The sequence below is a fragment of the Christiangramia forsetii KT0803 genome (assembly GCF_000060345.1).
Taxonomy (GTDB): Bacteria; Bacteroidota; Bacteroidia; order Flavobacteriales; family Flavobacteriaceae; genus Christiangramia; species Christiangramia forsetii.
Genome location: NC_008571.1, coordinates 1,038,085 through 1,095,755, shown reverse-complemented (window position 1 = coordinate 1,095,755; position 57,671 = coordinate 1,038,085). Strand labels below are relative to the sequence as shown.

Sequence of the window (57,671 nt, the reverse complement as noted above, 5' to 3'; positions counted from 1 at the left end):
TCATGGTATAATCCATAGACGACTGAAAACCTCTGGATGGGTTTTGCTCCTGCATAATAATAGATTCACCATAATAGATCTTTAGTTTACTGCCAATTCCAAAGCTATTTTCCTTTTTTCCTTTAAGCTTAATTCTTAAGTAATTTCTATTTTTAAGTTTCTCCGAATTATTCCGATAAACAAAAGATTCCATATTGACATTATTCACCACTAGATCCAGGTCCCCGTCATTATCAAGATCTCCATAAGCACAGCCATTAGATAAACTTGGAATCCCTAGCCCCCATTCCTGTGCAGCATTTTTGAATTTTAGATCACCTGTATTTTTAAATGCATAATTGGGTAATTTTGTGACAGGCATTTTATCAATAATAGAATCTATTGCTTCTTTCTTACCTGTAAGTGCCATTTTCTGAATGATCTCATTGGCAAAGAAATCTACAAAGTCAAGATCGGTAAGATCATGATTAATCCCATTGGTTACATAGATATCACGATTTCCATCATTATCCATATCAAAAATAAGTCCAGCCCAGCTCCAATCAGTGCTTTCTACTCCGCTGAAATGAGCAATTTCAGAAAAGGAATTATTCCCATTATTTAGTTGAAGCGTATTGTGAATATATTGCTGAAAAAAGTCTTTACTCTGCTTCAATTTAAAAACATTATATCCCTCAAATTCCATAACAGATTTAGTGCGCTCTTCAGAATCAGGAAGCATATCGGTTACAAATATATCTGCATACCCATCATTATTGATATCGGCCATATCCACTCCCATCGCTGACAGACATAAATGTGAGGTCCAATTTTCTATTTCTTCGTTAAATGTTCCATCTTGATTGTTGATATAGAGATAATCTCTCTCGTAAAAGTCATTGGAAACATAAATATCCGGATACAGGTCGTTGTTAAAATCACTAACCATTACTCCAAGACCAAATCCAATTAAACTTCCGTAAATATTAGCTTCCTCGCTTACGTCTACAAATTTACCATTGTCATTTCTCAGAAGCATATCTCCAACTCCCCGAAAAATCTTTGGAACACCTTCCCAATCCTGAGCCCTAACTTCACGTTGTTCAGCATAACCTAAACTACTCACGGGAATATTGCTGTTATTCAATATATAGGCATCTAAATCGCCGTCCTTATCATAATCAAAGAAGGAAGCATGTGTGCTAAATCCTGTTTCGGCCAGATTATATTCGGAGGCTTTTTCTGTAAAAGTAAGATTCCCATTATTGATGAAAAGATCATTATTATGATTATCTCCTTCCATATTTCCAGCATTGCTAACATAAATGTCCAATAATCCGTCCTGATTTATATCTACCATGTTGACTCCCGTAGACCAGGGTTTACTGCCTTCAATACCAGCTGACTTAGATATATCTTCAAATGTGAAGTTTCCTTTATTAAGATATAATTTATTGGGTTTCATATTAGCGGTAAGGTAAATATCTGGTAGCCCGTCATTATTAATATCTCCAATCGCTACTCCACCACCGTTGTAGAAATTCCGGTATTTAAAAATATTGAAATTGGGACTGTTCTTCACCTCGTTGAAAAAATTTACATTGGTCTCCTTAGAAGACATTAATGTAAATAGTGTTTTCTCATTCTGTTCATTTAGAGCCTGATTCTCATCATTCTTTTCTTTATCATCAAAAGCGCAGGAGATGAAAATACCAATAGAAAAAATAAAAAAAATAACTTTAAGAATTGATGATTTCATGTCTATGGTCTGAAATTTTAAAATAGTGATTTTTTGGATAAATAGACCAAACAAAATGAGGATTTGATAACTTTTCAGTAACTATTTTAAAGACTTATTTATATCTATTTAGAAGCAATAGAAATTTATAAATACAGTTACAATTAAAAAGAGAGGAATAGATTATCCCTCTCTTTTTAAGATGATTTTTATAGATTAATAACCAGGATTCTGTGTAAGATTAGGGTTTGAAAGTAATGCAGTTGCGGGAATTGGGAATAACACCTTTGTTTCATCACCCGTAACCTCTTTTAAAGACCATGGATCAGTATATTGTCCAAATCTAACAAGATCATTTCTCCTCCAGAACTCTATATACAACTCTCTTCCTCTTTCATCTATTAAATCCTGCTCTGTGATTCCAGAAAGATCGGGAGTATCTGTTCTAAGTCTTCTTAGTTCGTTTACCATTTCTGTGGCATCTGCACCCATTCTCATCATAGCTTCAGCTCGCATTAAATGAGCATCTGCAAATCTAAAAAGTACCTGATGACGTCTAAAAGAATTTACTAAGGGGGACTCTGAATCTTCTGTATCTGTAGGATCATATGGATGATATTTAATCAATCTAACTCCTTCTACTTCTGTATTACCTACTAATGATGGAATTTCTTTGGGAAAAGAAAGTGGCTGTCCCTGTCTTGTTTCCAGTGCAGTACCATCAGTATCATATTGTTGATTAATAAGAAACCCATAACCAATCCCTAAGTTCTCATCATTTGCGTTAGAAGGATCTGGAACCCATCCTCTTCTTTCTTCCTGCCCATCTCCTACATAATTACTGTTTGGAGCTCCCTCAAACATATCATAAAATTCTGCTAAGGTTGAAAATCCATTCCAGCCACCACCAGTATTATCTGGTGAATTTTGATTATAATGTAATGTATTCCAAATTCTGGGACCTACTTCGGCACTTAGATGCCAAATAGTTTCAGAATCATCGGTAGGTTCAAAAATGTCAAAATAACCTTCCTCAATTGCAAATCCTTTTGCCTCTATTGAATTAACCATATCCACAACTCTCTGCATATCGGCATTATCTGAAGCTTCATTTCCTTTATAAATATGCGCGTTCAGATAAATTTTTGCTAATAAGAAACTGGCAGATGCTTTAGTAGCTGTTCCTGTTACTTCTATACCAGGACTTCCGTCTGGAAGATCGGGCATGGCTTCCATAAGATCTGTTTCAATAAAATCAAATGCTTCACTCCTGCTCAACACCATAGGATCAATCTCAGGTCCCTCATCTACTCCCCTGAATGGCACTGATCCAAATAAATCCATTACAAAAAACATATTAAAAGCTCTAAGAAATTTTGCCTCGGCTTCCGTCTGAGCACTTCCATCACTCTCAATAATCTCTGTTGCTCTAAAAATATTCTGATTTAAACCATTCCAAGAGTTCTTGATAAACAAATGAGAAGCAGACCATGTATGTGTATGTAATTGCCTCCAAACTCCGTTATCTCCCCAGTCTGTTCCTCTAGTGGGCACAACGTAAGAATCTGTAGTTACTTCAGAAAGCGCAAACATATTTTCCTGAGTTTGAAAATCTCCACCAACCTTATTATAAAGATCACCTAAAGAGGATGCCGGATCACTAAGTCCTGGAAAACCTGAACCGCCTACCGACTCTTTAATGAGCGAATCTGTTTCTTCTATTTCTAAATCTGTACAAGAATGTAAAAGTGGTATTGCGCACAATGAAAGTGCAATGTATTTAATATATATTTTAAATTTCATAACCATTTTTTTAAAAAGTTATATTTAATCCTAGTGAGTATGTTCTGGGCCTCGGAAAAGAGCTATAATCTATACCTGCAATTGGAAGTCCGTTTAACAAATCACTTGCTCCTGGAATAACACTTACTTCAGGATCAAGTCCAGTATAATCTGTAATCACAAATAAATTTTGACCAACAACCGTAAATCTCAAAGATTTTAGGAAACTATTTTCTCCAAGAGGCACTGTATAGCCTATAGACGCTGTTTGCAATCTAATAAAGTCTCCTTTTTCTAAAAATCTTGTAGATACAGATGCCTCAGCAAATCTACTTTCAACTCCGGCTAGGGATACTACGTCTTGTATTACATTATTTCCACTACCTATAGCGCCTGCAGTGAAATATGCATTTGCGGTATTATTGTAAATGTAGTTTCCAAATTGACCATTAAAATAGAGTGATGCATCCCAGTTTTTATATACTAAACTTGTAGATAAACCTGCAGTAATATCTGGTAAGGCACTTTTACCCACAAATTTTTGATTGTCTGTTCCACCTTCATGTACCGGGTTACCGTTTTCATCGAATCCAGTAAATTCTCTTAAATAAAAAGAATATAAAGGCTGGCCTTCTTCAAGTCTTTGTGCAAAAGCATTTGTTAAACCCGCTCCTCTAATTGTTCCTGCTGCAATACTTCCTTCAAAATCCTGAATTTCATTCTTGTTATAAGCGATGTTAAATCCGGCATCCCAATTGAGGTCTTCTCTTTCAATAATCCCATAATTTATATCAAATTCAATTCCTTGATTTAGGACCACAGCATCTAAATTTTCGAAAAAGAAAGGTTGTGGAGAAGGCTGTGCAGCTTCTATATTCAGTAAAAGATCTGTAGTTTCCTTTCTGTAGAAATCTATACTACCATTAAGTCTATCACCAAAGAACCCATAATCTAACCCAACCGTAAGTTGTGAAGTTTCTTCCCATTTTAGGCCTGGATTAGCGAAGTCAACGGTAGAAATACCAGGTATATTTATAGAACCACCATCATTAACTCCTGATCCTGAATAGCGTTCTCTTCTTACAAATCTCCCGTATCCCAAACCATCCTGATTACCTGTTATCCCATAACTCAATCTAAGCTTTAAAGTGGAAAATAAATCTCCTGAAAAATCCTCTTCATTAATTTTCCAGGCAAAGGCTGCGGAAGGGAAGTAACCATATTGATTATCTGATCCAAAACGAGAAGAACCATCTGCTCTCAGCGTAGCTGTGAAAAGGTATTTATCGGCAATTGTATAATTCAATCTGGTAAAGAATGATTGAAGTTCATCTGTATTATCAAAAGTATCAGCGAAAACTGCTCTAACCGGGATGCTAGTTTCCCCTAGAAAATCGGTTTGAACGCCTGGAAATAATCTATTCACAAATAAACCATTATCGTTTCCAGAAACATCAAAAGAATAACCATATTGTTGGTAAGAACCTGTTATCATAGATTCCAATGTTCCTACGGAACTCGACAAATCATTTGCCATTTGATCTAAACCGGTATTGCCATATCCCCAGCCCTCCACATTTTTGCCACGAGTATTAAAATCTTGATACGAATATCCGGCAAGTGCTTCGAACCTTGAATTATCAAATTCTTTTTCATAATTCAGAGTTACTTCAAATAATCGATTTTCATTTGTAATATCATTTAAGGCTCCTCTACCATTACCTCCTGCACCCCGTGCCACGTTAAATGAATTGGCAGATAAAGATGCTTCTCGTGTAGATTCAGCTAAATCATATCCAAATGTCACCTTAGCATTTAAACCTTCAAAAAGGTCATAATCTGCAGAGAAATTAATAAGAAACCTATCGGTTTCGGTTAAACTTTGCCAGTTTTCCAATAAATTAAGCGGATTAATTCGATCTCCAGGATTGAAATCTGGATCTGCCGGCCAAGTGGGATTTGCAGAATAAGCCGCACCTAAAACATCACCTGTTGAACCTGCACTTCCACTTAATGGCGGCGCTTCATCATTAACGCGAGAAAGGGTACTTTGAAGTGTTAATCTTAACTTATCATCAAAAAGCCTCTGATTTAAGTTAAATCTTCCGGTAATCCTTTCCTGAGAAGACTTCTCAATAATACCATCCTGATTTCCATAATTAAATGTGGCTCTCAAGTTACCTGAACCATAGTTTCTTGAATATGCTAAATTACTATTATAGGATACTGCATTTCTGGTAACCAGATCCTGCCAATTCGTATCGTTACCTTCATCTAAAGCTATTCCACCAAAGGCATCTACAGCATTCAAAAATTGATTTCTGTTTAAAAGATCATATTCTTCTGCAGGTGAAGAAAAGCTAACTTCAGTTGAAAATTCAAAAATGCCTTCACGACCGCCACTTCTACCGCTTTTTGTAGTGATAATTACTACTCCATTAGCACCTCTTGAACCATAAATTGCAGTAGCCGAAGCATCCTTAAGTATGCTTATACTTTCTATGTCATTAGGATTAAGGAAGCTTAATGGGTTTTTAGCAGCACTAGAACCTACACCAATATTGGTTCCTTCAGAAGATGTATCCCCAGATGGTAACGGCACTCCATCTACTACAAACAAGGGATTATTATTTGATCTCACCGATGAGGTTCCTCTAATTCTGATAGCCACACCAGAACCTGGTTCACCGCTTCCTTGTGAAATTTGAACACCGGCACTTTTTCCTTGAATTAACTGTTCTGGAGATGATATTACTCCTTTATTAAAATTTTCTGATGTCACCGAGGAAACAGAACCGGTAGCATCTTTTATGGTTGTTTGACCATAACCAATAAGAACTACTTCTTCAAGTTCTGAAGCATCAGTTGTTAAATTAATATCTATAGTACTTCTTCCATCAACGGCTACTTCCTGGGTTACAAAACCTATAAAACTGAAAAGAAGGGTAGCATCATCTGGCACATTGTTTAAGGTGTAATTTCCATCAAAATCTGTAGAAGTTCCTGTAGAAGTCCCCTTAATTGCTACTGTCACGCCGGGGAGCGGGCCAGATTCATCGATAACCGTTCCGGAGACTGTTTGTTGTGCATTCGCCATTCCATATAAAAGGAAGATAGACGCAAACAAAAAGCCCCTAAAGATAATTTGTTTCATAAGAGATAGTTTTAGTTGGAAATAGTCCTTAAAATCATATTAATTAGCGTGAATTTATATAAATTTATGTTAATAAAAAACAATACGATAAATAATCAACGAAAACGTTTTCGTATTTAAAACCATGATTATCATAATTTTAAAAAAGTATTCTGTTGTGTATCTTACTAAAAACTATAACAGAATAATCAACTTTTTAACTATCCGCCATGATTAAAATAAATCAGATAAAATTGGACTACTATCCATTCATCCATTAGATAATTCTTACTGTATTTCTTATAAAGACATTGTTTTTGCTCCTCCTAATTCGGAAACAGGACCACATGGAATATATTCACCCGGAATAGGATCATACCATAAAACATTTTCTCCTACCTGTTCACTATTTTTCCATGCCCATATTCCCATTTCTCGTACTGTAGTTAAATAAGTATAAGAACCTGCATCTGGATCTATCTCCATTTCAGACTGCTGTTGCTGGGCATCCTGCGTTTCAGTATTCCTTTTAGTATACTCCTCTTTCTCTGCGGGAGTTGCTTTTAAATATTTCTTGATCATCTTCTCAAAATCTTCTTCTTTCCCTTCTCCCTGCTCCTTATCATATTCTGTCTTGAATGCTCTGGCAAAAGCACCGGCCGATTGTTCAAATCGCTTTCGACTTTTTTCATCAGCTACCTCATCCATATAAGAATCAATAAATTGGGCGATATTAAGATCTGAAGCGCCGGGTGTATCACCAACAGGTAAAATAATATCGAGAGTTTTCTTTAATGTGAATCCATGAGATGCAGATAAAAATGTTGGTTGCCAATCATATTCAGGTTCATTCTTACAACTTTGTAATAATCCCAGCGTAGAAGGTCCTACGATAAAAATCCCCGCTCCTAGTCCTATATTTTTTAAAGCTTGTCTCCTTTTCATAATTTCACAAATTAAGCATTCGATTTTTTGAAGTTCCTTGAAGCATGATCAACAGCCCTGGCAGTCATGGCCATATAAGTCAACGAAGGATTTTGGCATCCGGCTGAAGTCATAAAGGCTCCATCTGTCACATACACATTAGACACCCCATGAACCTGGTTATTTCCATTCAATACAGATGTCTTTGGATCACGCCCCATTCTGGCCATTCCCATTTCATGGATTCCTAATCCAGGAGCTCCAATATCATCATAACCGTTCACATCTTTGAAACCTGCTTTATCCAGCATTTCAACTGCTTGAGAAACCATGTCCTCCCGCATTTTCAATTCATTTTCTTTAAACTCTGCATCAAAAGTTACCGTTGGGAGATCCCATTCGTCTAATTTGTTATAATCTAAGCTCATCTTATTTTCATGATAAGGCAAGGTTTCGCCAAATCCCATAAGTCCCATGTTCCAACCTCCTGGTTCAGTGATTGCTTTTTTCAGATCTTCCCCGTAGGCTGCTTCAGCAATGCTATCAGACCAGTTTCCTCTACTAGCCCCTCCCTGATATCCATAACCACGAAGAAAACCAAGATCTTTATCATTCCCGTTTAAATTTCTGAACCTTGGTAAATAAATACCATTCGGTTTTCTGCCTTTGTAATACGAATCTTTAAATCCGTCGTACTTCCCAGAGGCACCAGCTTTAAAATGATGATCCATTACATTGTGGCCTAGCTCCCCGGAATCATTTCCCATTCCATCAGGAAATCTATCAGACTTTGATTGCATAAGAATACTGGTAGAAGCTACTGCAGAAGCACAGAGAAAAATCACATTCGCTTTAAATTCCATAGTTTCCTTAGTATTGGCATCAATAACTTTGACCCCGGAAGCTTCTTTAGTTTCAGGATCATAAATTACCTCACTTACCACAGAATTTGGTCTTAAGGTCATATTTCTTGTTTTTTCAGCAGCAGGTAAGGTGGAAGAATTGCTACTGAAATATCCTCCGTAAGGACATCCCCTTATACAACGATTTCTATATTGACATTTTGATCTGCCTTCAAATTTTTTATCTCCGGTTATATGAGCTACTCTTCCTGAAGTCATTACCCTACCATCAAAATTCTCAGCAATACTCTCCCTAAAATAATCCTCTACACAGTTTAAATCCATTGGAGGTAGAAATTGACCATCTGGTAATTGATCTAAACCTAATTTTTCTCCACATACACCTATATAAGATTCTACATAATCATACCAAGGAGCTATGTCTTTGTATCTAATTGGCCAGTCTACCCCCATTCCATCAGTCTTGTTGGCCTCAAAATCCATATTACTCAATCTATAACTATGGCGACCCCACATAATAGACCTACCGCCAACATGATAACCGCGCATCCAGTCAAATCTCTTTGTTTCATTATAGGGATGCTTAATATCATCTACAAACCAGTGTTTGCTTGGCTCGGAAACTGTATATCCGGTTCTTGCCTGTTTTAACTGCCTCTTTTTATCCTCTCTGGTAACCTGTCCTTTAAACTTATAGTCCCATGGATCATCATTCATGGTAGGATAGTCTTTAACGTGCTCCACCATTCTCCCACGTTCTAAAACCAGGGTTTTAAAACCCTTCTCACAAAGTTCTTTAGCGGCCCAGCCACCACTAATACCCGTACCAACAACTATAGCGTCATAATTGTCATTTTCGTAGTAATTACTCACAATTTCTTATTTTAATGATGAAGATTCAACTCGAAGTCTATCAAATATATAAATTTAAGATCAAAATTTTGCATCTTTAAAAAAAAGGCTACATTTATTTTTCGTTTTCTGAAAAATTAAAAGAACTCATTTTTAACCCCTTACCAATGAACTTAAAATATCTTAAGACATTATCAATCATTGCTCTAACTGCTTTCTCCCTCTCCTTTATTTCATGTAAGGAAAATAAAGGACGTGATTCTAAAATAGTTCAGAAGGAAAACGATAGGACTACATCAGATTCCTTGTTTTTTAAGTTATCTCTGGCTCAATGGTCATTGCACTTTCCTATAGAAAATAAAGAATTAGATCCAATGGATTTCGCAAAAAAGGCTAGCGAGATGGGGTTTGATGGAATCGAGTATGTAACCGGTTTCTATGCTGAAGAAATTAAAAATGCAAAAAATCCCGATGCTAAAATGAAGCAGGTTCTGGACACTCTTAAAGCCAGGAGTGAAAAATACGAAGTGAAAAACTTATTATTGATGATTGATGGTGAAGGTGATCTCGCGATGAACGATTTGGTTAGCCGGAATAAGGCGGTAGAAAATCACAAAAAGTGGGTAGATGCCGCACAGTATCTAGGATGCCATTCTATTAGGGTGAATCTTTTTGGAAGTGACAGTCCCGAAGAATGGAAAAATAATTCAATTGATGCATTGACTAAACTTTCCAAATATGCCAGTAAAAAAGGAATCAACGTACTGGTAGAAAATCATGGCTATTTATCTTCTAATGCAGATCTTCTGGTTGAAGTGATACAAGAGGTTAATATGGAAAACTGCGGAACTCTCCCCGATTTTGGGAATTTTTGCCTAAAACGTGAAAGGGGTGAACGATGGAATACGAAATGTGTGGAAGAGTTTCCAAAGTATGAAGGAGTTAAAAAAATGATGCCGTATGCTAAAGCGGTTAGTGCGAAATCTTACACATTTGATGAGAATGGAAATGAAGATCTCATCGATTATAAAAAAATGCTCCAAATAGTTAAAAATGCCGGGTATAAGGGATACATAGGTGTAGAATTCGAGGGTGAAGAAATAACGGCTGAAAAAGGAATTATGGCTACAAAAGATTTATTAATTAAAGCAGGTAGCGAACTATAAAACTAATCCTTGAACCATGACTAAACTTATACGATTTCAACTTTCCTTAATGATGTTCCTTGAATTTTTTATTTGGGGAGGCTGGTTCGTAACTCTAGGTACATACCTGGGATATAATCTTGAAGCTACAGATGTTCAAATATCGACTGCCTTTTCTACCCAATCCTGGGGAGCTATTATCGCCCCGTTTATTGTAGGGATGATTGCAGACCGGTTTTTCAATGCGGAAAAGATCTTAGGAATTCTACATCTTTTTGGCGCTGTTCTTATGTATTTGATGTATCAAAGTACAGATTTTGCTGAATTCTACCCTCTGGTTCTTGGTTATATGATCGCTTATATGCCAACGCTGGCTCTTGTGAACTCAGTAAGTTTTAACCAGATGAAAGATCCTGCAAAAGAATTTGCTCTTATCAGGGTTTTTGGTACTATAGGATGGATTATTGCCGGTTTGGTTATTAGTTACATCTTCTTCTGGGATGCTCCTGAATCAAGGCAGGATGGAATGTTGAAATATACTTTTTTAATGGTAAGTATTGCTTCAGCCTTTTTAGGACTTTTTAGCTTTACCCTACCTAAAACACCTCCAACTGCAGACAGGTCTAAAAAAGTGAGTATTGTAGAAACTCTTGGTCTCGATGCATTAGGATTATTAAAAGACCGTAATTTTCTAATGTTCTTTTTAGCTTCAGTTCTAATATGTATCCCCCTCGCGTTCTATTATCAGAATACAAATCCATTTCTTTCAGAAATTGGGGTTAATAATCCTACAGGGCTTATGACGATTGGCCAGGCATCAGAAGTACTATTTATGTTATTATTACCATTCTTCTTTAAGAGATTTGGTTTTAAATTAACCATTATCGCGGGAATGTTAGCCTGGACTGCTAGATACCTCCTATTTGCTTACGGCGACTCAGGAGAACTTATTTTTATGCTATTAACAGGAATAGCTCTTCATGGTATTTGTTATGACTTTTTCTTTGTTTCAGGACAAATTTATACCGATTTTAAAGCGGGTTCAAAATATAAGAGTTCTGCGCAGGGATTAATCACACTCGCTACTTATGGCGTTGGAATGCTGATAGGTTTCTATGTAGCAGGCCTTATTACAAATGCCTATTTAACCGGAGAAAAAATGCACGATTGGGAAACGATTTGGATCTACCCGGCCGGATTTGCATTTTTTGTAATGTTACTTTTTGCTTTATTCTTTAAAAATGAAAAGATCGACAAAAAAGATATCGAAATATAAAACACACTTTTATGAGTAAAATAAGACTCGGAATTTTAGGCGGTGGAGAAGATTCATTAATCGGAATTCTTCATCGGGTAGCCGCAAACATGTTTGATCAATTCGAAATTGTTGGAGGAGTTTTTGACGTACAGCACGATAAAAGTTTAAAATTTGGAGAAAAACTTCAACTCGATAGTTCCAGAATTTATAAAAGTCTGGATGACATGATTGAGAAGGAAGCTATACTTCCGGAAGACCAAAAAATACAGGCAGTTTCAATACTTACACCAAACTTTCTTCATTTCCCTATGGCAAAACAACTACTGGAGAATGGTTTCAATGTTATTTGCGAAAAACCCCTGACAACCACCTATGAAGAAGCAAAAATTCTGAATGAAATCCTGCAGAAAGCCAATACCATTTTTGCGGTAACTTATACCTATACTGGCTACCCAATGATACGCCAAATGAAAACCATGATTGCAAATGGTGAAATTGGAAAGATTCAGAAGGTAGATGTACAATATTACCAGGGATGGATAAATCCGCTTATTCACGACAAGGAAAAAAGATCAACCACATGGCGCCTCGATCCGGAAAAGTCTGGAATAAGTTGTTGTATTGGGGATATTGGAACTCATGCCTACAACATGGCTGAATATGTCACGGGGATGAAAGTAAATAAAGTGCTTGCAGACCTCAATTATCTCTACGAAGATAATCCTATGGATATTGACGGTACCATTCTTTTAAGATTTCAGGAGAATATTAAAGGAGTTCTAAGAGCCAGCCAGATCGCCACCGGAGAAGAAAACAACTTTTCTGTGAAAATATATGGAGATAGCGGAGGCCTAAAATGGGAACAGGAAAATCCCAATTATCTTTATCTATTAAAGGAGGGAATGGCGCTACAAGTCTTAAAACCGGGACATGAATATAATAGTGAGTTTTCCCTGGAAGGCACCAAGCTTCCTCCCGGACATCCAGAAGGTATTTTTGATTCTATGGGGAACATCTATTATGGGGTAGCCATGGCAATTAAAGATAAATCTAGCCATAAAGGTACTTATCCAAAATTAAATGACGGTTTACGTGGAATGAATTTTATAGAGAAAACGGTAGATTCTCATAAGCAGGGAAATGTTTGGATAAATTTGGAAGAATAAAAAATAGATATAATGAAGACTATTAAAGGACCAGCCGTATTTTTAGCTCAGTTCATGGATGATAAAGAGCCTTTTAATTCTTTAGACGGATTGTGTAAATGGGCTTCAGGTTTAGGTTATAAAGGAATCCAGATCCCAACCTGGGAAACCAGACTTATGGACCTGAAGAAAGCGGCTGAAAGTAAAACCTATTGTGATGAATTAAAAGCTAAAGTTGAGTCGTATGGATTGGAGATCACAGAGCTTAGCTCCCATCTTCAGGGTCAATTAGTGGCTGTGCATCCTGCCTATGATAGTATGTTTGATAATTTCGCTCCAGATGCGTATAAAAATAATCCTGAAAAACGTACAAACTGGGCAATAGATCAATTAAAGTATGCGGCAAAAGCAAGCAGAAATCTTGGTCTTGACGTACATGGTACTTTTAGCGGTTCATTTTTATGGCACACTGCGCATCCCTGGCCTCAAAGACCGGAAGGCCTTGTGGAAATGGGTTTTAGCGAATTAGCAAAACGATGGATGCCTATTTTAAATGAGTTTGATGAACAGGGGGTAGATGTCTGTTACGAGATCCATCCGGGCGAAGATCTTCACGATGGTGTTACTTTTGAACGTTTTTTGGAAGCGACCAACAATCATAAAAGGGTAAATATTCTCTACGATCCCAGCCATTTTGTACTTCAGCAATTGGATTACATAGAATATATAGATCATTATCACGATTATATAAAAATGTTCCATGTTAAGGATGCCGAATTTAATCCTACAGGTAAAAAAGGAATGTTTGGAGGTTATGGAGACTGGAAAGACAGAGCGGGACGATATCGCCATCCCGGTGATGGACAGGTAGATTTTAAAACTGTTTTTTCGAAATTAACCGAATACGGATGTGATGTTTGGGCAGTTCTGGAATGGGAATGCTGCATTAAATCCCCAGATCAGGGTGCAAAAGAAGGCGTTTCATTTATTGCTGATAATATTATAGAAGCCACTCAAAAGAGATTCGATGATTTTTCAGGGTCTGAAAAAGATGAGAATAAACTAAAACGAATATTAGGAATTTAAAACAACCAAAATGAAAAAATTAGTAATAATAGGATGCTCTATACTTGCTTTGACCGCATGTAAGAATGAAAATAAAGAATCTGAAGAAATAAAGGTTGCTGAAAATACAGAGATGAAAAGTTCAGAGGCAAAAGAGGACCAGGAATGGCAGGAACTTTTTAATGGAGAAAACCTAGATGGATGGAAAGCTTTTAATAAGGATTCAATTTCAGATCAATGGAAAGCCGAAAATGGTGCAATTTCGTTCAAGCCTTCAGCAGAAAATAGATCTAAAACAGAAAATCTTATTACTAAAGAAGAATTTGAAAATTTTGAATTATCGCTGGAATGGAAAATTTCAGAAGCTGGAAATAGCGGAATTATGTGGGCAGTGCAGGAAGGTGAAAAATACAATGAACCTTATTTAACCGGGCCTGAAATTCAGGTGCTGGATAATCAAAGACATCCTGATGCTAAGAATGGTTTGAATAGAACTGCAGGAGCTTTGTACGATATGATTCCACCAAGCGAAGATGTTACAAAACCTGCCGGAGAATGGAATAAAGAAGTAATTCATATAAATTATAAAGAGAATAAAGGTTGGGTTAAACTAAATGGAACAACCATAGTTGAATTCCCTGTTCATGGAGAAGAATGGAAAAACATGGTGAGCAAGTCTAAGTTTAGTGAATGGGAAGGTTTTGGCGCCAGTCAAAAAGGCCATATTGCCCTTCAGGATCATGGAGATCCAGTGTGGTACAGAAATATAAAGATCAAACAACTCTAAAATTTAACTTACAATTTTAAAGCTGCCTTTCACGGCAGCTTTTTTTTATTACCTTATCCTGATTCAAACCTTAAAGGAAAATAATACCATTATGAAAAAGCTAGAAGTAAGTTTTAAAAATTCTGATTCCAGAGAACTTAAGGGTGTGTTGGAGTTACCTACAAACTCGCAACCTTCAAATTTTATACTTTTTGCACATTGCTTTACTTGTAATAAGAATTTTCATGCACCATCAAATATCAGCAAAAATCTGGCTTCAAAAGGTTATGGTGTTTTAAGATTTGACTTTACAGGCCTTGGAGACAGCGAAGGTGAGTTTGAAGACACCAATTTTTCGAGCAATGTAGGAGATTTATTAGCTGCTGCTGAATTCCTGAAAAAAGAATATAAGGCACCTGTAATGATCGTTGGACATTCATTAGGCGGAGCTGCTGCCCTATTCGCTTCCCAGAAGCTTGATTCAGTAAAATGTATGGTTACCATTAACGCTCCTTCAAACCTATCCCATGTTCAGAAACATTTTGAATCCAGTTCCGAAGAAATCCTGAATAAAGGTTTTGCCGATGTGAAAATTGGAGGGCGAAGTTTCAAAATCAAAAAGCAATTTATTGATGATCTTAAAAAAAACCAGGATGCTTCTGCTTTAAAGGAAATAAGAAAGGCTTTATTAGTGATGCACTCTCCGCAAGATGAAATAGTTTCTATAAATCATGCTGAGGAGCTGTACAAATCTGCATGGCATCCCAAGAGTTTTATTTCTATTGATGGTGCAGACCATATGCTGAGCACAAAAGCAGATTCTGAATATGTTGGAACAGTTATTTCGGCCTGGGCAAGTAAATATATAAAAGAACCGAAAGCTCCAGAATTAAAAACAGACCATGAAGTAATGGCCAATCTGGGAGCAACTGGTTTTACAACTCAAATTATAGCGGGAAATCATCATCTGGTTGCAGACGAACCTATAAAAGTGGGCGGTAGCGATCTTGGGCCCAACCCTTACGAACTGGTTTCTAGTGGCCTGGCAGCCTGTACTTCTATGACTATTCAAATGTATGCCCGTAGAAAAAAATGGAAGATCGATAATGTAGAAACACACGTAAGTTATTCTAAAAAGCATGCTAGTGATTGTGAGGAGTGTGAAAATGATATGGCAAAGATTGATAGTTTTGAAAGGGAAATTTCTATTGAGGGAAATCTGGACGAGAAACAATTGAAGAGACTCATGGAAATTGCAGATAAATGTCCTGTACATAAAACATTATCTGCAAAAGCTCAGATCGCCACCAGACTAATAGATTCATAGGAGAATTAGAGCAATAAAGCCATTGTTAAGCTATCCTTAAATCTTTGGTGGTGCCTGTGAATAGGCTTAATTTAGATTTATTAATTGATAGTTTAACCAATCAAAATATTATGAAACGTATTAGTTTGTCTCTTATTCTTTGTGCTGGATTAATTTTTACAAGCTGTAAGAATGAGAAAAAAGAAAAGGAAATGGATGACCAGTCAGAAACTGAAATGAAATCTGATATGGAAACCAAAAAAGAGGAAGAAGTAAAGAAAGTAAAAGTTTCTCTTCAGGCTGTTAGTGACTCCAAGCTTAGTGGTAATGTTGTATTTACCCAGGAAGATGGTGAAGTCTCTATGACTGCAATTATTTCAGGACTTGCTGAGGGTACACATGCCATTCATATTCATGAAAAAGGAGATTGTTCTGCTGCAGATGGAAAATCTGCCGGAGGTCACTGGAATCCTACAGATGCTCAGCATGGAGAATGGGGTGATTCTGAAGGTTTCCATAAAGGTGATATAGGTAATTTTGAGGTTGATGCTAATGGAAATGGAACCGTTAATATGAGCACTGAAGAGTGGTGTATTGGTTGCGGAGACTCTAAAAAAGATATTTTAGGGAAGGCCGTGATCGTTCATGATGGCGTAGATGATTACACATCTCAACCATCTGGTGCTGCCGGAACCCGTGTAGGTTGTGGTGTGATCAAGAAATAATTTCTACAGAATAAAAGATAAAAGCGGCTTAACGGCCGCTTTTTTTATTTGGTATTTAAGCCTATATTTATTTCCTCAAATAACATTTATGCAGCAAGACGGTTTAATTCTCGAATTACAGAACGGTAATCAGAGAGCCTTTGAACGAATCTATGAACTATATTCTGAAAGTACCTACGGAATAATCTATAGTATTGTTCACGATGAGAAAATAGCTGAAGAAATACTTCAGGATGTTTTCTTAAAAATATGGAATAATTCATCTAGTTACAATTCAGATAAGGGAAGATTCTTTACATGGATACTTAACATTGCCAGGAATGCCTCTATAGATCAATTGCGTTCTAAGAGACACAAAAACAACCAGAAAAACCTTACCGCAGATAATTTCGTAGATATTTTAGAAAGCAAGTCTAATTTCTCAGCTAAAGCTGATGCTATCGGGGTTCAAAAATATATCGATGTTTTAAAGCCTGTTTGTAAAAAACTAATAGACTTGTTATTCTTTAAAGGTTTTACCCAAAAGGAAACAGCAGAAGAGCTTGAAATGCCTTTGGGAACTGTAAAAACGAAGAACAGAGCCTGTATTAACAAACTTCGTGAAATGTTAGTAGAATAGTACATGGATATAAAAGAATACATATCGTCGGGAATACTTGAACTTTACGTTTACGGTGCTCTTACAGATGCTGAAAGCCGTGAGGTAAGTATGGCTTTAAAAGAACATCCTGAAATTCGTAAAGAAGTTGAAGAGATTGAAGTAGCATTACAAAAATTATCTGCTTCAGTAGCTCCTTCTTATAATGCCGAAGCTTTACTGGCAAGTATTAAACAGAAATTATCAGACAAATCTGATGATACGGTTATCAATATTGAGCGAAAGAAAGAAACAGATTGGGTATCTTATTTCGGTTGGGCGGCAACTGTAGTGTTACTAATCGGGCTATTCTTTGTCTTTGAAGATAAGAATAACTTAAGAGAGGAATTGAATTCTGAAAAAGCTCGATCTGCAGCAATGGAACAGCAAATAGCAGATTCCAGGGACGATGCCGAAAAGACCGAAGAACTTTTGGCCGTGCTTAGGGATAAAGAAGTATCCAAAGTGCCATTACAGGGTCAAAATGTTGATCCAGGAGCATACGCTGCGGTTTACTGGAACAAGAAAGAGAATAAAGCATATATAGATGCAAAAGATCTTCCTGAACCACCACGTGGAAAAGTTTACCAGGTTTGGTCATTAAAACTGGAGCCTTTAACACCAACAAGTATTGGTCTATTAGAGGAATTTACAATGGATGACAATAAGATTTTTGCTCTTGAAAATGCTAATGAATCTGAAGCCTTTGGAATAACACTTGAACCTGCAGGTGGTAGTGAATCACCAACCATGGATCAATTATATGTATTGGGAGCTGTTGCTGCACCATAACAAAACATAAAAAAGGAAAATAACAGATAAGCCCCACGCTGTAGCGTGGGGCTTATTTTTGTAAATACTTGGAAAATTCCGGATGGAATTCTACTCCAAGCATCTAACCAACCAAAAAAATCAAAAACTCAAATCGAAATAATTCGACCAAAAATTATTCAAACAAACCATAGAGTTTATGTATTAAGATATACGGAGAGAAACAACCTATGGTTTTAAATAAAGTGAATTTAACATTTAAAGATCAGTTGTTTAACCAGGATTTGAAGTCCTTAACCCTTTCTCTACTTACGATAAGCTGAAATTCATGAAAATTTTCAAGTTTTATCTCCAGTCTTGAATTTGTGTAAGAAACAATATCATTTATAGCATTGATATTTAATATGCACTTTCGGTTGATCCTATAGAATTTTTCGGGATCAAGTTCATTCTCTAATTGCTCTAGCGGAATATCTACGGGATAATTTCTGCCGGAATTACAATGTATATAACTGGCTTTGTTTTCAGAATAGAAACATGCTATATTAGATATATCTACCAGTTTAAGATGCTGACCTACCTGAGCTGTAAATCTCGACTTAAAACTTTTCTTTGCTCCGCCTAGCCTGAGAAGCGACCTTAATTGATTCACATCAATATTGTCTGAAGATGATTTTTTGGAGTTTTTGAACTTACTAACAGCCGCTTCCAGCTCCTCCTCATCTATTGGTTTTAATAAATAGTCTATACTATTCAGTTTAAACGCCCTTAAAGCATATTCATCATATGCGGTAGTGAAAACAATGGCACTTTCGGTCTCTATATGATCGAAAATTTCAAAGGAAATTCCGTCACTAAGCTGGATGTCCAGAAAGATAAGATCTGGATGTTCATTGGTATTAAACCACTCTACAGCTTCAGCTACAGAATGCAGCATTGTTTCGGCTACTATGTCTATCTTAGAAAGCATGCGCTGCAACCTTCTTGCCGCCGGCTTTTCGTCTTCAATAATTATAACTTTGGTCACGCTCAATTCTCTAGGTTTAGATTTCTATTTCCAGATCTGCTTCTTATCCTTATCCATTAGTTCCTGGATCTTTTTTTCTTCCCATTTCTTTCCGAATAAAAACCCAGGGCCAAAAACACTTGCCCAGTGAGCGAATAATCCTATTCCCCAGAAAAATATCGTGGTGTAATTGGATAGATTAGACAATCCGTTAATAAATCCCTCATTCTGAGTACTCACCACGAAAATGGCAATATTGATGAAAAGATAGACTACCAGATGAATATAAAAACCTTTAATATCTTTCACTCTTTTTTGAGCCGCCCTATAACTGATGTTTTCTTTATAATTAGTTTTCATTATTTCCAAGATTTAGTTTGTTGCTTATCCTTTGCCATGATCTCCTGGATCTTACGTTCCTCCCAGTCTGAACCATATCCAAATACCGAAAAACCGTGAATTGTAAGGCCTATTCCCCATCCAAAAAGTGGGAACCAGAACCATTGAAAACTCCAGTAAGTGTAATAATTAATAAAAATTAGGAATGGAATTACTACGCAATAAGAAATCAAATTGCCATAGAACTCTTTCATCTCCTTTACTCTTTGCTTTGCTTTGAAATAAGCATTTTCCTGATTGTTGTCTACTGTTTCCATAACTGAAATTTGTTTGGTTAGCACAGGGAGTTTTACCCTGAAAAAATTTTCTGTTTGTTCTATAAGTACTTTTCTTTCGGTTACCACATGATAGCGATTAACTATATTTTGAAGTCCTACCCCTTTTCTTGTACCTAAAACCTCCTTTTTCTGAAAATTATTTTCTACAATAAGATAGCCATCCACTTCATAAATTTTAATCCTTAATGGCTTGTTCTCATTGACGATATTGTGTTTTATAGTATTTTCTAATAATAGCTGCAATGATAAAGGAACTACTTTTGCCTCATCATTAGAAAGCGCTTCAGGTAATTCAAAATAAATGCTATCCTCAAAGCGCATTTTCAGAAGCTTCATATAGGTGTTCGCAAACTTCAACTCTTCCTGTAGACTTACCAGTTCTTTGTCCTTTTGTTCCAGAACGTACCGGTATATTTTGGATAATCCGGTAGTAAAACGTTGTGCCTGATCTGGATTTTCATCGATAAGCGAAGCCAGTACATTTAAACTATTAAAAAGAAAATGCGGGTCTAGCTGATTCTTAAGAGCATCAAACTTAGCAGAAGCCGTTCCAGCAATAATCTTTTGTTCCTTAACCCTCTTTTCCTGAAGTGCTTTGTAGAAATATATAAGATGAAAAAACATGGAAACTATTGCCGTAAACAGCAATGGAAATATATAATTACCGAAAGTTTCATTACTTAAAAACTCCTCTACAGGCACCTCATTGATCAACGTTTTGTCAATTAACCGACAAATAAAGAATCCTATTAATGTAAGAATTATAGAGCCTATAGCTCCTCCTAAGATTCTTTTAAGACCAGCTCCCTCCCAACCAATTTTTACACTGAAATAATAAAAATAGAATCCATTTATACAGGTAAGAACAAATGTGTACATAAAATACATTCCCCAAAGTTCCGGTTCCAGAAGTTTGTTTAGGGGTCTGTCTGAAAAGGCGGTTTCTATTAAAACAACGATTACGCAGATAATCACTGTGATTCTTAATATTTTGAGAAACAATTTCATGCATTTAATTTAGAAGACAAATATGTGAGCATTTTATTACTGTTTGAAAATTAAATTTCTCAACTGTAAAATTTCACTACCGAACTGTGAATTATCAGTTTTAGCTTTTCAATTCTAAAATTAAATATTCTTTAACATTATTTTGAATAACTTCGAATCAAATCTAAAAAAATTAAATAATGACCATTTTTGAAGCATTAAGACAGGAACACGAAATACAAAGAAATCTCATAGATAAGCTTATAAAAACAGAAGGTAAAACCGAAGAAAGAAAAAAGATCTTTGAAGATTTAAAACATGAACTAAAGATCCATGAAGATGCTGAAGAGCGTCATTTCTATATTCCATTAATGAAAAAGGATATGACGCAGGAAAAAGCACGTCATAGTGTTGCCGAGCATCATGAAATGGATGAGCTCGTAGAAGAAATGGAAGATACAGAAATGGATGCTTCTAACTGGCTTAAGCTTGCCAAGGATCTGGAACATCAATTAATCCACCATTTAGAGGAAGAAGAACATGAAATTTTCCAATTGGCAGGAAAGGTTTTAACCGAAAAGCAAAAAACAGATCTTGCTTCAGATTATAATAAGGAAATTCGTAAGAATAGATAACTAAAAAGTGATCGTCTAAAAAGACAAGTTTTGAAGTCATTACGAACGGAGTGAAGTAATCTTTAAGATGAACTTCAATACTATCCTACAGATTGCTTCGTTCCTCGCAATGACCATGACAAGTTTTTTTAGACAGTCTCTTTTTTTAAACTTTATCCTTATCCATTCTCATAGTGTCTTCCTGCCCCTTAAATGGTCTTATAATTAGCCTTGCTGCTTTGTCGAAGTTTACATAATTATAGATCCAGTTAAAAAAGGTAACAAACCGGTTTCTGAATCCTACCAGAAACCATAGATGAACGAACATCCATACAAACCAGGCAAAAAATCCGGAGAACTTCCATTTGTGAAGATCTACCACTGCCCTGTTTCTTCCAACGGTAGCCATAGTTCCTTTATCAAAATACTCAAAAGGCTCCAGCTTTTCTCCTCGTATTAAGTGCTTTAAATTTTTAGCTAAATGCTTTCCCTGTTGAATTGCGGGCTGTGCAACCATTGGATGTCCTTTTGGAAAAGCTTCCGTTTGCATTAAAGCTATATCTCCTACTGCAAAAATGTTTTCGTACCCATTCACCTGGTTAAATGCATTAACTTCATATCTATTCGCTTTTTCAACGAGTGCGGAGGCATTTAATCCTTCCACAGGAGCTCCTGTTACCCCGGCAGACCAAATGAAGGTTTCAGTTTTCAGGGCAAGGTCGGTATTTGTCGTTACCAGATGACCGTCATAATTCTCTACCATCGTATTCAAATGAATTTTGACCCCTAGTTCCTCAAGCATTTCCTGAGCCTTTTTCGAAGCATGCTCACTCATAGGAGGTAAAACTCTTTCAAGACCTTCAAGAAGATGAATATTCATTTCATTTGGATCAAGATCTGGATAATCCTTGGGGACGATGTGGTTTCTTAATTCGGCAATGGCTCCACTTAATTCAACTCCTGTGGGCCCTGCACCCGCAAGAACAAAGTTTAAAAGTGCCTTTCTTTTTTCCGGATCATCTGTAATTGTGGCCTGCTCCAGGTTTTCCAGAATAAGGCTTCGAATGTTTAAAGCCTGCGGAACGGTTTTCATCCACATTCCATGCTCCTCAATGCTATCATTTCCGAAGAAATTAGTTTTAGAGCCTGTGGCGATCACCAGGTAATCGTAAACAAGATCTCCAATATTAGTATGTACCGTATTGTTTTCAGCAGAAATAGATTGTACTTCTGCCAATCTAAAAAAGCACCTTTTGCTGGAACGAGTTATTTTTCTGAGAGGATACGCAATAGAATCCGGCTCGAGTCCGGAGGTTGAAACCTGGTAAAGCAAAGGTTGAAAAGTGTGATAGTTATGCCTGTCTAGCATTACCATTTGCATATCTTCTTTCAATACTTTTCTGGCAAGCGCCATTCCGGCAAAACCACCTCCAATAATTACTACTCGTGGCAAGTCGGTTCTTGGGATGTTCATAAAAATGGTCGGTTTTATTCAAATTTACTATTTATAGAAAGATTGAAGGATGGATTAACTTTAAATTAAAGTTTTTTGTAACATAGCGCTTATTTTAACTACCTATTACATGCTAACCAAAGCTTCGTGAACAAAGAATTAGAACATCAGTTTGTAACAAACCTGGAGAAACACCAGAATATTGCACACAAGATCTGCCGTATCTATACGAACGACAGGGATGCACATAATGATCTTTTTCAGGAAATCACGATACAGTTATGGAAGGCATATCCAAAGTTTAGAGGTGACGCTAAATTTAGTACCTGGATGTACCGGGTTGCTTTAAATACAGCCATCACTTTATACAGAAAGAAAAAAAGAAGTATACGAACACAGGATTATGATAATGTTCATTTTAAAATAAAATCTGAAGAGTATAATGATGAAGTAGAGCAACATCTGAAGCTGATGTACGATGCCATAAGACAATTAAACGATATTGATAAAGCGCTTGTCTTTTTGTATCTGGAAGATAGAAATTATGCAGAGATCTCTTATACCCTTGGGATTACTGAAGTTAATGCAAGAGTGAAAATGAACAGGGTAAAAACCAAATTAAAGAACCTTATAAATCCTTGACAAATTATGGATGATTTAGATCTGTTAAAAAAGGATTGGAAAAAGCAGGAAGAAAATCTGCCACATCTAACCTACGATGAAATTTATAAAATGATCTGGAAGAAATCTTCCTCGATCGTAAAGTGGATATTTATTATCAGTATTGTAGAATTTTTGCTTGGAGCAGTTTTAAATATTGTTTTGGCCGATGACGAGTATTGGGAGCAAATGAAAAAATATAAGCTTACGGAATTTGTAATTGGAGTTTATATTATTACTTATTTAATCACCTTCTATTTTATTTACAGATTTTATCTCAATTACAGAAGAATCTCTACCACAGACAGTGCTTCTCGCTTAATGAAGAATATTTTAAGAACGCGTAAAACGGTTAAATACTATATTGGCTTTGTGCTAATATCTAGTGCAGTAGTATTTATTGTAATGCTTTATTCTATGCTTCACAATCATATTTTAACTGCCGAAACTACCACTACTAATATGGAATTTGACACTAGGCAATGGTTAATCTTTATTGGTGGAACCTTATTAGTTCTAGCGATTGTTCTTGGTATTATATGGCTTATTTATAGAATAGTTTATGGAATCCTTCTCAGAAGACTAAATAAAAATTACAAAGAATTGAAAAAGCTCGAAATGGAATAGTGAGCAGTGAGCAGTGAGCAGTGAGCAGTGAGGAGTGAGGAGTGAGGAGAATTGACACTGTCCCGTAAAGTGTGTAAAGTTTAAATAACAGGGGTTGGACTTTTTTAAAGTCTGACCCTTTTTTCATAGATCGTAAGGAACTGATTTAAAATAATGCCCCAGTTCCTGATAGGCATTGACCACTTCTTTGTAGCTTCCCTTGTAGCCAAATATACAGATTTCATTACTGCTTCATCAGTAGGGAAGGATAATTTGTTTTTAGTGTATTTTCTTATTTTTCCGTTCAGGTTTTCAATAAGATTGGTGGTATAAATGATTTTCCTGATCTCCAGTGGAAACTCAAAGAACACGGTAAGATCTTCCCAGTTGTCCCTCCAGCTTTTGATGGCATAGGAATATTTGCTCTCCCATTGTGCTGCAAAATCTTCCAGGGCAGCTTTGGCGGCCTGTTGGTTGGGAGCATTGTAAATATGCTTCATATCAGCGGTAAAGGCTTTTTTATCTTTCCAGACCACATAACGGCAAGCATTCCTGATCTGGTGCACCACACAGATCTGGGTTTTAGACGCTGGGAAGATATTTCTGATGGTATCGGTAAAGCCATTGAGGTTATCGGTAGCGGTGATCAGGATATCTTCGGTGCCCCGTGATTTTATATCGGTAAGTACAGACATCCAGAAAGCTGACGACTCATTTTTTCCCAACCAAAGCCCCAGGACTTCTTTCTTTCCATCCCTGCGAAGCCCGACTGCTATGTACACCGTCTTGTTGATTACCTTGGAGTTCTCTCGAACCTTGAAGACAATCCCATCCATCCAAACGATCAGGTACACAGGCTCTAAAGGTCGGTTTTGCCAGGCCACAATATCTTCGGTTACTTTCTCGGTAATCCTGGATATGGTGGAAGTAGAGACTTCAAAATTATAGACCTCTCGAATTTGCTCTTCAATATCACTATTGCTCATTCCTTTGGCATAGAGCGAGACAATCACGTTTTCAATGCCATCGACCATATTGCCACGCTTGGGTACAATCATAGGAGTAAAGGATGCTTCACGATCCCTGGGGACCTGGATCTGGGATTCACCAAAGGAGGTGCGAACCTTTTTCTGGCCATAGCCGTTACGGGTATTAGAGTTACCAGACTTCTGGCTTTTGTCATAACCTAAATGACCATCGAGCTCTCCTTCGAGCATTTTTTCAATACCACGCTTTTGCAGTTCTTTTAAGAAGCTGTTGAGCTGATCTCCACTTTTGAACTGCTTTAAAAATTCATCGCTAAATAAATCTTCTTTTTTCATACTGTGTAAAATTTAAAATTAGACAAAAAAATAACAGGGGTCGCGACCCCTGTTATTTTCTATTTACACAGTTTATGAGATAGTGCTGGAGAATTTAAATTTTCTGGTGTAGAAAGCTAAAATTTTTGAAAATGATTCTAAGGCTGGTTTTCGGTCTCAATTATCGAAAGCTACGGTAGTAGGAAGCAGACTAGCCAATTTAACCATTTTCTTTCCTGGTTTCGAAAATTTCACTGTTCGGCGATACCCGTTAATTACGATGGCCCGACATGGCAGAAGCTTATTCTTTACATCATTTTACTTATTATTTCTTTCATCATTTTTGCTGCTAAAAAAGCAGTCATATTTTGAAAATCTCTATTTGGATTATATTCAACAATATCAGCTCCTACGATTTCAGAATCGATGTTTTGAATTAAATCTATTACTTGTCTGGAAGTTAATCCTCCAGGTTCGTGATGCGAAACTCCTGGAGCAAATGCCGGGTCGAACCCATCCATGTCCAAAGAAATATATAAAGGATTTTTAAATTTTGGAATTCGATCCAAATCTAAATTTTTCATTTCATGTATTTCCACATTAAATTTATCTGCCTGTTCAACATGATGTGGGTTTAATGTTCTAATTCCAACCTGTACTAGCTTAACCGCTAAACCATTTTCCATAATTCTTGCGAAAGGGCATGCGTGGGAATACTTGTCCCCTTCATAATTATCATATAAATCTGTGTGCGCATCGATATGAAGAATATCTAATTTCGGATATTTTTCACTATAAGCCTTTATTATAGGAAATGTTATCGAATGGTCTCCACCTAATGTAAAAATTTTGGCGTCCAAATCAAGGTGCTTTTTAGTTACTTGTTCAATATCAAAGTATTCAGATATTTCAAAATCACCTTTATCATCAATGCTTGAATTTTCTATATTAGTAAGGTTTTCTGCATACATATTTGCAGAACCACAATTTAAAACTTTTCTTATTCTTGGAGGAGCAAGTTTAGGTCCTTTTTGAAAAGAAGATTTTTCATCGAATTTTATTCCCTGTATAATTATTTTTTTCATGCTGCTTTAAACTATTACCACCTTGTAGTATCCCCAAAAACTAATATCCCCAACGGCGTTGTTCATTGAGATCTTCCATGGCATCAATTTCTTCTTTAGGAATTACCTTAAGAAAAGAAGAATGTTGCTCAATAGCATATTCTAGTTTCTGAACGATTTCTTCAATACTTTCATTCTCATAATCGATGTCCAGAGGTTCCTTGATCTGAAATGTTTGTAGAATTCCACGTTTTTTAATTCGAAGCCCTTTTTTATCAAAAGATCGTCTAAAACCATCAATAACAATCGGAATGACTATTGGTTTATGATTTTTGATAATATGCGCTGTCCCTTTTCTAATTGGTTTAAATGGCTTGGTAGTTCCCTGTGGAAATGTGATCACCCATCCATCATTCAGGGCTACACCAATATTTTCTGTATCATTGGGATTCACTTCGCGCTTTACCTCCTGTCCCTGGGCCCTCCAGGTACGCTCTACGGTCACTGCGCCCGCATAAGCCATGATCCGGGTTAAAAATCCAGCTTTCATAGTTTCCTTAGCGGCAACATAATAAATATTCATTTTAGGCTGCCAAATGTAGCCTACGTTTTTAATACTATCTACCCTTCCACTAAGACTGGCATTAAAAACATGAAACATGGCCGTTACATCAGCAAAATAGGTTTGATGATTGGAAACAAAAAGAACATTGGTATGTGGTAAATTTTTGATGATTCCGGAACCCTCAATTTGAAGCTCATTAAAACCTCTATATCTACGATGCGTAAGCACACCGAAAAGCCGAATTAACCACTTTTTTAGTATAAGATAGTGTCCAAATGGATTCTTTTTGAATAATCCCATTGCTGAAATTTTTGATTTTTACGATTAACCTCTATAAACTCAGCATTTATAGAGCTAGCGGTAAATATAATAATTACCAGCTATATTAAATTTTTAAAAGCAATTCCCGTATCTCACTTAACATCATACCCGTTGCTCCCCATACCACATATCCGTTAAGTTTATAAGCAGGCACTTCTATATTTGTGGCATAAGAAGTACTTAATCTCTCTGTTATCACATTTTTATCATCCAGAAAATCGCTTAATTTCACCTCAAGTATGGCTTCAACCTCAGATTCCTGTGCCATCATTGTCGGTGTTTTTTCCATTATTCCCAAATAGGGTTGAACCCAGAAGTTTGAAGGTGGTATGTAAAGCCTGGTCAATTTTAATAAAACTTCAATGTCAGTTCTGGGAATTCCAACTTCTTCTTCTGTTTCTCTCAATGCAGTGGCTTCCAAGTCAAGATCTTCTTTTTCTACTCTTCCTCCAGGAAATCCAATCTGATTGGAATGAACCCCTTTATAAGTTTTACGTAAAATTAATACCAGCCTGGTTTCGGCGTCAATTCCCGGATAAAAAACTGCCATCACTCCTGCTTTCTGCGGATTCATTTTTGACATATCTATCTCACTAAGTTCATTAATTCTGATTAGTGGTGCCAGTTTTCTATGTGCAACCTCTCCGGGAAGCGGCATTTTTTTTAACTTTGAAATCCTGTTTTTAAAAATTTCGAATTCCATGTTTAGAAATCTTTCTTTAGTCTCATTTATTTTATTTCTCTTTTTTGCAAGTTGTGAAGATAAGGAAACTTCAACAGAAAAGGGTCAAAGAAAGTCTACCGAAGACCTGAAAGCGCAGAAGAAACAAGATTCCATTCAAAACGCCAGAGATAGTATTTTTGAATTACGTAAAAAAGAACTGGCCGGAGAAAGCAAGCAAACCAAAATCGAAGAAAACTCCATGTTCTCTATAGCTCAGGAACAATTAATACCTACACTTACTGAATACGGAAAGAATAATCCCGAAACTAAAATTAGAATTAAAACAAAATTCGGAAATATCGATGTACAGCTGTACAGAGATACTCCACTGCATAGGGCTAATTTTATTATGCTAGTAAAAAATGATTACTTCAATGATACATTTTTTCATCGCATTGCTCCCGGGTTTGTGATCCAGGGAGGAAATGCAGATAATCAAATAACCGCAAGTAATCGTGGGGATGTTGGAAATTATCTAATCCCCAGCGAATTTGATGCAGGGCATAAACATACCTATGGAGCATTTTCAGCAGCTAAATACGCTGAACAGAATGTAAGTAAAGCTTCCTCTCCATTCGAATTTTTTATAGTTTTGGATAAAGGTGGAACCCCACACCTAAATAATGATCATACAGTATATGGCCGAGTTACAAGTGGGATGGAAGTTGCCGAAAAAATCGCTCAAGTAAAAACAGGGGACTCTGAATGGCCAATTGATAATATTGAAATGGATATAGAAATTTTACAATAACTATTGGCTGGTAAAATAATTATAATCGTTGATCACCCGTTGAATGAAATTCATTGGCTTTTCTTCAAACTGAACATCCATTAATTCTGCAACCTTTTCGCTCAAAGATATAATTATGTGGTGCTGCCCTGTTTTTTGTGCATCCTGATATAAGTTCTTGATCTCCTGAATATCATTATCACTTAATACTGTGACTTGAGAATATTTTGGTTGATAATCTTCCGGTAGATCCACTGCCAGCGTATTGTGAATACTAACTTTCTTTTTTTCAGAAATCACCGTGGTTCCAGCAGCAATATCACCTAATCTTTGCCCTTTACCGTTTAATAAAATGGTAACCACCGCAATTCCTCCACTGGTTAAGCTTATATCGATAATTCGTAAGAGCCATCTCACTAAATAATTTGAAAACTGGGGTCTTAGACCGTCCATTTTCACAACTCTAATTTGCAATAATGCTTTACCGGGAGATTGTCCGTTCCAGAAGGTTTCCCATAATAAATTATATAAAAAAGCAGGTAATCCTAATACGAGATAGTACATCATTTCACTTCCTCTGTCCCCATTAATTCCTGCCATAATGAGAGATGCTAAGATCATAAAAATCGATATTATAGCAATATCTACTATAAAAGCCAGTATTCTGTCCCCTATTCCCGCAACATTCTGTTCTATACTTATATTTTGAGCGGTTTCAATTTGAAAATTATCCATTAAATATGTTACTTTGGGGTTTATTCAAAATACGATGCGCGAGGCGGCTTTTGTCAGGCAAAATAAAGATAAATGGGTTAAGTATGAAAGCCTCTTGCAAAATTATGGAAATCTTTCTCCTGGGCAGCTTTCAGATATTTACATTGAATTAAGCGATGATCTAAGTTACTCTAAAACTTTTTATCCCAAAAGCAACACTTCTACATATCTCAATGCTTTAGTCGCCGGGTTACACCAAAAGATATATCGTTCTAAAAAAGAATCGGGAAATAGATTCATTACTTTTTTTACCAAAGAATTTCCCTCCCAGTTTCACAAACATCAGAAGCAGCTATTATTGAGCTTTTTGATCTTTGCTGGTTTCTGTATTATTGGCGCTTACAGTTCTGCTACAGATGCCGCTTTCGTTAGATCAATTCTAGGAGATGCTTATATAAATATGACCCTGGAGAACATCGATAATAGTGATCCCATGGCTGTCTATAAAAAGGCTTCTGAAACCGATATGTTCCTTGGGATCACCCTTAATAATATCAGGGTTTCACTAATGGCTTTTTCTCTAGGCATTCTTGCTGGTATTGGCACTGTGTTTCTCTTAATGCAAAATGCGGTAATGCTGGGAAGTTTTCAGTATTTCTTTTATGATAAAGGCCTTTTGTGGGAATCGGCTAGAACGATCTGGATTCACGGAACCATCGAGATTTCTGTGATTATAGTTGCCGGTTGTGCGGGGCTGGTAGTGGGTAAAAGCATACTTTTCCCCGGAACTTATACCCGACTAAAATCTTTTACCATGGGTATAAAAAATGGGTTAAAAATTGTAATAAGCACCATCCCGTTTTTTATCATTGCGGGCTTCCTGGAGGGATTTGTAACCAGGATCACTTCAATGCCAGACTGGTTAGCGATTATTATCATTCTTTCTTCTTTAACATTAATATTGTTTTATTATGTTTACTACCCTTTACACCTATTAAAAAAATCGAAAAATGAACCCCGAATTTATTGAATTTAAAAAGCAGCGTGAGCTTGGAGAAATATTGAGTGTAACCTTCAAATTTCTTCGTGAGAATTATAAAAAGGCCGGAAAGATATTTTTAAAACTGGTTGGTCCCGCATTTATCCTTTTAATAGCAGCCGTAACCTATTACACCTGGTCTACCGTTGGAGTTTCATTTATTTCTGATGGTGGTATATTTCAAACATCTAATATCATCATCTCTGCAGGGCTTATGTTACTGGCTTATTTGTTATATGTAACTTCCATGACCGGAACTGTCTATCACATTATACTTTCCTATATTAAAAATAAAGGGGAAATCATCTCTTCTGAAGTTGCCGCAGGAATGAAAAGTGATTTTGGAAAGATATTGCTTATCACCTTGATATCGTGGATTCTTATTTTCGCCGGCACCATACTTTTTATCATTCCTGGAATTTATGTCGCTATCCCGGTTAGTCTTGCCACTGCTATTTTGGTATTTCGTGGAAATAGCGTGATGGATAGTATCTCAGATTGTTTTCAGCTTATTAAAGATAATTGGTGGACTACCTTCGGAACACTCTTTTGTATTGGCCTTATCGTTTATTTAATAAGTCTCGTATTTCAATTACCGGCGATCTTTTATTTCCTGATCAAGGCATTTGTTTCAGCTAGTGAAGGTTCGGCAGCAACCAATGTTAAAGATATGTTTGGGATAGGATATATCATTATCAATATTTTCACCTCCATAGTTCAGTATTTGGTTTATAGCATTACCCCCATAGGGATCGCTTTTATTTATTTTAATCTGAACGAAAAGCAAAATTATACCGGTACTTACGAAACAATTCAAAACCTGGGAAACAATAAATAGTTTTGAAAAATAGGTTTTTAATCATTCTTTTATCTCTGTTCTTCGGAATCTCCTATCCTCAGGAGACAGATTCCCTGACGGAAGTGAGAGCGGTAAAGTATGATCAAACTTCAGGACTTAAACAGGTTGATCTCAATGAGCAGCAGATTAAAAACTATAGTGCTCAGGATGAATTCAACTATATAGATACGATTGAAAAAGATAACTGGTGGACCCGGTTTAAAAAATGGCTTAACTCCAAATACAATCAGTTCATGAGCTGGCTTTTGGGTGATTATGAAGCCAATGGTATTGTGGCCATTATCATTGCCGTGATTCCTTTTGTATTAATCCTGGTGCTTCTGGGCCTTATTGCCTGGTTATTTTCAAAGTTAAACCCGGGCGGAAAGATTCTCCATAAACCTAAGCAAAGTGAAGTTTACCTTTCTGAAGAAGAAGAACTGGTAAAAAATGAAGATCTTATGGCACTCATGCAGAAAGCTATTGAAAATGGGCATTTTCGGCTTGCGGTACGGTATTATTACTTGAAGGAACTGCGAAAGTTGGATGAACTGGAGCTTATTCATTATGAATATCAAAAAACCAATAAAGATTATTCAAATGAAATAAAAAACGAAAGTATACGAGATCAGTTTTCTAATATCTCTAAGTTGTACGAGTTTATCTGGTATGGAAGTTTTCAGGTTTCCGAAGGAGATTTTAGACTGGCAGAAAAAGGCTTTATTAAAATGGAAGCTGCATTAAAAGGTCTACGCCATGAATAGAACCTACAAGATAGCTTTCGGTTTGTTTCTCCTGCTGGTAATTTCACTTGCATGGCTGGAAAGTTCTGAACCAGAACCAATAAACTGGAATTCGAGTTATACCGCTAAAGATAAAATTCCACTTGGTGCTTATATTTTCTATGAAAGCTGGAAAACCAGTACTAAAGACAGTATTCAAGATATTAAAATTCCTCCTTACGAATACCTCCATAGCTCCCCAGAAAACGGTACTTACTTTTTTCTAAATAATTATGTGAATTTTGATGATAATGAGCTTGATGAGCTTTTAGAATGGGTTTCTAGAGGAAATAAATTGTTTGTATCGGCTTATAGTTTTGGAGAAAATCTATCAGACACCCTCAATATTGAGATTTCCACATATATAGCTACTTCTAAAGATTTAAAGACAAGGCCGTCTTTTAATCTAGTTAATCCAGACCTTCAGTTTGAGCAGGCTTTAGAATTTGATCAGGATCTTCTGGCAACATATTTTAGCGAAATTGACACTTTAAACAATATCGTTTTAGGAACTTCCAGTTTTGGAAAGAAAGAACCGGAAGAAAAAATCAATTTTATAAAAACAGGTTTTGGTGATGGTGAAATATATCTGCATACTGCTCCACAGGCATTCAGTAATTATTTTCTTCTGAAGAATGAAAATTACCGTTATAGTGAGGCTTTACTGTCATATTTATCCAACAGAAACATTCTTTGGGACTCATATTACAAATCTGGCAAAGGTTTTTTCTCCTCTCCGCTTTATATTCTATTGAACAATAGGCCCCTCAAATGGGCTTATTATTTTGTGATTATAGCAGCGATTCTATTTATATTATTTGAAGGAAAAAGGAAACAACGGTCGATTCCCGTAGTAGAACCATTACAGAATAAATCTTTTGAATTTACCCAGACCATGGCTCATTTATATCTGGAACAAAAGAAATATCATGAATTGGGACTAAAGAAGATCACTCTTTTTATGGAATTTATCAGAAACAGGTATAGATTAGATCCTTCAGTAATTAATGATTCCTTTTACCGGGATCTTGCTGCCAAAAGTGAAAATAGTCTGGAAAGAACTAAAAGGCTTTTCGAAATAATCTATAATTTTCAGGAAAACAAAGAAAACAATAAAGACAGATTCTTCGAATTAAGCAAAAGCATAAATACATTTAAAAAGCACGATGGAAAATCAGGAAACAGATAATAACAAAGAGGAATTAAAATTTGAAAACAGAATTCCGCTAGAAGGTCTCGGGGAAGCTGTAGAAAGCTTAAAAACTCAGCTTTCCAAGGTCATTATTGGGCAGGAAAACTTTGTAGAATTGTTGATCGTGGGATTATTATCTAATGGTCATGTGCTTATAGAAGGCGTTCCCGGTGTGGCTAAAACTATTACGGCCAAATTATTCGCCAAATGTTTAAAAACAGATTTTAGTAGAATTCAGTTCACTCCCGATCTTATGCCCAGTGATGTTCTTGGAACGTCTATTTTTAATACCAAGACTTCAGAATTTGAATTTAAGAAGGGTCCTATTTTCTCAAATATCGTACTTATAGATGAAATTAATCGTGCTCCCGCCAAAACCCAGGCTGCCCTCTTTGAGGTTATGGAAGAGAGACAGGTAACCATTGATGGGAAAATGTATAAAATGCAACCTCCTTTCATGGTTCTGGCCACTCAAAATCCCATAGAACAAGAAGGAACTTATGCCCTGCCGGAAGCACAGCTGGATAGATTTCTATTTAAGATTGAAGTAGATTATCCTGAACTTAAAGATGAAGTAAAAATTCTCCAGACACATCATGAGAGAAAAGGAAAGCTCCCGGAAACAGAAGTTCAGGCAGTTCTAGATCCTCAGAAAATTTCAGATTTAAGAGATCAAATCCATGAGATCATAGTGGAAGAAAAGCTGCTAAATTATATTGCAGAACTCGTTAATAAAACCAGGAATCATCCACACCTTTATTTAGGTGCCAGCCCCAGGGCTTCTATTGCTGTCATGAATGCATCGAAAGCTTTTGCAGCAGTTAACGGGCGTGATTTTGTAATTCCGGAAGATATCAAGAATGCCTTAAAACCTGTTTTAGCTCACCGATTAATTCTTTCTCCAGATAGAGAAATGGAGGGAATGACGGCCGGTAGTGTAATAGATATGATCACGCAATCTGTAGAAATTCCCCGATAGTGTTAAAATTCATCAGATCATTATATTTTGGAAAAAGAGTGTTTTATGCCCTATTCGGTATATCCTTACTTTTCCTGATTTCCTTTTGGTTTGAAACTTTATACAGCATTACCTGGATACTAACCTCTATCTTACTGATCCTGGTATTTACAGACCTTGTAAGCCTATTCAGTAGATCTTCTTTGGAAGCAGACAGGGTTTTACCTGAAAAATTTTCAAATTCCGATGAAAATATGGTGAAAATTACAATCCACAACCAACATGGTTTCAAAACCAATGTGGAAGTAATTGATGAGATTCCTGTTCAGTTTCAAAAAAGGGACTTTTTGAAGTCTTTAGAAATACCTGCACATAAAAAAATTAGTTTTGATTATCTGTTGAAGCCTCTAAAACGCGGGGAGTATACTTTCGGAAATCTTAATGTTTATGTTTCTACTTTTCTGAAACTCATCAAGAGAAAGTATGTGTTTAATAAAGATCAGTTGGTAAAGGTCTATCCGTCTTTTATTCAGATGAAGAATCTGGACTTTCTTGCTCTTGATCAGAAAATCAACCTACACGGAATAAAACGTATTCGCAGGATTGGTCATACAATGGAATTTGAACAGATCAAGGAATATGTGCGTGGGGATGATGTGAGGACCATTAACTGGAAAGCTACTGCTAAAAATAATCATTTAATGGTGAATCAATTCCAGGATGAAAGATCTCAACCGGTTTATTCTATTATTGATTCTGGCAGAATGATGAAAATGCCTTTTGAAGGCCTTAGCTTATTAGATTATGCCATTAATAGTTCCCTTGCCTTTTCTAATGTAGCCCTTAAAAAGAAAGATAAGGTGGGAATTCTCTCTTTTTCTAACAAAATAGATACGTTGCAGAAAGCAAGTTCAAAATTGAGTCAGCTAAACCGTATCATGGAGGCGCTTTATAATGTAGATACAGGTTTCTATGATAGTGATTTCAGTCTTTTATATTCAAGAGTTAAAAAGCACCTGACTCACCGAAGCCTTTTGATGCTCTATACTAATTTTGAGCATATGTCTGCTTTACAACGCCAGTTGCCCTACTTAAAAGCCATTGCAAAAAATCATTTATTGGTAGTTATCTTTTTTGAGAATACCGAAATGACTAAACTCACTGAGTTAGATGTTAGCAATGTTAGTGAAAGCGCACATCAAACTATTGCTGAAGAATTTGTGCATGATAAATTACTGATGGCAAAAGAACTTCAAAAACATGGAATCCAGACATTACTTACACCCCCAAAAGATCTAAGTATCAATACTATTAATAAATATCTGGAAATAAAAGCCCGGGGCCTTCTCTAAAGACAGCTCGGTTATAAAATTCTACAGTTCGGTTAAAAGCATTTCTCAAAACTGAGTATTGAATATAAGTTTGTTTCATAATCAAAAAATTAATTCATTATGAAAACAATAGCCGTATTAGTAGCCATGTTATTAGGATCTTTAATGTTCGGGCAGACAGACAATCCTGGAAGTATTACTGTAAGTGTTCCCAATATATCTTCAGATCAGGGAGAGATTCTTTTTGCTCTATATTCTGAAGATACTTTTTTAAAGCGAAAACCAAATTTTGCAGGGAAATCTTTAGTTGAAAATGGACAGGCCTCTGTAAAATTTGAAAATGTTCCGGTTGGAACATATGCGATCATTGTTTTACATGATAAGAATTCCAATGGCAAAATGGATTTTGACACAGCGGGAATACCGGAAGAAAATTATGGTACCAGTGGCAACTCTATGATCTACGGGCCACCAAGTTGGGGCGACTCTAAATTTGATTTTGACGGGTCTGAAAAAAGCATCGAAATTAGATTTTAATTTTAATCAAAAAATGTACAGTTTAAATTTAAAAGGCATATTTCTTATTGAATTGACCCTTTTTCAATTAAGAATACTTTGAATAAAAATCTTTTTTCATTACTTCTAAATTATTTAAACCCTTCTATTTTCGGAAGGGTTTTTGTATAGATAAAACAAAGTTAAATCTTATTTTAAATAAGAAAAACTTATACCTTTGTATAAGTAAAACCCGTTTATATGACTATCACCCAGCTCCATTACGTACTTGCAGTAGCAGAACATCAAAATTTTACCAAAGCAGCTCAGAAAGTTTTTGTGACTCAACCAACCTTGAGTATGCAAATTCAGAAATTAGAAGAAGAGCTGGAAGTCACTATTTTTGATAGAACCAAAAAACCTATTCAGCTTACTGAAGTGGGAGAGAAAATTGTTCAGCAGGCAAGAAATATTGTAAATGAGAGCGATAGGATCCAGGATATTGTAGATCAACAAAAAGGATTTATTGGAGGCGTTTTCAGGCTTGGAGTTATTCCAACGGTAATGCCAACCTTACTTCCCATGTTCATTGGTAGTTTTCTTAAAAAATATCCTAAAGTAAAGCTGAAAATTGAGGAATTACATACCGAAGCTATACTCGAAAAACTTAAAGAAGGTCATCTAGATGCCGCAATTGCCGCTACCCCACTGGAAGTTGAAGGTATAAAGGAGAATGTTCTGTATTATGAACCCTTTGTACCCTATATCCCTAATGATCCCGAAAATAAATATTCAGAAAAAATTGATGTTGAAGATCTGGATATCAATAATATGTTACTCCTCGAAGATGGGCATTGTTTTAAAGATGGTATTATAAACCTATGCAAAGCTTCCCGAAATTATGATGGAGATCAACTTCAATTAGAAAGCGGAAGTTTTGAAACGCTTATAAAGCTTGCAAATGAAGGTATGGGAATGACGCTACTTCCCTATTTGCATACCTTAGATTTGAAAGAATCTGAAAAGAAAAATCTGAAATCGTTCAAAGATCCTGTACCTGCCAGAGAAGTCAGTCTTATTTATAATCGCAGCGAGTTGAAGATGCAGATCATCGAAGCCATTCGTTCTACAATTGCCGGTGTGGTGAAAGGAGCTATAACCTTTCAGAACGTAAAGATCATTAGTCCTTTAAGTAATAAAAAAGAATTTAAAGTCAATAACTAGAAAAGCAGCCTTTTGAGCCGCTTTTCTTTATGTATTTAAATAAATTAAACATTGATTTAATTCGGGATTTTGCTTTGTTAAAGCGATAATCCATAGTCGTAATTCTTCAATCTCGTGAGGAAGTAAGCGTTGGATAGCTTTCTTAACCTCTCTACAGAATAAGTTAGCATCAAAACTCACCTTATCCAGTATAGTCTTGGTGTAATCAAACATCGCTCTCGCCATAATTTGAAATGATTTAAGTTAGGTTGATAAAAAAATGGGTAGAATTATAGTATAGGCTGTGAATTATTTGGTCAGTCTAATATACTAAATTCTATCTTATTTTAACAATTGTTTCATCATTTAACAGACTTAAAACCGATTGTCCCCACTAATCACATCTCCTATACCCCCAAGAATACTACCTTCACCTTTATCTTTTCCTCCACCCTGTGGAGCTGCCTGATGTATTCTACTGGCCAATCGGCTGAATGGTAAAGACTGAATATAAACGGTCCCAGGCCCTGTTAACGTTGCAAAGAACAAACCTTCACCTCCAAACAAGGTATTTCTAATTCCTCCAACAAACTCAATATCATAATCAACTCCTTGAGTAAAGCCTATAATACAGCCGGTATCTACTTTTAATTTCTCGCCGGATTGCAATTCCTTTTTAGCCATGGTTCCCCCTGAATGAACAAAAGCCATCCCGTCACCTTCCACTTTTTGCATAATAAAACCTTCGCCGCCAAAAAAACCACGCCCCAGTTTTTTGCTGAATTCAATACCGATAGAAACTCCTTTTGCTGCACATAAAAAAGCATCTTTCTGGCAAATAAATTTCCCGTTAAACCTTGTTAAATCTATAGGAATCACCTTTCCAGGATAAGGAGAAGCAAAGCTTATCTTTTTCTTTCCCTGAATTTCATTGGAGAAAATGGTCATAAAAAGACTTTCCCCTGTAAGTAAGCGTTTTCCGGCTCCAAGTACTTTTCCTAAAAAACCTTCATTTTGTTTAGAGCCATCTCCAAAAATGGTATCCATTTTAATACCATCGTCCATCATCATAAAATTTCCGGCTTCAGCAATAACAGCTTCCCTGGGATCTAACTCCAGTTCAACATATTGCATTTCCTCTCCGTAAATTTGGTAATCTATTTCGTGTGCATTCATTTTTATTAACTTTAGGCTTAAAGCTCTAAGCAATTTATCATTATATTAATTTGAAGCTTAAGGATTTTAGCTTACTACTTAGATTTCTTCCGCTTCAGTTTTACCGTCCACTCGAATTCAAATACTGAAACTTCTACTCCATCTTCATTCAGTCCAACAGATTTCATCCAGAAAGTTTGCCCCTCCCCTGTTTCAATAGTTTTCTGTAAAGCTTCATTAACTCTTTCCCCGTCATAGCACGAAAACTTGATCTTTCCAGTTGCCTTCTTAGAAAAGCTGGCTTTATTTTGTGCAACCAGCATGGATATTTTAGAATTCGATTCCTGAATTTTATTCATCACAAGCGCTCCCGTACTAAGTTCTGCAGCCATCGCCTGTACCGCGAAATACATAGAATTGAAAGGATTCTGATTGATCCATCTGTGTTTTACACTTACCTGACATTCAGTTTTATCTATATGTTGTACTCTCACACCACATAACCAGGCACTTGGTAATTTCAACATGAGGAAAGAATTCAGTTTTGAGGGAGATAGCTTCATTTAAAAGGATTTTGATTGATTTTTTATAAAAATAGCGAATATGTTCCAGTATTCAAATCCTAATTATTTGTTAAATTTTAGTACTTTGCTTTGCATAATACCTTCTTTTAGATATATATTTGCATAAGAACCTAATAGGTTATATAATAATTAATCAAAAATCATCATGAAAAATTCATCAACACTTCAGGTATTAGCAATTCCAAAAAAGGAAAATGCATTGATAACAAGAACTCAAATATATTTGGCGACCGCTTTTATATATATCTACTTTCTAACCACAATATTCTTTTAAACAGGATTTAAATCACACTAAAATGACCACTGAAAACGTCAATCAAAATAAAACTTTGGCTACCGTACTTCATCTGTCGGTATTCACAAAATATTTCATTCCGCTTGGGAATTTTATTTTTCCAATGTTGTTATGGCTTTCTCGAAAACAAGATCCATTTGTAGATCATCATGGTAGGAATGCACTTAATTTTCAAATAAGTACGTTCCTGTACACAATATTCATCGTTGCCGTTGGAGCCGTAACTTTTGTTTATTTCGGAATGAAGTTTACCATTGGAGAACCGCTGTTTTTTGAACAGGATTCATTTGTAATCGATAATTTCTCTGATGCACTGCCTTTTATCATCACTATTGGCATATTAGGATTATTATTATTAGGCCTATTCGTACTGGAATTATTTGCAGTCATCAATGCAAGTATCAAAGCTAACGAAGGGCAATCATATAATTATCCATTAACCATCAATTTTTTAAGTTCGGAAAAACCGGACGAATCTAATCATCAAAATCAATCAAAAAATGAACAGTTTAATGACACCCAAAAACAAACACTATGAAGATTGAAAACACCAAAGCCCAGATGCGTAAAGGTGTACTGGAATACTGTATTCTCTCTGTGCTACGAGATGAAGATGCCTATGTGGCCGAGATTCTGGAAACACTAAAAGACGCTAAGTTGTTGGTCGTGGAAGGTACAATTTATCCATTACTAACCAGGCTTAAAAACGCCGGACTCCTCAATTATCGTTGGGAAGAGTCTACCAGTGGGCCACCAAGAAAATATTATGGTCTTACTGAAACAGGAAAAATATTTCTTAGGGAACTTACCGTTACCTGGGACGAATTGCAATCTGCAGTTAACATCGTAACCACTCAAAAAAAGAAGAACCATGAATAAGACAGTAAATATAAATCTTGCCGGCACTTTCTTTCACATAGATGAGGACGCATATGCCAGGCTACAGCGCTATCTGGAGGCTATAAGGCATTCTTTTTCAAACACGCAGGGTCGTGATGAGATCATCTCTGATATCGAGGCTCGTATCGCTGAATTATTTAGTGAAAAAAGAAAAGACGACCGTCAGGTAATCAGCATAAAAGAAGTTGAAGAAGTCATTACTATCATGGGGCAACCTGAAGATTATATGGTAGATGAAGAGATCTTCGAAGACGAACCTAAACGAACAAAGTCTACCAGGACCATTGGAAAACAGTTGTTTCGTGATACAGAAAATGGACATGTTGGAGGTGTTTCTTCAGGACTTGGTCACTATCTTGGAATAGAAGCAATTTGGGTAAGACTATTATGGGTTTTACTAACTATTTTCTCAAGTGGAGCATTCGTACTAATCTATATCGCTTTCTGGATATTTGTACCGGAAGCAAAAACCACGGCCGATAAACTGGCAATGCGCGGAGAGGAGGTAACCGTCAGCAATATCGAAAAGAAGATACGTGAGGGTTTTCATGATGTTTCAGAGAGCGTAAAAAATGTAGATTATGGGAAATATGGGAAAAAAGCAAGTGCCGGAGCTACCTCAGCTGCTACAACCCTTGGTGACATCATCAAGTTCTGTCTGAAACTATTCGTAAAATTCGTTGGAATACTGCTATTACTAATTGCAGGAACCACTTTAATCGGTCTATTTGTAGGTCTGTTTGCAGTGGGAACCTTTGGAATCGTAGATGCTCCATGGACAGATTACATAGACATGGTGAATAGCGGAGCTCCAATCTGGGTGATTTCATTACTTACCTTTTTTGCGGTAGGAATTCCATTCTTTTTCCTTTTTGTGCTGGGACTAAAGATTTTGGTGAAAAATCTGAAATCCATAGGTCGGGTTGCTTTATTAACCTTGCTTGGAGTTTGGTTGATCTCAATTATCGGATTAACGGTAATAGGTATAAGTCAGGCCACCAACCGGGCTTTTGATGGAGAAACTGCAACAACAGAGAGATTAAACATTTCCCCTCAGGATACGCTGTTTGTAAGAATGCGAAGCAATCCGGAATATTCAAATAGTATTCATAGAAATTCAGATTTCAGAGTGAAGTATGATGAAAATGATAACCGAATTCTATATGGGCGAGACATAAGATTGATCGTAAAATCCACTAAAGATTCGGTAGGTTCTATCAAAATTGAAAAATCTGCGGAAGGGAAAAACTTTAGAGATGCCAAAGAGAGGGCTCAGAATATCAATTATTCTACCAGTTTGAGAGGAAATGAACTTTTGCTAGATGGATATTTAACTGCAGACTCAAAGTATGGTTACCGTGACCAGGAAGTACAGGTTACATTGTTTCTTCCTGAAGGCACCACTCTTTATGCAGATGACAACACCTATTCATTTCACAGGAATCAGGAATATTATGGAGACATCTTAGAGAATGGACAGGAAGGACACTTTCTGAAAATTATCGATGGTGAAACCATATGTGAAGATTGCCCGTTGGATACCTGGGACGATGAAGATGACACCTGGGATGAAGATGGAGAAGATTGGGATACTTCTGACGATTTTCATGGTAGAATTGATGTTAACGGTGAAGAAATGGACATTAAGATAAATGACGAAGGGATAGAGGTCAATGACCAAAAGGTAAATCGTATAAAAATAGACAGTAACGGTATTGAAATAAACAACTAATCATGAGCACGCTAATCAACCTATTAATAAGCCTTTTCATGAGTCTATTGTTTGGTTCACCCACAGAAGAATCAAAAACTGCTCATTATCAGGAATTAAATAAAAAACCTATAGAGATCTTTCAGAATCTCGAAGCGAGGCAGCATATATTAGACTGTTAATCAATCAAAAAGAAAAAGCCTTCAATCGAAGGCTTTTTTTATATTTGATAAAAATTAAAAAAAACTCTATGATTAAGAAATTACCACTTCTACTGCTTATTATATTTTTCTCCTGTAAAGCCCAGGATAAGATAAAGGGAAGTAGAAACGTTAAAACGGAACAATACAACCTCACTACCTTCCACTCCATTCAGATAAAAGGAGAGTTTGAAGTTGGCATTCTTAAAGGGAATAGGCCAATGGTAGAAATTGAAGCAGATGACAATCTTCATGATCTTATTCAGACTGAGGTTATCGATGGCGTTCTGCACATTAAACCTATTAAGGAATTATCCCGAGCCAAGAAACAGGAATTAACAATCACTTTTTCTGATACCTTAAAAAGTATTGTAATTGCAGGCAAAGTTGAACTAGAATCACTGCAGGATCTTTATTTTGGCGATTTTCAGCTAGAAACCAGAAAGGATGCAAAAGCCTTTATTACGTTTACAGCAAAGAAATTTAACCTTATTCAGAACGATGATGCTGAATCTAAGCTTAATGTAACTGCCGGTGAAGTCCATTATCAGTTAAACCAGAATTCCAAGGTGGAAGCCCTTGTAAATTCACCGATCTTTAATGTAGATATTTATGAAAAAGCATCTGCTAGAATTGATGGAGAAATCCAGGATTTTACGATAAGAGCTGATCAATCTTCAAATTTCGATGGGGAGAATCTAACTTCAGTAAAAGCCAATATACTTGCTCAGGGAAATTCCGAAGTAAAAGTAAATGCCACCGATAGTATTGAAGTTAGAGCAAATGGTAAAAGTGAAATTGAAGTTTTCAATAATCCGAGCATTAAACTTATCGAGTTCAAAGATGAAGCGGTTATTGCTAAAAAGGAATTTAGCAAAGGGCTCTTTAAATAGACCAATTCTTAAATTTTTCAAAAATAAAATTTGATACCCGGCTAATTAGCTAGTTTTACTCCAAATTAAATCAAATATTATGAAGTATTTATTTAAAGGTAGTTTATTGATCTTAGCACTTTCTGTAAGTTTTGTTTCCTGCAGAAATGTAGAAGATGATGAGGATAAAACAGAAGTTGAAAGACTTATGGATGATCCCGACAATAAAGTGGAAGTAAAAGACGGAGGAGATAAGATCAAGATTGAAACCGCCGAAGGCGATGAGATTAAGATCAAGAAAGATGATGGTGAATATAAAAAAAAGGTAGACCGAGCCGACGGTAGTGAATCTAAAGTGAAAATCGATGATGGCGAGGTAAAAGTAAAGACCGATAACTAAAAGCTGTTTTCGTCAAACTGAACTCGTTTCAGCTTATTCAGGAGATCCTGAAATAAAATTTTATTTATGTACTAACCTGGGAATTATAAGGCTAATTATTTAATTATAACTAATCCTAATTCCCGGCCTACCGAAAGTCTATTGTGAAATTTGAAGTGAAAGCACCGTGAAATTTTAGGCTGTTTGAGCTAAACAGATTCTTCTGTAAGATAACTATCTATAGCGAGTTCCTAAAATTTAGGTGCCGAACGATAAATTTAGATAAACTTTCGTAAGCCTAGATTTTTTTGGTTCGTTTTTTCATCAATGGAAAAAATGAACAAGCGTCTTGAACGATAATTCAATTCCCTTCGCTAGATATATTTTTTTGTTACAGGTCTAAGAATGAAGATAATCGAAACTTTTCAAACATAAAAAATCCCGCTGATCAGCGGGATTTTTTACTTTATTTAATAAACCTCAACTTAGACAGTTTCCGGTCTGGTTTGTGGTTTTTGAATATCTTCTTCAGTTTCAATTTCCGCAAGATAACGTTCCGCATCAAGCGCTGCCATGCATCCTGTACCCGCAGCAGTCACCGCCTGACGATAAATCTTATCCTGAACATCTCCAGAAGCAAAAACTCCCGGAATATTGGTTCTGGTAGATTTGGCCTGAGTGATAACATATCCAGTATCATCCATATCTAACCAGCCTTTAAAAATATCGGTATTTGGCTTATGACCAATTGCAACAAAGAACCCGGTGATATCTATTTCTTCCTTGTCCCCTGTCTGGTTATTTACCATTCTAAGTCCTTCTACGACCTGTTCACCAAGGATCTCGTCAACTTCTGTATTATATCTAAGATCGATGTTTTTCGTGTTTTCAACTCTATGCTGCATTGCTTTAGATGCCTTCATGTAATCTTTACGTACAAGCATCGTTACTTTATTACAGATATTAGAAAGATAGGTAGCCTCTTCAGCAGCGGTATCCCCACCACCTACGATTGCAACATCCTGACCTTTATAAAAGAAACCGTCACAAACGGCACAGGCAGAAACTCCACCTCCTCTTAACTTCTGTTCACTAGGTAGTCCAAGATATTTTGCGGTAGCCCCAGTTGAAATAATCACAGATTCAGCTTCTATCCATTTATTATTATCTACACAAGCTTTATGAATTCCACCAACTTCTTTAGAGAAATCGACTTCTGTGATCATCCCTATTCTAACTTCTGTACCAAACCTTTCGGCCTGTTCCTGAAGTTCCATCATCATCTTAGGCCCGTCAATTCCTTGTGGATATCCAGGAAAATTATCTACTTCTGTAGTGGTAGTCAACTGTCCTCCCGGTTCCATCCCGGTATACATTAACGGTTTCATATCTGCTCTGGCCGCATAAATGGCTGCAGTATAACCTGCAGGACCAGACCCGATTATTAAGCATTTTACTCTTTCTATAGTATCACTCATTGTACTTATTTTTCGTTGTATAAAAGTAGGCAGTTTGATGCAAACCTTACACTTATTGTTATTAAGATCTTCTATTTGTTGATAAACCTAAAAAATTAAGACAGAAAAATTCTCCACCTTCAACAAATTTAAAAGATAAAATTACCTTTGCCAAGTATGGAATTGAGTTTGTTCAATATACTGGATGTTCTGGGAACCATTGCCTTCGCTATTTCCGGAGCCTTATCGGCGATGAACCGAAGATTGGATCTCTTCGGAATCTTTATTATCGCTTTTGTTACGGCGATTGGTGGCGGAACTGTTCGAGATATTTTAATCGGTGAGACCCCGGTTACCTGGATGGAAAATACCGTATACGTATACCTGATTGGTGTCGTTACAATTCTGGCGATCATCTTTAGAAATAAAATCAATTATCTTAAAAAATCTCTTTTTCTCTTTGATACCATCGGGCTGGGTGTATTTACGATTACCGGGGTGGAAACTGGAATTCAAAACGATCTCGATCCTATTATTTCTGTAGCTCTCGGAGCTATGACAGGAACATTTGGCGGAGTAATTAGGGATATTCTTTGTAATGAAATCCCGGTAATTTTCAGAAAAGAGATCTATGCGACAGCCTGTTTGATCGGAGCTCTGGCTTATGTCACACTGTATGACCTGGGAATGGATTCAGACGTCATTTATATTGTCACCTCTTTGACAGTAATTAGCATTAGGATTGTCGTAGTGAAATATCATATAACCTTACCTTCCTTTTATCCTACTTCCCCCAACAGTTCAAGAATCAGATAAACACACTATTTAACTGATTATCAATAGTTTCCGTATCTTTATGTAAATTATATTGAATGGGGCGACAAAAGAAAATTATAATCGTGGAAAATGATATTCCCATGGCGGCAAAATTATCTTTGCAGCTTAATAATCTGGGCTATCATATTACCGGTATCTTTTCCCGGGCAAAAGATGCTTTGAATTTTATAGAGCAGGAAGCTCCAGATGTAATTTTACTTGAAGATCAATTAAAAGGTCAATTAAATGGATTTGAATCTAATTCGAAGAAAATTGCGCTTTCTTCCCCTGTACTCTATTTTGACAAAAATAAGACCGAAAGCCTGCAGAGTTTTCTTTCTGCTAAACTAAAAAATCAGAAGGAACTTTTGAAAAAGGAAATTTCTCAATCACTGGGACATTTTCGGAAAAAAGCAGCAAAATCGACCTTAAAGGATCGAATTTTCGTGAGGAATCATGACAAAATGATCAAGATCTCGCTGAATGATATTCATTATATTGAAGCCGATCGTAATTATTGCAAGGTTTATTCCAGGAATAAAAAATATCTTCTGGTATGTACCTTAAAAGAAGTAAATGATAAGCTTACCAACAAGTATTTTTTAAGAATACATCGCTCATATATCGTAAACATCTCTCATATAGATGAAATTGGGAGTAATCACGTGGTTATATCTTCCCACGCACTCCCTCTTAGTAAAAATATGCGAGCAGAGCTTTTTCAGCATTTACAGGTGATCTGATTATTTTTAAATACAACTATTGCTTCGGTAAATAATTATGTCGCTTGGGACAGAATTACGGGTGCTACGTCCTTATTTACGCTCACGTTCCGGCTATACTTTCTAAATTCAGGCATAATTAACCAAAAAACCAAACCAATGAAATCAATATTATCATTTTTGACGCTCTGTTTGTTTATGTGCTTCAGTATGTCTGCCCAGAGTGATCGATACCAAATGTATGTAGTGCACGAAGACCATATCAAGAACAATATGATGAATAAGCATATTGAAGCAGATAAAGCTATACTGAAAGCGGCCAAAGAACACAATATGAAAGGAATGGACTGGCTAACATTCCAAACCGAAGATAACCGGGTAATGTACCTTACTCCCATCAAGAATTTTGCTGAACTGGATAAAAACCCATTTCAGGATCTTAAAGAAAAAATGGGTGACGCATCTTTTGAAAAATTATTTGAACCATTTGCAGAAACCTATACGGAGCATGGAGATTATATTTTAAGATTGGATAACGAACTTTCCTATATGCCCGATGGAATCTCCCAGACACCCGAAGGCGGAAACTATAGAGAGCTTACCTTCTACCATATTCCTCCGGGAAAAGATAAGGAAGCTGAAGACCTGGCAAAATCTGTAAAAAAACTTTATAAGGAAAAAGCTTCGAAGGTTCATTATCGTGTGTATAAAAGCGGTTTTGGTACAATGGGAAACTATTATATGGTGGCAGTTTCCGGGAAAGATGCTGCTTCCATAGAAACCCAACGCAATGAAAATATGCAGTTACTTGGTGAAGAGGGACAAAGCTTATTTCAGAAAATCGAAAAACTTACTGCTAAGCAGGAAGTTGTAAAAGGTAATATAAAACCTGACTTATCGTATTCAACGAGCAATTAAAAAGCCTATTGAGAATCTAAAAGAACTTACCTGCAATGCATAATGGAATTATTCATTATAACTAAATTTCAAATTATGCAATTCATTAAAAAAACAACCAGTATTCTATTTTTTTTATTCCTGAGCCTGAGCATGTTTGCCCAGGAAGGAAAAAACCAGGCATTTTGGATTCATGAAGACCAGGTGAAGCCTTCTATGATGACAGATTATGAAAAAGCTTCCAAAGATCTCGTGAAAGCCTGTAAAGATAATAAGGTAAAAGACATGCAATGGTCTGTTGCCTCGATGGATGATGGCACATATCTATCCATCACTCCCATAGAAAACCTTGCAGATATTCAGAATATGAATTTCGATGACCTTAGGGAAAAAGTGGGTGACGACTCCTTCACTAAAATGTTTGAAAATTTTAATAAATGCTATGATAAGCATGGCGATTATGTGAGCATTTTAGTTCCCTCCCTTTCTTATATGCCAGATGGACTTACTACCAATACCCCGGGTCAGGACTACAGGGTGTGGCACAGAATGGATGTAAGTCCTGCCAATATGCAAAAGGTGCAGTCTAAAATGAAAGAACTAAAGGATCTGTTTGCATCTAAAAATTCAAAAATGCATTATCGTATTTACCGCAGCGGATTTGGCAATGTAGGGGATTCTTTTGTAGCAGTAATCTCTGCAAAAGACGCCATGGATTATGATAGCACAAGCGCAGAAAATCAAAAAGTACTTGGAGAAGATGGTAAAAAATTATTTGATGAAATGTTTCAGCATATAAATGCCTATTCTATAAAACGTGGAAGTATGAGACCAGACCTTGCGTACCAATCCCCACAGGAAAGTACTAAAATCGCTAAAGATTAATCAGCATGAAAAAGTTAATCATAATTGCACTTGCTACAATGCTTGTAGCTTCCTGCAACAACGGAAATAAAGAGGAAGAAGTAAGGTATAGTCAGGATTCTGAAGAAATAAACACTTTTAAGGCTGCAATTCAGGATTATGAAAAAGCCGACTGGGAAGCCATGAAAAAGCATTATGCAGATACTGCCCAGGTATTCCACAATACTAACGATGGGAAAAGTATAGCAGATATCATTAAAGGACACAAAGAAGACGGAGCAAATTTATCCAGTTATAGCTTTATTGATGAAGAAAATGAGTATGAAATGGTGCTAACAGATGATGGAAATACCTGGGTTAATTTCTGGGGAGACTGGAAAGCAACTCTTTCCGGTAGTGGTAAAGAAGTTATAATTCCCGTTCATCTAACCGCACAATTTGAAAATGGAAAGATAGCAAGAGAACATGGTTATTGGGATAACTCAATTATGATAATGGCTATGCAGGAGACAGATTCGCTCGCAAACAGTAACGATCCCGCCAATAGTCAGGATAATTAAGAATTCTAGTATGGAAAATGTTGGAATAACAGGTGGCGCAGGTTTTATAGGAAGTCATATCACAAAGAAATTTCTTGATGCCGGCTATAAAGTAAAAGTTTCGGTAACGAATATCTCTAAGAGTGACAGGTATGAACATCTTTTTAAACTAGGGAATGAAGATAATCTTTCCATCCAGGCACTGGATGTTCAGAATATAGAAGATCTAAAGGATTTTTCTGGTGATTGCGATATTCTGGTACATTGCGGCACCCCATTTAAATTAGGCGTTGAAGATCCTGAAAAGGATCTTTATCTGCCTACAATTAAAGGAACGGAGAATTTTCTGCAAGTCTTGAAAGAGCAGAAAAATATAGATAAAGTGATCTTTGTAGCTTCAGTGGCTTCTTATAATACGTCTTTCCCCTACCCGGTCGCCACAAAAAGCGAAGACCATGTTTACACGGAATTGGACCAGCCTTATTTGGACGAAGCGCATATCCCTTATGCGCAGGCCAAATATTATGCAGATCAGGCCGTTAGAAAATTTATCAATCTCAATCCCGATATTAATTTTGAAATTATTAGTGTCTCGCCGGTAGCCGTCATTGGAAATGCTCTATCTAACAGAGAAGATTCCACTTCCGTAGGGTTGCAACATCTATTTAAATCTGGTGAAGCTACAGATCCTTTTACAAAAACTCTTTTTGAGGAAGATGTAGAGTTTGCCATGGTAGATGTGGAAGATGTTGCCAACGGAATCTTTAAGCTAGCTCAAAGTCATGGAAACCATGGTAAGAATTACTTGCTTACCAGTGAAAGCTGGAAGGTATCTGATATTTCCAGAATGCTAAATGGAAAAGCACCTGAAGGAAATCCCAGGACGGTCTATAGCAATGAACTCGCAAAAAAGGATCTTAGAATGCAATTTAAGCCTGTTAGTGAACCCCTGAAAAGATTTAGCCAGGCTTTGGAGAACGGAAAAGAAATTTAGCGCCGTTCAAAGAAATATTAATCCTCGCTTTTTTAAACTGGAAGCGTATTTAAAAATTAAAATTATGAAATACATAAAAACATATCTCATTGCCTCCATATTATTCACTATTCCATTTTTAAATTTACATGCACAGGATGCAGCCAAAATAGATCCTGAGCATTATAAAGTAGAATTTGAAAATGAACAGCTTAGGATTTTACGCATAAATTACGGGCCAGGGGAAGAATCTGTAATGCATGCTCATCCAGAGGGCGTGGTAGTTTTTCTCTCAGATTCTAAGGGAGAAATGAAAATGGAAGATGGTAAAACTTTTACTATGGATGAAAAAGCCGGAAAAGTAATGTGGACGCCGCCAACTAAACACGATCCAAGCAATGTAAGTGATAAGGAATTTGAGATTATTCAGATTGAACTAAAGAACAATGGAAAATCATCGGGTAAAAAAAGTCTGCACTTATTTGAACTTCCGGAAGGTGTAGGCGAAAAGCAACTGAATGATTATTTAAAAGAAATGAATAAAGCCATTAGCGATGAAGGTTATCCGGAAGCGGGATATCATCTATATAAAATTACAGATGAAAACAAGGAGTATAAATACTTTATGGAAGGAATATGGCCAGACTCAGCTACCTACGATAAAATCCATAATTCTGAAAAATGGAAAGCTGCTGCGGAAAAAGGTAAAGCCATGTTTGAAAAAATCCAGGCTCAGGAATTATATCTAAAAGCTGAGAAAGTAAAATAAGTTTTATGCTTATCCGCAAAAATCGCTAATAGCGAAATCTTATATGTTAATGTCACATCGAGCGCAGTGGAGATGTCTTCTTTTCCATCATTCGACTACGTTCACAAGGACAGAATTCAACTTTAAGAATAAAAGCGGAAGAACATCTAAATTCTAATTTAGAAAGAACGCTTAAGTATTTACTACCTAAGCGTTTTATTGTTTTCTAGTGCGGTAGCTTATTCCGTAAAAGTCCATAAACGAAAGTTCCAAAAATAGCTGCAAGAAAAACAACAATCACCGGAATATATCCTGCTCCAATCAGGGTATAAATAGGTCCCGGACAGGCACCCGCAAGAGCCCAGCCCAAACCGAAAAGTATACCTCCAAACATATACCTGCTAAAGCTTTTATCTTTTGGCGAAAATTGAATTTCCTCTCCATTAAAGTCTTTTAATTTCTTTCTTTTAATCAATCGAATTCCAAGAATGCCTATTACCAATGCAGAACCGATGATCCCGTACATATGGAAAGACTGGAACTGAAACATTTCATAGATTCTGAACCATGAAGCTGCTTCAGACTTGAACATTACGATTCCAAAAAATATACCTATAACTAAATATCCTATTACTCTCATTTTCTAAAATATTAAGGGAAATAATAAATGGACCATCACGAGACCACCAATAAAGAATCCAGTTACTGCAATTAACGAGGGTAATTGCAAATTACTTAATCCTGATATGGCATGTCCAGAAGTACATCCTCCAGCCCATCTTGCTCCAAAACCAATCAACAACCCGCCAATTATTAAAATGCTTAAGGCTTTCCAATCGGTCAAAGCTTCCAAACTATAAAGTTCATCTGGAAGATAGGCTTTACCGGCACTTTCAAAGCCAAGACCTTGCAGTGTTGTCACTGTTTCAGGGTTTATAGCCACTGCGGCATCAGGAGTTAATAAATTCATCGCAATAAAGCCTCCAATGGCTGCCCCAACTATTACGATAAGGTTCCATTTTTGTTCACGCCAGTTAAAATCAAAAAAACTTGCTTTTTCATCTGCTCCGCACATGGTACAAATGGTTCGTAGATTCGAGGACATCCCGAATTGCTTGCCCATGAAAATGAGAAGGAACATTATTAAAGCTATCAGTGGTCCGGCAACATACCAGGGCCACGGTTGTAAGATCAAATCCATATTTGTTTATTGAGTTGCAAATTAACAATAAGAAGAATCAGAAAACAGTAACAATAGTTACACTAGTGATCTTCACAATATTCTTTTAAATTATGCAGTACTTTATTAGAAAGTCTTTTGAGGGTTTGAGAAGACCAGCCAGCGCTGGCATCCTGGGATATAATATTTTTTGAACTCAAAATATCATGAGATAGTTCCTTTTTTCCATCTCCATCGAAAATAGCATAATTACCATCACTCTTTATCCATTGCTGAAAATATTCCACTTCAAAAGCTAAGCCCAGCGAAGTATTAATAAGAATTTTTCCGGAACCGAGTTTTTTAAACTCCTCCTCTCCTACCGTCTTCGCATTTTTTGGAAGGTGGAAGGAAATCACCTCGCAATGTTCTAGAAGATCATTTAAGGGCAGGTAGCTCACCCCTTTATTTTCCCAATCTGGTTTTCTGGTTCTGGAGAAATAAAAAAGATCCGCTTCAAATGGCATTAAGCATTCAGCGAGCAATTGGCCAGTCACCCCCAGGCCAATAATTCCAACTTTAAGATTGGTTAGTTCCCGGGGCATTTCTTCCCACTGTTTGCCCTTATAACCATTGAGTAATTGAATGAGTTCTGAAATTATAAATTCTGCCACTCCAGGATCTCCGTAATCTTTAGTCCCCTTTACTGTAATTCCATTTTGTCTGGCAAATTTCACCGCTACATTAGCGGACTCATCATCGTAAAGACTACAAGCCATCCCGATATATTTCAAATTTGAACAAGCTTTAATAATCTCTTCGTCCAGCTCAGTATGCCATGAAACTATTACTGCTTCGGCCTCACCTATTCTTTCAATAATCTCCTCATTAGAATCAGGATAATCTGTATACACCTCAACTTCATCATCACTCAATTTCTGCAGTTCATCGAGTGCTTCGTCATTTAGCTTGGTATTATCTACACAGACTATTTTATTGAATTTCATATATTCTTATAAATTAAACCTCCCAGGTTTTGAAAACCTGGGAGGTTTGTTTTTTATGTCATCCTGAACTTGTTTCAGGATCTATTTCTTGAACTTCATCCCTATCTAGATGCTGAAATAAATTCAGCATGACGGCAGAGTGTAGAAGCCAGTACTAGGAAATGAAAAGACCGAAACAGTCTCAACTTAATTTCCACCTACACCAGTTGAGATCGCTTCGTTTCACTCGCGATGACTGTAGGCGCTTCGCTACGTTCGCAATGACTATTATAATGGGATATTCCCATGTTTTCTATTCGGTCTCAAAACATGCTTGTTCTCCAGCGCACTGAACGCTCTTATTAGTTTTCTACGGGTATCTTTCGGCATGATCACCTCATCGATAAATCCACGTTGGGCAGCTTCAAAAGGAGTAGCGAATTTTTCAGCATATTCTGCTTCCTTTTCTGCCAGTTTCTTTTCAGGATCATCGGACTGTGCAATTTCTTTTCTGAAAATGATTTCCGAAGCACCTTTTGCTCCCATCACGGCAATTTCCGCAGTTGGCCAGGCAAAATTGAAATCGGCGCCAATATGTTTGGAATTCATCACATCGTAAGCACCTCCGTAAGCTTTTCTGGTAATAACGGTCACTTTCGGCACTGTTGCCTCACTTAAAGCATAAAGCAGCTTAGCTCCATGCAAAATGATCCCGTTCCATTCCTGGTCTGTTCCCGGTAAAAATCCTGGAACATCTACTAACACTAAAAGCGGTATATTAAAACAGTCACAGAACCTGGTAAATCTCGCTGCTTTCTTAGAAGAATCTACATCCAAAACTCCGGCAAGGCTCATTGGTTGATTGGCAATTACTCCCACACTTCTACCACCAATCCTGGAAAATCCAACAATTATATTTTCGGCATAATTCTTATGGATCTCAAAAAAAGAATCGTCATCTATAATTCCCTTTATCACCTCATGCATATCATAAGGTTTGTTAGAACTATCAGGAACAATATTCTCCAGAACTTCGCGATGTTCATCCCCCAATTCAAAATCCAGTTTTTCAGGAGGAGTTTGATTATTTTGAGGCATGTAACTGATCATCTGCTTGATATTCTCCAAACAAATAATATCATTCGCCGCAGTAACATGCGTAACTCCAGATTTCGTGGAATGCGTACTTGCTCCACCAAGCTCTTCTGAAGTTACATTTTCATTAGTCACCGTTTTTACCACGTTAGGTCCGGTTACAAACATATAAGAAGTATCCTCTACCATCAGCGTAAAATCTGTCATTGCAGGAGAATAAACAGCTCCGCCGGCACAAGGCCCCATGATGGCTGAAATTTGAGGAACCACGCCAGAAGCTTTTACATTACGGTGGAAAATATCGGCATAACCACCGAGTGATTTCACTCCCTCCTGTATACGCGCTCCGCCAGAATCATTCAGTCCAATAAGTGGTGCTCCTACTTTTACCGCCATATCCATGATCTTGCAGATCTTTTCGGCGTGTGTTTCTGATAGCGAACCTCCAAAAACAGTAAAATCCTGAGCGAAGACATAAATCAGTCTGCCATGAATAGTCCCATAACCGGTGATCACACCATCTCCATAGAATTTCTGTTTTTCCATACCAAAATCGGTAGTACGGTGGGTGACTAAAATCCCAATCTCTTCAAATGAATTCTCATCTAACAAATATTCTACACGCTCACGGGCAGTTAACTTCTTTTTCTCGTGTTGTTTGGCAATTCGCTTTTCACCTCCACCTTTATGGGCTTCAGCAATTTTTTCCTTTAATTTATCTAGGTTCTGACTCATCTCTGAATTCTGAATTTTAGTTGTGTGGTAATCTTAGTTGCTCTTTATCTTTCATATACTGCTTCAGCGCCATAAGTGCAGCAAGTTTCGCTTCTTCTTCCGTTTCTTCTTTTAAGGCTTCCGGAGAATAATATTTCTTTACAAAATGTGTGTCGAAATTTCCACTTCTGAAGGCTTCATGCTGAAAAACAAATTTCCCGAAAGGCAGTGTAGTACTCACCCCTTCCACGATATAATGATCTATAGCTTTGATCATCATCTGGATCGCTTCTTCTCGAGTTTTTCCATAAGTAACAAGCTTGGCGAGCATAGGATCGTAATAAATCGGAACTTCCATTCCTTTTTCAAATCCGTTATCAAGTCTTATCCCCTCTCCTACAGGAATTGAATATTTCTCCAAAGTCCCGGTGCTCGGCATAAAATCTTCTAAAGGATCTTCAGCATAAACCCGAAGTTCCATCGCATGACCCTGTATTTTTAGCTCATCCTGAGAAAACTGAAGTTTTTCTCCCCTAGCCACTAAAATCTGTTGTTCCACAAGGTCTATTCCGGTAATATACTCCGTAACCGGGTGTTCCACCTGCAACCTGGTATTCATCTCCAGGAAATAAAATTTTCGGTTCTCATCAAATAGGAATTCGACTGTTCCAGCCCCAACATAATCACAGGCTTTGGCAACCTTAACAGCGGCCTCTCCCATTTCTTTTCTAAGTTTATCATCAAGTACCACTGAAGGTGCTTCTTCTACCACCTTCTGATGTCTTCGCTGAATACTACATTCTCTTTCGAATAGATGAACATAATTACCGTGAGTATCGGCTAAAACCTGAATTTCAATATGCCTTGGAGAAGAAACGTATTTCTCTATAAAAACCGATCCGTCACCAAAGGCAGACTCTGCTTCGCTAATCGCCCGCTTCATCTGGTCTTCAAGTTCCTTTTCCTTTTCTACCACACGCATTCCCTTACCTCCACCACCGGCAGAAGCTTTTATCAAAATTGGGAAACCGATCTCATTCGCGATTTTCTTTGCTTTTTCTGTATCGGTAATTGCTTCATCAATTCCTGGAACCATTGGGATATCATAAGCTTTCACCGCATCTTTAGCGGCAAGTTTACTTCCCATCACTTTAATAGCTTCTGAACCAGGACCTATCCACGTTATTCCGTTTTTCTCAACCGATTCTGCAAACGAAGCATTCTCACTTAGGAAACCATATCCCGGATGAATTCCGTCAACGTTTAATTTTTTTGCTACTTCTATAATTTTATCGCCTTTTAGGTAAGATTCGCTGGAAGGAGCTTCTCCTATGCAAACTGCTTCATCTGCAAATTTTACATGAGGTGCATTTCTATCGGCGGTAGAATAAACCGCTACCGTATCTATTCCCATACGTTTTACGGTTTTCATCACCCTTAATGCGATCTCTCCCCTATTGGCTACTAATATTTTTTTCATACTGATTTGTTCTAACTTCGTACTTCTAAATTCTGACTTCGAATTATTCCATTTCTATCAACAACTGGTTTTTCTCTACCGTATCACTTTTAGCCACAGTAACAGATTTCACCACTCCGTCTCGTGGAGCTGTTAATGTATTCTCCATTTTCATCGCTTCCAGTACCAGCAGATAATCACCTTCTTTCACCTCATCGCCTTCTTTTACATTCACCTCCAGAATAAGACCCGGCATAGGTGCTTTAATATCATTGACCTGCTGAGAGCTTCCCAGGGAAAGTCCCATCTCATCGATCAGCTGATCCAGATCATTATTGATCTTTACTGAATAAATATTGGAATTGATTTTTATCTCGTAGGTTCTGTTTAAAAAGTCAGGTTTGAGGACTTCTGCCGTATAAGAGCGGTTGTCCTTTAAAAGGTGATACTGTTTATCTGAAGTTTTTTGGGTATCCAGTGCTTTGATCTCTTCTTCTGAAAATTCAAATTCCAGGGAGTCATTAACTTTTACCTTGTAATTCTTATCCATAAATAGCTTTATGTGTGGTTATTTTTGAACGTGGAGCGTAAATATAGAAAAAATCAAATGCTTGAAGTGTTGAAGAAATCTGAAAATATGCGAATTTATCAAAAATCTAGTGGTTTTATTGAGATTGCTTTACTGCACTCACGAGGATAAATGCAAACTTACAGCGAGGGAGTTAGATAAAAATGCAGTCTAATTGTAGTTTGAACTATTACATGAGATCGCTTCGTTTCACTCGCGATTACAAACCGGATCGCTTCATTGCAATCACGATGATGATCGGAACATCACTGCGAGGAAGTGAGACGACCGACGCAGTATCACATAGCTAACGTTGCTCTCAGTGAGATCGCTTCGTTTTACTCGCGATGACGAATCGAACAGAAAGCCGGGAATAGAGCTAATAAAGAGAAACTTATAGTTGAACAAAATCCTGAATGGAAAGATCTGGCTGAAGAGTAAGTTGAGATCGCTTCGTTTTACTCGCGATGACGGGCGTAATAGTTTACATCTGCCTAGTCCGCTTAGCTCCATTCGCAATGACTTGTTCTTGTTACTGCGAGGGAGGAACGACCGCAGCAGTCTCATTGTAGTAGGAACTACATTGTATGAGATTGCTACGCTGCGCTCGCAATGACTTGTAAATTACTTAAATTCCTTAATCGCATCACTTAGATCATAAACCTTAGTATTCTCAAATTTGTTATCTAAAATACTACTTCCTGCCGCAGATCTATAACCTCCGGCACAATGTACCACTACGGGCTTATGGGATGGAATTTCAGTAGAATTCTCTCTTAGTTCATGAAGTGGTACAGCGATAGCATCTTCAAATATCTTTCCTTCAGCTACTTCACCGTTATTACGAATATCTACAATAGTATAATTCTCCTGATTCTTTTTGAAATCTTCCAGATCAAAATCATCAGATTTTTTAGAAACTTCAGAACTTAGAGTAATCACGGCCTTCACCTGCTTTTCGTAACCAATTTTAGCAGTTCTCTCCAATAATTCTTCAATATTGTCTATACTGTCAAGGACGAGGTAGAATTCTTCTTTCGGTTGAACTATGGCTCCTAACCAGGTTTCATATTTGTCCTTTTCAGACCTGGCCATGATATTGATACTATTTGGCAAATGTCCTTTTTTGAACTTCTCTTCATCACGGGTATCAACAATGGTGACTCCTTCTTCAACCTCATCTACATTTAATTGTAACTTATTCGCCCATTTTGTGCGCTGAACATTTT

At 36.7% G+C, this 57,671-nt stretch carries 58 protein-coding genes (2 of these 58 only partly in view); 33 read left to right on the top strand and 25 right to left on the bottom strand.

Annotation, left to right across the window (positions count from 1 at the left end):
- From GFO_RS04835 to GFO_RS04815, 5 genes are all read right to left on the bottom strand, one after another.
- A protein-coding gene (locus GFO_RS04835; RefSeq protein ID WP_011708924.1) for a VCBS repeat-containing protein crosses the window boundary here: on the bottom strand, positions 1–1,738 show its 5' portion. 1,637 nt of this gene lie to the left of the window's left edge; 1,738 of the gene's 3,375 nt are visible here — the first part of the coding sequence; the start codon lies at positions 1,736–1,738; its stop codon lies off the left edge, out of view.
- A gap of 195 nt (positions 1,739–1,933) precedes the next feature.
- Complete coding sequence (locus tag GFO_RS04830; RefSeq protein ID WP_049792124.1) at positions 1,934–3,520, bottom strand: RagB/SusD family nutrient uptake outer membrane protein; 1,587 nt, start codon at positions 3,518–3,520, stop codon at positions 1,934–1,936.
- A 10-nt stretch (positions 3,521–3,530) separates the two neighbouring features.
- Entirely contained in the window at positions 3,531–6,653 is a 3,123-nt protein-coding gene (locus tag GFO_RS04825; protein ID WP_011708922.1) for a SusC/RagA family TonB-linked outer membrane protein, read from the bottom strand.
- Between the two features lie 279 nt (positions 6,654–6,932).
- Positions 6,933–7,577, bottom strand: coding sequence for a gluconate 2-dehydrogenase subunit 3 family protein (locus tag GFO_RS04820; protein ID WP_011708921.1), 645 nt, complete (start codon positions 7,575–7,577; stop codon positions 6,933–6,935).
- 11 nt (positions 7,578–7,588) lie between these two features.
- Positions 7,589–9,292 (bottom strand): GMC oxidoreductase, encoded by a 1,704-nt coding sequence (locus GFO_RS04815; RefSeq protein WP_011708920.1) that lies wholly within the window; start codon positions 9,290–9,292, stop codon positions 7,589–7,591.
- Between the two features lie 146 nt (positions 9,293–9,438).
- On the opposite strand from GFO_RS04815, the gene GFO_RS04810 reads away from it, so the two are divergent.
- From GFO_RS04810 to GFO_RS04770, 9 genes are all read left to right on the top strand, one after another.
- A complete protein-coding gene (locus tag GFO_RS04810) occupies positions 9,439–10,437 on the top strand; it encodes a sugar phosphate isomerase/epimerase family protein (protein WP_011708919.1) in 999 nt (332 codons plus the stop codon).
- Between the two features lie 16 nt (positions 10,438–10,453).
- Positions 10,454–11,692 (top strand): nucleoside permease, encoded by a 1,239-nt coding sequence (locus tag GFO_RS04805; RefSeq protein ID WP_011708918.1) that lies wholly within the window; start codon positions 10,454–10,456, stop codon positions 11,690–11,692.
- A gap of 11 nt (positions 11,693–11,703) precedes the next feature.
- Positions 11,704–12,840: a Gfo/Idh/MocA family protein gene (locus GFO_RS04800; RefSeq protein WP_011708917.1), complete on the top strand. Its 1,137-nt coding sequence runs from the start codon at positions 11,704–11,706 to the stop codon at positions 12,838–12,840.
- Positions 12,841–12,852: 12 nt separating this feature from the next.
- On the top strand, positions 12,853–13,905 hold the full coding sequence (locus GFO_RS04795; protein WP_011708916.1) for a sugar phosphate isomerase/epimerase family protein: 1,053 nt from the start codon (positions 12,853–12,855) through the stop codon (positions 13,903–13,905).
- A gap of 10 nt (positions 13,906–13,915) precedes the next feature.
- Positions 13,916–14,671 carry a 3-keto-disaccharide hydrolase gene (locus GFO_RS04790; RefSeq protein WP_011708915.1) on the top strand — a complete coding sequence of 252 codons (756 nt, stop codon included), beginning with the start codon at positions 13,916–13,918 and terminating at the stop codon, positions 14,669–14,671.
- A gap of 91 nt (positions 14,672–14,762) precedes the next feature.
- Positions 14,763–15,977 carry a bifunctional alpha/beta hydrolase/OsmC family protein gene (locus GFO_RS04785; protein WP_011708914.1) on the top strand — a complete coding sequence of 405 codons (1,215 nt, stop codon included), beginning with the start codon at positions 14,763–14,765 and terminating at the stop codon, positions 15,975–15,977.
- 110 nt (positions 15,978–16,087) lie between these two features.
- Positions 16,088–16,681, top strand: coding sequence for a superoxide dismutase family protein (locus GFO_RS04780; protein WP_041250247.1), 594 nt, complete (start codon positions 16,088–16,090; stop codon positions 16,679–16,681).
- An 88-nt stretch (positions 16,682–16,769) separates the two neighbouring features.
- Positions 16,770–17,300, top strand: a complete 531-nt coding sequence (locus tag GFO_RS04775) for an RNA polymerase sigma factor (protein WP_011708912.1) — start codon at positions 16,770–16,772, stop codon at positions 17,298–17,300.
- 3 nt (positions 17,301–17,303) lie between these two features.
- On the top strand, positions 17,304–18,110 hold the full coding sequence (locus tag GFO_RS04770) for an anti-sigma factor (protein ID WP_011708911.1): 807 nt from the start codon (positions 17,304–17,306) through the stop codon (positions 18,108–18,110).
- 244 nt (positions 18,111–18,354) lie between these two features.
- Here the strand turns inward: GFO_RS04770 and GFO_RS04765 are convergent, their stop codons facing one another.
- From GFO_RS04765 to GFO_RS04755, 3 genes are all read right to left on the bottom strand, one after another.
- The gene (locus tag GFO_RS04765; RefSeq protein WP_049792123.1) at positions 18,355–19,059 is read right to left on the bottom strand and encodes a LytR/AlgR family response regulator transcription factor; all 705 of its coding nucleotides are present in this window, start codon (positions 19,057–19,059) and stop codon (positions 18,355–18,357) included.
- 81 nt (positions 19,060–19,140) lie between these two features.
- Positions 19,141–19,455 (bottom strand): 2TM domain-containing protein, encoded by a 315-nt coding sequence (locus GFO_RS04760; protein ID WP_011708909.1) that lies wholly within the window; start codon positions 19,453–19,455, stop codon positions 19,141–19,143.
- The gene (locus GFO_RS04755) at positions 19,455–20,780 is read right to left on the bottom strand and encodes a 2TM domain-containing protein (protein WP_011708908.1); all 1,326 of its coding nucleotides are present in this window, start codon (positions 20,778–20,780) and stop codon (positions 19,455–19,457) included. Before GFO_RS04755 ends, GFO_RS04760 begins: the two co-directional genes overlap by 1 nt.
- A 179-nt stretch (positions 20,781–20,959) precedes the next feature.
- On the opposite strand from GFO_RS04755, the gene GFO_RS04750 reads away from it, so the two are divergent.
- Positions 20,960–21,394: a hemerythrin domain-containing protein gene (locus GFO_RS04750; RefSeq protein ID WP_011708907.1), complete on the top strand. Its 435-nt coding sequence runs from the start codon at positions 20,960–20,962 to the stop codon at positions 21,392–21,394.
- Positions 21,395–21,539: 145 nt separating this feature from the next.
- On the opposite strand, the gene GFO_RS04745 is transcribed toward GFO_RS04750, so the two are convergent.
- Positions 21,540–22,847 carry an NAD(P)/FAD-dependent oxidoreductase gene (locus GFO_RS04745; RefSeq protein ID WP_011708906.1) on the bottom strand — a complete coding sequence of 436 codons (1,308 nt, stop codon included), beginning with the start codon at positions 22,845–22,847 and terminating at the stop codon, positions 21,540–21,542.
- 126 nt (positions 22,848–22,973) lie between these two features.
- Between GFO_RS04745 and GFO_RS04740 the strand changes: the two genes are divergently transcribed.
- Both GFO_RS04740 and GFO_RS04735 read left to right on the top strand, forming a co-directional pair.
- A complete protein-coding gene (locus GFO_RS04740) occupies positions 22,974–23,468 on the top strand; it encodes an RNA polymerase sigma factor (protein ID WP_011708905.1) in 495 nt (164 codons plus the stop codon).
- A 6-nt stretch (positions 23,469–23,474) separates the two neighbouring features.
- Positions 23,475–24,113 (top strand): membrane protein, encoded by a 639-nt coding sequence (locus GFO_RS04735; RefSeq protein WP_011708904.1) that lies wholly within the window; start codon positions 23,475–23,477, stop codon positions 24,111–24,113.
- A 104-nt stretch (positions 24,114–24,217) separates the two neighbouring features.
- On the opposite strand, the gene GFO_RS04730 is transcribed toward GFO_RS04735, so the two are convergent.
- The 4 genes from GFO_RS04730 to GFO_RS04715 all read right to left on the bottom strand — a co-directional run bounded on the left by GFO_RS04730 (position 24,218) and on the right by GFO_RS04715 (position 28,046).
- Positions 24,218–25,414, bottom strand: a complete 1,197-nt coding sequence (locus tag GFO_RS04730) for an IS256 family transposase (RefSeq protein ID WP_011708903.1) — start codon at positions 25,412–25,414, stop codon at positions 24,218–24,220.
- A gap of 287 nt (positions 25,415–25,701) precedes the next feature.
- A complete protein-coding gene (speB, locus tag GFO_RS04725) occupies positions 25,702–26,478 on the bottom strand; it encodes an agmatinase (RefSeq protein ID WP_011708902.1) in 777 nt (258 codons plus the stop codon).
- 40 nt (positions 26,479–26,518) lie between these two features.
- A complete protein-coding gene (locus GFO_RS04720; protein ID WP_011708901.1) occupies positions 26,519–27,322 on the bottom strand; it encodes a lysophospholipid acyltransferase family protein in 804 nt (267 codons plus the stop codon).
- Between the two features lie 85 nt (positions 27,323–27,407).
- Positions 27,408–28,046 (bottom strand): NUDIX hydrolase, encoded by a 639-nt coding sequence (locus GFO_RS04715; protein ID WP_011708900.1) that lies wholly within the window; start codon positions 28,044–28,046, stop codon positions 27,408–27,410.
- On the opposite strand from GFO_RS04715, the gene GFO_RS04710 reads away from it, so the two are divergent.
- Positions 28,045–28,818, top strand: coding sequence for a peptidylprolyl isomerase (locus GFO_RS04710; protein ID WP_011708899.1), 774 nt, complete (start codon positions 28,045–28,047; stop codon positions 28,816–28,818). The two genes, GFO_RS04715 and GFO_RS04710, sit on opposite strands and share 2 nt — an antisense overlap.
- Here GFO_RS04710 and GFO_RS04705 read toward each other — a convergent pair whose 3' ends face one another.
- On the bottom strand, positions 28,819–29,532 hold the full coding sequence (locus tag GFO_RS04705; protein ID WP_011708898.1) for an RDD family protein: 714 nt from the start codon (positions 29,530–29,532) through the stop codon (positions 28,819–28,821).
- Between the two features lie 34 nt (positions 29,533–29,566).
- On the opposite strand from GFO_RS04705, the gene GFO_RS04700 reads away from it, so the two are divergent.
- From GFO_RS04700 to GFO_RS04665, 8 genes are all read left to right on the top strand, one after another.
- Positions 29,567–30,541, top strand: a complete 975-nt coding sequence (locus GFO_RS04700) for a stage II sporulation protein M (protein WP_041250010.1) — start codon at positions 29,567–29,569, stop codon at positions 30,539–30,541.
- Complete coding sequence (locus GFO_RS04695) at positions 30,522–31,388, top strand: YciC family protein (protein WP_011708896.1); 867 nt, start codon at positions 30,522–30,524, stop codon at positions 31,386–31,388. Before GFO_RS04700 ends, GFO_RS04695 begins: the two co-directional genes overlap by 20 nt.
- A gap of 2 nt (positions 31,389–31,390) precedes the next feature.
- Complete coding sequence (locus tag GFO_RS04690) at positions 31,391–32,152, top strand: hypothetical protein (RefSeq protein WP_011708895.1); 762 nt, start codon at positions 31,391–31,393, stop codon at positions 32,150–32,152.
- The gene (locus tag GFO_RS04685) at positions 32,145–33,359 is read left to right on the top strand and encodes a DUF4350 domain-containing protein (RefSeq protein WP_011708894.1); all 1,215 of its coding nucleotides are present in this window, start codon (positions 32,145–32,147) and stop codon (positions 33,357–33,359) included. Before GFO_RS04690 ends, GFO_RS04685 begins: the two co-directional genes overlap by 8 nt.
- Positions 33,337–34,341: an AAA family ATPase gene (locus GFO_RS04680; RefSeq protein WP_011708893.1), complete on the top strand. Its 1,005-nt coding sequence runs from the start codon at positions 33,337–33,339 to the stop codon at positions 34,339–34,341. Before GFO_RS04685 ends, GFO_RS04680 begins: the two co-directional genes overlap by 23 nt.
- The gene (locus GFO_RS04675) at positions 34,341–35,672 is read left to right on the top strand and encodes a DUF58 domain-containing protein (protein WP_011708892.1); all 1,332 of its coding nucleotides are present in this window, start codon (positions 34,341–34,343) and stop codon (positions 35,670–35,672) included. Before GFO_RS04680 ends, GFO_RS04675 begins: the two co-directional genes overlap by 1 nt.
- Before the next feature lie 99 nt (positions 35,673–35,771).
- On the top strand, positions 35,772–36,188 hold the full coding sequence (locus GFO_RS04670) for a DUF2141 domain-containing protein (RefSeq protein ID WP_011708891.1): 417 nt from the start codon (positions 35,772–35,774) through the stop codon (positions 36,186–36,188).
- Positions 36,189–36,407: 219 nt separating this feature from the next.
- Positions 36,408–37,370, top strand: a complete 963-nt coding sequence (locus GFO_RS04665) for a LysR substrate-binding domain-containing protein (protein WP_011708890.1) — start codon at positions 36,408–36,410, stop codon at positions 37,368–37,370.
- Positions 37,371–37,397: 27 nt separating this feature from the next.
- Here GFO_RS04665 and GFO_RS04660 read toward each other — a convergent pair whose 3' ends face one another.
- The 3 genes from GFO_RS04660 to GFO_RS04650 form a co-directional block, all read right to left on the bottom strand.
- Positions 37,398–37,595, bottom strand: coding sequence for a hypothetical protein (locus GFO_RS04660; protein WP_011708889.1), 198 nt, complete (start codon positions 37,593–37,595; stop codon positions 37,398–37,400).
- 129 nt (positions 37,596–37,724) lie between these two features.
- Positions 37,725–38,525 carry a TIGR00266 family protein gene (locus tag GFO_RS04655; RefSeq protein WP_041250009.1) on the bottom strand — a complete coding sequence of 267 codons (801 nt, stop codon included), beginning with the start codon at positions 38,523–38,525 and terminating at the stop codon, positions 37,725–37,727.
- Between the two features lie 74 nt (positions 38,526–38,599).
- Positions 38,600–39,067: a DUF4442 domain-containing protein gene (locus tag GFO_RS04650; protein WP_011708887.1), complete on the bottom strand. Its 468-nt coding sequence runs from the start codon at positions 39,065–39,067 to the stop codon at positions 38,600–38,602.
- Positions 39,068–39,384: 317 nt separating this feature from the next.
- On the opposite strand from GFO_RS04650, the gene GFO_RS04645 reads away from it, so the two are divergent.
- The 5 genes from GFO_RS04645 (at position 39,385) to GFO_RS04625 (ending at position 43,466) form a co-directional block, all read left to right on the top strand.
- Positions 39,385–39,921, top strand: coding sequence for a DUF4870 domain-containing protein (locus GFO_RS04645; protein WP_011708886.1), 537 nt, complete (start codon positions 39,385–39,387; stop codon positions 39,919–39,921).
- Positions 39,918–40,262, top strand: a complete 345-nt coding sequence (locus GFO_RS04640; RefSeq protein WP_011708885.1) for a PadR family transcriptional regulator — start codon at positions 39,918–39,920, stop codon at positions 40,260–40,262. Before GFO_RS04645 ends, GFO_RS04640 begins: the two co-directional genes overlap by 4 nt.
- On the top strand, positions 40,255–42,015 hold the full coding sequence (locus GFO_RS04635) for a PspC domain-containing protein (RefSeq protein WP_011708884.1): 1,761 nt from the start codon (positions 40,255–40,257) through the stop codon (positions 42,013–42,015). The genes GFO_RS04640 and GFO_RS04635 overlap by 8 nt, the downstream gene beginning before the upstream one ends.
- Before the next feature lie 229 nt (positions 42,016–42,244).
- Positions 42,245–43,087: a GIN domain-containing protein gene (locus tag GFO_RS04630; protein WP_011708882.1), complete on the top strand. Its 843-nt coding sequence runs from the start codon at positions 42,245–42,247 to the stop codon at positions 43,085–43,087.
- Between the two features lie 79 nt (positions 43,088–43,166).
- The gene (locus GFO_RS04625) at positions 43,167–43,466 is read left to right on the top strand and encodes a hypothetical protein (RefSeq protein WP_011708881.1); all 300 of its coding nucleotides are present in this window, start codon (positions 43,167–43,169) and stop codon (positions 43,464–43,466) included.
- Between the two features lie 464 nt (positions 43,467–43,930).
- On the opposite strand, the gene trxB is transcribed toward GFO_RS04625, so the two are convergent.
- Positions 43,931–44,923 (bottom strand): thioredoxin-disulfide reductase, encoded by a 993-nt coding sequence (gene trxB, locus GFO_RS04620; RefSeq protein WP_011708880.1) that lies wholly within the window; start codon positions 44,921–44,923, stop codon positions 43,931–43,933.
- Positions 44,924–45,079: 156 nt separating this feature from the next.
- Here trxB and GFO_RS04615 point away from each other — a divergent pair, with 156 nt between their 5' ends.
- The 7 genes from GFO_RS04615 to GFO_RS17225 all read left to right on the top strand — a co-directional run bounded on the left by GFO_RS04615 (position 45,080) and on the right by GFO_RS17225 (position 50,482).
- Entirely contained in the window at positions 45,080–45,718 is a 639-nt protein-coding gene (locus GFO_RS04615) for a trimeric intracellular cation channel family protein (RefSeq protein ID WP_041250008.1), read from the top strand.
- Positions 45,719–45,774: 56 nt separating this feature from the next.
- On the top strand, positions 45,775–46,461 hold the full coding sequence (locus GFO_RS04610) for a LytR/AlgR family response regulator transcription factor (RefSeq protein WP_011708878.1): 687 nt from the start codon (positions 45,775–45,777) through the stop codon (positions 46,459–46,461).
- 138 nt (positions 46,462–46,599) lie between these two features.
- A complete protein-coding gene (locus GFO_RS04605) occupies positions 46,600–47,358 on the top strand; it encodes a hypothetical protein (RefSeq protein WP_011708877.1) in 759 nt (252 codons plus the stop codon).
- Between the two features lie 75 nt (positions 47,359–47,433).
- Positions 47,434–48,222: a hypothetical protein gene (locus tag GFO_RS04600; protein ID WP_148264594.1), complete on the top strand. Its 789-nt coding sequence runs from the start codon at positions 47,434–47,436 to the stop codon at positions 48,220–48,222.
- Between the two features lie 5 nt (positions 48,223–48,227).
- On the top strand, positions 48,228–48,761 hold the full coding sequence (locus GFO_RS04595) for a nuclear transport factor 2 family protein (protein ID WP_011708875.1): 534 nt from the start codon (positions 48,228–48,230) through the stop codon (positions 48,759–48,761).
- 10 nt (positions 48,762–48,771) lie between these two features.
- Positions 48,772–49,734, top strand: coding sequence for an NAD-dependent epimerase/dehydratase family protein (locus GFO_RS04590; RefSeq protein WP_011708874.1), 963 nt, complete (start codon positions 48,772–48,774; stop codon positions 49,732–49,734).
- 64 nt (positions 49,735–49,798) lie between these two features.
- Positions 49,799–50,482: a cupin domain-containing protein gene (locus tag GFO_RS17225; protein ID WP_011708873.1), complete on the top strand. Its 684-nt coding sequence runs from the start codon at positions 49,799–49,801 to the stop codon at positions 50,480–50,482.
- Positions 50,483–50,687: 205 nt separating this feature from the next.
- On the opposite strand, the gene GFO_RS04580 is transcribed toward GFO_RS17225, so the two are convergent.
- The 7 genes from GFO_RS04580 to GFO_RS04550 form a co-directional block, all read right to left on the bottom strand.
- Positions 50,688–51,101 (bottom strand): YeeE/YedE family protein, encoded by a 414-nt coding sequence (locus GFO_RS04580; protein WP_011708872.1) that lies wholly within the window; start codon positions 51,099–51,101, stop codon positions 50,688–50,690.
- A 3-nt stretch (positions 51,102–51,104) separates the two neighbouring features.
- A complete protein-coding gene (locus GFO_RS04575) occupies positions 51,105–51,662 on the bottom strand; it encodes a YeeE/YedE family protein (protein WP_011708871.1) in 558 nt (185 codons plus the stop codon).
- Between the two features lie 62 nt (positions 51,663–51,724).
- Positions 51,725–52,627 (bottom strand): D-isomer specific 2-hydroxyacid dehydrogenase family protein, encoded by a 903-nt coding sequence (locus tag GFO_RS04570; protein WP_011708870.1) that lies wholly within the window; start codon positions 52,625–52,627, stop codon positions 51,725–51,727.
- Positions 52,628–52,894: 267 nt separating this feature from the next.
- Complete coding sequence (locus GFO_RS04565) at positions 52,895–54,436, bottom strand: acyl-CoA carboxylase subunit beta (protein WP_011708869.1); 1,542 nt, start codon at positions 54,434–54,436, stop codon at positions 52,895–52,897.
- Positions 54,437–54,452: 16 nt separating this feature from the next.
- Positions 54,453–55,895, bottom strand: a complete 1,443-nt coding sequence (gene accC / locus GFO_RS04560; RefSeq protein WP_011708868.1) for an acetyl-CoA carboxylase biotin carboxylase subunit — start codon at positions 55,893–55,895, stop codon at positions 54,453–54,455.
- 43 nt (positions 55,896–55,938) lie between these two features.
- Complete coding sequence (locus GFO_RS04555) at positions 55,939–56,424, bottom strand: acyl-CoA carboxylase biotin carboxyl carrier protein subunit (RefSeq protein ID WP_011708867.1); 486 nt, start codon at positions 56,422–56,424, stop codon at positions 55,939–55,941.
- Between the two features lie 642 nt (positions 56,425–57,066).
- Positions 57,067–57,671, bottom strand: the 3' end of a protein-coding gene (locus GFO_RS04550) for an MBL fold metallo-hydrolase (RefSeq protein ID WP_011708865.1). 733 nt of this gene lie beyond the right edge of the window; only the last 605 of its 1,338 coding nucleotides appear in the window; its start codon lies beyond the right edge, outside the window; the stop codon is at positions 57,067–57,069.

What these genes read in the sequence shown, in the direction of transcription:
- GFO_RS04830 (WP_049792124.1), bottom strand. Translation starts at nt 3,520, where the DNA reads ATGAAATTTAAAATATATATTAAATACATTGCACTTTCATTGTGCGCA.
- GFO_RS04825 (WP_011708922.1), bottom strand. Translation starts at nt 6,653, where the DNA reads ATGAAACAAATTATCTTTAGGGGCTTTTTGTTTGCGTCTATCTTCCTT.
- GFO_RS04820 (WP_011708921.1), bottom strand. Translation starts at nt 7,577, where the DNA reads ATGAAAAGGAGACAAGCTTTAAAAAATATAGGACTAGGAGCGGGGATT.
- GFO_RS04810 (WP_011708919.1), top strand. Translation starts at nt 9,439, where the DNA reads ATGAACTTAAAATATCTTAAGACATTATCAATCATTGCTCTAACTGCT.
- GFO_RS04805 (WP_011708918.1), top strand. Translation starts at nt 10,454, where the DNA reads ATGACTAAACTTATACGATTTCAACTTTCCTTAATGATGTTCCTTGAA.
- GFO_RS04800 (WP_011708917.1), top strand. Translation starts at nt 11,704, where the DNA reads ATGAGTAAAATAAGACTCGGAATTTTAGGCGGTGGAGAAGATTCATTA.
- GFO_RS04795 (WP_011708916.1), top strand. Translation starts at nt 12,853, where the DNA reads ATGAAGACTATTAAAGGACCAGCCGTATTTTTAGCTCAGTTCATGGAT.
- GFO_RS04790 (WP_011708915.1), top strand. Translation starts at nt 13,916, where the DNA reads ATGAAAAAATTAGTAATAATAGGATGCTCTATACTTGCTTTGACCGCA.
- GFO_RS04785 (WP_011708914.1), top strand. Translation starts at nt 14,763, where the DNA reads ATGAAAAAGCTAGAAGTAAGTTTTAAAAATTCTGATTCCAGAGAACTT.
- GFO_RS04780 (WP_041250247.1), top strand. Translation starts at nt 16,088, where the DNA reads ATGAAACGTATTAGTTTGTCTCTTATTCTTTGTGCTGGATTAATTTTT.
- GFO_RS04775 (WP_011708912.1), top strand. Translation starts at nt 16,770, where the DNA reads ATGCAGCAAGACGGTTTAATTCTCGAATTACAGAACGGTAATCAGAGA.
- GFO_RS04770 (WP_011708911.1), top strand. Translation starts at nt 17,304, where the DNA reads ATGGATATAAAAGAATACATATCGTCGGGAATACTTGAACTTTACGTT.
- GFO_RS04765 (WP_049792123.1), bottom strand. Translation starts at nt 19,059, where the DNA reads ATGCTTTCTAAGATAGACATAGTAGCCGAAACAATGCTGCATTCTGTA.
- GFO_RS04760 (WP_011708909.1), bottom strand. Translation starts at nt 19,455, where the DNA reads ATGAAAACTAATTATAAAGAAAACATCAGTTATAGGGCGGCTCAAAAA.
- GFO_RS04755 (WP_011708908.1), bottom strand. Translation starts at nt 20,780, where the DNA reads ATGAAATTGTTTCTCAAAATATTAAGAATCACAGTGATTATCTGCGTA.
- GFO_RS04750 (WP_011708907.1), top strand. Translation starts at nt 20,960, where the DNA reads ATGACCATTTTTGAAGCATTAAGACAGGAACACGAAATACAAAGAAAT.
- GFO_RS04745 (WP_011708906.1), bottom strand. Translation starts at nt 22,847, where the DNA reads ATGAACATCCCAAGAACCGACTTGCCACGAGTAGTAATTATTGGAGGT.
- GFO_RS04735 (WP_011708904.1), top strand. Translation starts at nt 23,475, where the DNA reads ATGGATGATTTAGATCTGTTAAAAAAGGATTGGAAAAAGCAGGAAGAA.
- GFO_RS04730 (WP_011708903.1), bottom strand. Translation starts at nt 25,414, where the DNA reads ATGAAAAAAGAAGATTTATTTAGCGATGAATTTTTAAAGCAGTTCAAA.
- speB (WP_011708902.1), bottom strand. Translation starts at nt 26,478, where the DNA reads ATGAAAAAAATAATTATACAGGGAATAAAATTCGATGAAAAATCTTCT.
- GFO_RS04720 (WP_011708901.1), bottom strand. Translation starts at nt 27,322, where the DNA reads ATGGGATTATTCAAAAAGAATCCATTTGGACACTATCTTATACTAAAA.
- GFO_RS04710 (WP_011708899.1), top strand. Translation starts at nt 28,045, where the DNA reads ATGTTTAGAAATCTTTCTTTAGTCTCATTTATTTTATTTCTCTTTTTT.
- GFO_RS04715 (WP_011708900.1), bottom strand. Translation starts at nt 28,046, where the DNA reads ATGGAATTCGAAATTTTTAAAAACAGGATTTCAAAGTTAAAAAAAATG.
- GFO_RS04705 (WP_011708898.1), bottom strand. Translation starts at nt 29,532, where the DNA reads ATGGATAATTTTCAAATTGAAACCGCTCAAAATATAAGTATAGAACAG.
- GFO_RS04700 (WP_041250010.1), top strand. Translation starts at nt 29,567, where the DNA reads ATGCGCGAGGCGGCTTTTGTCAGGCAAAATAAAGATAAATGGGTTAAG.
- GFO_RS04695 (WP_011708896.1), top strand. Translation starts at nt 30,522, where the DNA reads ATGAACCCCGAATTTATTGAATTTAAAAAGCAGCGTGAGCTTGGAGAA.
- GFO_RS04685 (WP_011708894.1), top strand. Translation starts at nt 32,145, where the DNA reads ATGAATAGAACCTACAAGATAGCTTTCGGTTTGTTTCTCCTGCTGGTA.
- GFO_RS04680 (WP_011708893.1), top strand. Translation starts at nt 33,337, where the DNA reads ATGGAAAATCAGGAAACAGATAATAACAAAGAGGAATTAAAATTTGAA.
- GFO_RS04670 (WP_011708891.1), top strand. Translation starts at nt 35,772, where the DNA reads ATGAAAACAATAGCCGTATTAGTAGCCATGTTATTAGGATCTTTAATG.
- GFO_RS04665 (WP_011708890.1), top strand. Translation starts at nt 36,408, where the DNA reads ATGACTATCACCCAGCTCCATTACGTACTTGCAGTAGCAGAACATCAA.
- GFO_RS04660 (WP_011708889.1), bottom strand. Translation starts at nt 37,595, where the DNA reads ATGGCGAGAGCGATGTTTGATTACACCAAGACTATACTGGATAAGGTG.
- GFO_RS04655 (WP_041250009.1), bottom strand. Translation starts at nt 38,525, where the DNA reads ATGAATGCACACGAAATAGATTACCAAATTTACGGAGAGGAAATGCAA.
- GFO_RS04650 (WP_011708887.1), bottom strand. Translation starts at nt 39,067, where the DNA reads ATGAAGCTATCTCCCTCAAAACTGAATTCTTTCCTCATGTTGAAATTA.
- GFO_RS04645 (WP_011708886.1), top strand. Translation starts at nt 39,385, where the DNA reads ATGACCACTGAAAACGTCAATCAAAATAAAACTTTGGCTACCGTACTT.
- GFO_RS04640 (WP_011708885.1), top strand. Translation starts at nt 39,918, where the DNA reads ATGAAGATTGAAAACACCAAAGCCCAGATGCGTAAAGGTGTACTGGAA.
- GFO_RS04635 (WP_011708884.1), top strand. Translation starts at nt 40,255, where the DNA reads ATGAATAAGACAGTAAATATAAATCTTGCCGGCACTTTCTTTCACATA.
- GFO_RS04630 (WP_011708882.1), top strand. Translation starts at nt 42,245, where the DNA reads ATGATTAAGAAATTACCACTTCTACTGCTTATTATATTTTTCTCCTGT.
- GFO_RS04625 (WP_011708881.1), top strand. Translation starts at nt 43,167, where the DNA reads ATGAAGTATTTATTTAAAGGTAGTTTATTGATCTTAGCACTTTCTGTA.
- trxB (WP_011708880.1), bottom strand. Translation starts at nt 44,923, where the DNA reads ATGAGTGATACTATAGAAAGAGTAAAATGCTTAATAATCGGGTCTGGT.
- GFO_RS04615 (WP_041250008.1), top strand. Translation starts at nt 45,080, where the DNA reads ATGGAATTGAGTTTGTTCAATATACTGGATGTTCTGGGAACCATTGCC.
- GFO_RS04610 (WP_011708878.1), top strand. Translation starts at nt 45,775, where the DNA reads ATGGGGCGACAAAAGAAAATTATAATCGTGGAAAATGATATTCCCATG.
- GFO_RS04605 (WP_011708877.1), top strand. Translation starts at nt 46,600, where the DNA reads ATGAAATCAATATTATCATTTTTGACGCTCTGTTTGTTTATGTGCTTC.
- GFO_RS04600 (WP_148264594.1), top strand. Translation starts at nt 47,434, where the DNA reads ATGCAATTCATTAAAAAAACAACCAGTATTCTATTTTTTTTATTCCTG.
- GFO_RS04595 (WP_011708875.1), top strand. Translation starts at nt 48,228, where the DNA reads ATGAAAAAGTTAATCATAATTGCACTTGCTACAATGCTTGTAGCTTCC.
- GFO_RS04590 (WP_011708874.1), top strand. Translation starts at nt 48,772, where the DNA reads ATGGAAAATGTTGGAATAACAGGTGGCGCAGGTTTTATAGGAAGTCAT.
- GFO_RS17225 (WP_011708873.1), top strand. Translation starts at nt 49,799, where the DNA reads ATGAAATACATAAAAACATATCTCATTGCCTCCATATTATTCACTATT.
- GFO_RS04580 (WP_011708872.1), bottom strand. Translation starts at nt 51,101, where the DNA reads ATGAGAGTAATAGGATATTTAGTTATAGGTATATTTTTTGGAATCGTA.
- GFO_RS04575 (WP_011708871.1), bottom strand. Translation starts at nt 51,662, where the DNA reads ATGGATTTGATCTTACAACCGTGGCCCTGGTATGTTGCCGGACCACTG.
- GFO_RS04570 (WP_011708870.1), bottom strand. Translation starts at nt 52,627, where the DNA reads ATGAAATTCAATAAAATAGTCTGTGTAGATAATACCAAGCTAAATGAC.
- GFO_RS04565 (WP_011708869.1), bottom strand. Translation starts at nt 54,436, where the DNA reads ATGAGTCAGAACCTAGATAAATTAAAGGAAAAAATTGCTGAAGCCCAT.
- accC (WP_011708868.1), bottom strand. Translation starts at nt 55,895, where the DNA reads ATGAAAAAAATATTAGTAGCCAATAGGGGAGAGATCGCATTAAGGGTG.
- GFO_RS04555 (WP_011708867.1), bottom strand. Translation starts at nt 56,424, where the DNA reads ATGGATAAGAATTACAAGGTAAAAGTTAATGACTCCCTGGAATTTGAA.